General features: G+C 44.9%; 54 protein-coding genes, 1 pseudogene and 1 other annotated feature (2 of these 56 running past the window's edge). Of the genes and pseudogenes, 49 read left to right on the top strand and 6 right to left on the bottom strand.

The features are described 5' to 3' along the window. The 6 genes from D7D50_RS08850 to D7D50_RS08825 all read left to right on the top strand — a co-directional run. Positions 1-807, top strand: partial view of a TrkH family potassium uptake protein gene (locus D7D50_RS08850; RefSeq protein ID WP_120702036.1) — the 3' portion only. Its footprint begins 576 nt before the window's first position; only the last 807 of its 1,383 coding nucleotides appear in the window; its start codon lies off the left edge, out of view; its stop codon occupies positions 805-807. A gap of 9 nt (positions 808-816) precedes the next feature. Beyond that, on the top strand, positions 817-1,485 hold the full coding sequence (locus D7D50_RS08845; protein ID WP_120702035.1) for a potassium channel family protein: 669 nt from the start codon (positions 817-819) through the stop codon (positions 1,483-1,485). Positions 1,486-1,622: 137 nt separating this feature from the next. Beyond that, a complete protein-coding gene (locus tag D7D50_RS08840; protein WP_120702034.1) occupies positions 1,623-2,387 on the top strand; it encodes a CPBP family intramembrane glutamic endopeptidase in 765 nt (254 codons plus the stop codon). Positions 2,388-2,792: 405 nt separating this feature from the next. Further along, positions 2,793-6,071: an ATP-dependent nuclease subunit B gene (gene rexB / locus D7D50_RS08835; protein WP_120702033.1), complete on the top strand. Its 3,279-nt coding sequence runs from the start codon at positions 2,793-2,795 to the stop codon at positions 6,069-6,071. After that, positions 6,068-9,745, top strand: a complete 3,678-nt coding sequence (gene addA / locus D7D50_RS08830) for a helicase-exonuclease AddAB subunit AddA (RefSeq protein ID WP_120702032.1) — start codon at positions 6,068-6,070, stop codon at positions 9,743-9,745. The genes rexB and addA overlap by 4 nt, the downstream gene beginning before the upstream one ends. A 2-nt stretch (positions 9,746-9,747) precedes the next feature. Next, positions 9,748-10,053 (top strand): DUF4298 domain-containing protein, encoded by a 306-nt coding sequence (locus D7D50_RS08825; protein WP_120702031.1) that lies wholly within the window; start codon positions 9,748-9,750, stop codon positions 10,051-10,053. 42 nt (positions 10,054-10,095) lie between these two features. On the opposite strand, the gene D7D50_RS08820 is transcribed toward D7D50_RS08825, so the two are convergent. Further along, a complete protein-coding gene (locus tag D7D50_RS08820; RefSeq protein ID WP_003002781.1) occupies positions 10,096-10,266 on the bottom strand; it encodes a DUF3042 family protein in 171 nt (56 codons plus the stop codon). Positions 10,267-10,349: 83 nt separating this feature from the next. Between D7D50_RS08820 and miaA the strand changes: the two genes are divergently transcribed. From miaA to D7D50_RS08765, 9 genes are all read left to right on the top strand, one after another. Further along, positions 10,350-11,240 (top strand): tRNA (adenosine(37)-N6)-dimethylallyltransferase MiaA, encoded by an 891-nt coding sequence (miaA, locus tag D7D50_RS08815; RefSeq protein ID WP_120702030.1) that lies wholly within the window; start codon positions 10,350-10,352, stop codon positions 11,238-11,240. Continuing rightward, positions 11,227-12,477, top strand: coding sequence for a GTPase HflX (gene hflX / locus D7D50_RS08810; RefSeq protein ID WP_120702029.1), 1,251 nt, complete (start codon positions 11,227-11,229; stop codon positions 12,475-12,477). Before miaA ends, hflX begins: the two co-directional genes overlap by 14 nt. Next, entirely contained in the window at positions 12,461-13,081 is a 621-nt protein-coding gene (locus tag D7D50_RS08805; protein WP_165851210.1) for a cystathionine beta-lyase, read from the top strand. The genes hflX and D7D50_RS08805 overlap by 17 nt, the downstream gene beginning before the upstream one ends. Positions 13,082-13,091: 10 nt before the next feature. Next, a complete protein-coding gene (gene rnz, locus D7D50_RS08800) occupies positions 13,092-14,021 on the top strand; it encodes a ribonuclease Z (RefSeq protein ID WP_120702027.1) in 930 nt (309 codons plus the stop codon). A 1-nt stretch (position 14,022) separates the two neighbouring features. Beyond that, positions 14,023-14,778 (top strand): SDR family NAD(P)-dependent oxidoreductase, encoded by a 756-nt coding sequence (locus D7D50_RS08795; protein WP_120702026.1) that lies wholly within the window; start codon positions 14,023-14,025, stop codon positions 14,776-14,778. Positions 14,779-14,788: 10 nt separating this feature from the next. Next, positions 14,789-15,499 (top strand): class I SAM-dependent methyltransferase, encoded by a 711-nt coding sequence (locus D7D50_RS08790; protein WP_120702025.1) that lies wholly within the window; start codon positions 14,789-14,791, stop codon positions 15,497-15,499. Position 15,500: 1 nt separating this feature from the next. Next, positions 15,501-15,905 carry a GNAT family N-acetyltransferase gene (locus D7D50_RS08785; RefSeq protein WP_120702024.1) on the top strand — a complete coding sequence of 135 codons (405 nt, stop codon included), beginning with the start codon at positions 15,501-15,503 and terminating at the stop codon, positions 15,903-15,905. Between the two features lie 342 nt (positions 15,906-16,247). Beyond that, positions 16,248-17,033, top strand: a complete 786-nt coding sequence (locus tag D7D50_RS10195) for a hypothetical protein (protein ID WP_174705358.1) — start codon at positions 16,248-16,250, stop codon at positions 17,031-17,033. A 306-nt stretch (positions 17,034-17,339) separates the two neighbouring features. Continuing rightward, entirely contained in the window at positions 17,340-18,698 is a 1,359-nt protein-coding gene (locus D7D50_RS08765) for a hypothetical protein (protein ID WP_120702023.1), read from the top strand. A gap of 375 nt (positions 18,699-19,073) precedes the next feature. Here the strand turns inward: D7D50_RS08765 and D7D50_RS08760 are convergent, their stop codons facing one another. After that, positions 19,074-21,011: a Cna B-type domain-containing protein gene (locus D7D50_RS08760; protein WP_227877737.1), complete on the bottom strand. Its 1,938-nt coding sequence runs from the start codon at positions 21,009-21,011 to the stop codon at positions 19,074-19,076. 590 nt (positions 21,012-21,601) lie between these two features. Here D7D50_RS08760 and recJ point away from each other — a divergent pair. The 5 genes from recJ (at position 21,602) to D7D50_RS08735 (ending at position 27,432) form a co-directional block, all read left to right on the top strand. Next, positions 21,602-23,815 carry a single-stranded-DNA-specific exonuclease RecJ gene (recJ, locus tag D7D50_RS08755; protein WP_120702022.1) on the top strand — a complete coding sequence of 738 codons (2,214 nt, stop codon included), beginning with the start codon at positions 21,602-21,604 and terminating at the stop codon, positions 23,813-23,815. Between the two features lie 153 nt (positions 23,816-23,968). Continuing rightward, a complete protein-coding gene (locus D7D50_RS08750; protein ID WP_003002788.1) occupies positions 23,969-24,481 on the top strand; it encodes an adenine phosphoribosyltransferase in 513 nt (170 codons plus the stop codon). A gap of 101 nt (positions 24,482-24,582) precedes the next feature. Continuing rightward, complete coding sequence (metA, locus tag D7D50_RS08745; RefSeq protein WP_120702021.1) at positions 24,583-25,527, top strand: homoserine O-acetyltransferase MetA; 945 nt, start codon at positions 24,583-24,585, stop codon at positions 25,525-25,527. Positions 25,528-25,536: 9 nt separating this feature from the next. Next, positions 25,537-26,223, top strand: coding sequence for a DnaD domain-containing protein (locus tag D7D50_RS08740; RefSeq protein WP_120702020.1), 687 nt, complete (start codon positions 25,537-25,539; stop codon positions 26,221-26,223). Positions 26,224-26,244: 21 nt separating this feature from the next. Continuing rightward, entirely contained in the window at positions 26,245-27,432 is a 1,188-nt protein-coding gene (locus D7D50_RS08735; protein ID WP_120702019.1) for a glycerophosphodiester phosphodiesterase family protein, read from the top strand. 78 nt (positions 27,433-27,510) lie between these two features. On the opposite strand, the gene add is transcribed toward D7D50_RS08735, so the two are convergent. Then, positions 27,511-28,530, bottom strand: a complete 1,020-nt coding sequence (add, locus tag D7D50_RS08730; RefSeq protein ID WP_120702018.1) for an adenosine deaminase — start codon at positions 28,528-28,530, stop codon at positions 27,511-27,513. A gap of 137 nt (positions 28,531-28,667) precedes the next feature. On the opposite strand from add, the gene yghU reads away from it, so the two are divergent. From yghU to rfbB, 8 genes are all read left to right on the top strand, one after another. Continuing rightward, a complete protein-coding gene (yghU, locus tag D7D50_RS08725; protein WP_120702017.1) occupies positions 28,668-29,459 on the top strand; it encodes a glutathione-dependent disulfide-bond oxidoreductase in 792 nt (263 codons plus the stop codon). Between the two features lie 81 nt (positions 29,460-29,540). Next, positions 29,541-30,230 carry a tRNA (adenine(22)-N(1))-methyltransferase gene (locus D7D50_RS08720; RefSeq protein WP_120702016.1) on the top strand — a complete coding sequence of 230 codons (690 nt, stop codon included), beginning with the start codon at positions 29,541-29,543 and terminating at the stop codon, positions 30,228-30,230. After that, positions 30,217-31,014, top strand: coding sequence for a Nif3-like dinuclear metal center hexameric protein (locus D7D50_RS08715; protein ID WP_120702015.1), 798 nt, complete (start codon positions 30,217-30,219; stop codon positions 31,012-31,014). The genes D7D50_RS08720 and D7D50_RS08715 overlap by 14 nt, the downstream gene beginning before the upstream one ends. A 9-nt stretch (positions 31,015-31,023) precedes the next feature. Next, positions 31,024-32,109 carry an NAD(P)/FAD-dependent oxidoreductase gene (locus D7D50_RS08710; RefSeq protein ID WP_120702014.1) on the top strand — a complete coding sequence of 362 codons (1,086 nt, stop codon included), beginning with the start codon at positions 31,024-31,026 and terminating at the stop codon, positions 32,107-32,109. Between the two features lie 178 nt (positions 32,110-32,287). Beyond that, positions 32,288-33,112 (top strand): ZIP family metal transporter, encoded by an 825-nt coding sequence (locus D7D50_RS08705; protein WP_042361047.1) that lies wholly within the window; start codon positions 32,288-32,290, stop codon positions 33,110-33,112. A 92-nt stretch (positions 33,113-33,204) separates the two neighbouring features. Beyond that, the gene (rfbA, locus tag D7D50_RS08700; RefSeq protein ID WP_048717356.1) at positions 33,205-34,074 is read left to right on the top strand and encodes a glucose-1-phosphate thymidylyltransferase RfbA; all 870 of its coding nucleotides are present in this window, start codon (positions 33,205-33,207) and stop codon (positions 34,072-34,074) included. Continuing rightward, positions 34,074-34,667 (top strand): dTDP-4-dehydrorhamnose 3,5-epimerase family protein, encoded by a 594-nt coding sequence (locus D7D50_RS08695; RefSeq protein ID WP_120702013.1) that lies wholly within the window; start codon positions 34,074-34,076, stop codon positions 34,665-34,667. Before rfbA ends, D7D50_RS08695 begins: the two co-directional genes overlap by 1 nt. A gap of 269 nt (positions 34,668-34,936) precedes the next feature. Further along, positions 34,937-35,983, top strand: a complete 1,047-nt coding sequence (gene rfbB / locus D7D50_RS08690; RefSeq protein ID WP_006596502.1) for a dTDP-glucose 4,6-dehydratase — start codon at positions 34,937-34,939, stop codon at positions 35,981-35,983. An 83-nt stretch (positions 35,984-36,066) separates the two neighbouring features. Here the strand turns inward: rfbB and D7D50_RS08685 are convergent, their stop codons facing one another. Next, on the bottom strand, positions 36,067-36,468 hold the full coding sequence (locus tag D7D50_RS08685) for a DUF6556 family protein (protein ID WP_227877734.1): 402 nt from the start codon (positions 36,466-36,468) through the stop codon (positions 36,067-36,069). 102 nt (positions 36,469-36,570) lie between these two features. Then, positions 36,571-37,134, bottom strand: a complete 564-nt coding sequence (locus D7D50_RS08680; protein ID WP_120702011.1) for a hypothetical protein — start codon at positions 37,132-37,134, stop codon at positions 36,571-36,573. A 240-nt stretch (positions 37,135-37,374) separates the two neighbouring features. On the opposite strand from D7D50_RS08680, the gene D7D50_RS08675 reads away from it, so the two are divergent. The 9 genes and pseudogenes from D7D50_RS08675 to D7D50_RS08635 form a co-directional block, all read left to right on the top strand. Continuing rightward, entirely contained in the window at positions 37,375-38,517 is a 1,143-nt protein-coding gene (locus tag D7D50_RS08675; protein ID WP_120702010.1) for a cysteine desulfurase family protein, read from the top strand. 21 nt (positions 38,518-38,538) lie between these two features. After that, positions 38,539-39,759: a tRNA uracil 4-sulfurtransferase ThiI gene (thiI, locus tag D7D50_RS08670; protein WP_120702009.1), complete on the top strand. Its 1,221-nt coding sequence runs from the start codon at positions 38,539-38,541 to the stop codon at positions 39,757-39,759. Between the two features lie 167 nt (positions 39,760-39,926). After that, positions 39,927-40,013 (top strand) — a sequence feature (ribosomal protein L21 leader region). Between the two features lie 33 nt (positions 40,014-40,046). Further along, complete coding sequence (gene rplU, locus D7D50_RS08665) at positions 40,047-40,361, top strand: 50S ribosomal protein L21 (RefSeq protein ID WP_003007734.1); 315 nt, start codon at positions 40,047-40,049, stop codon at positions 40,359-40,361. A 15-nt stretch (positions 40,362-40,376) separates the two neighbouring features. Next, positions 40,377-40,721 (top strand): ribosomal-processing cysteine protease Prp, encoded by a 345-nt coding sequence (locus D7D50_RS08660; RefSeq protein WP_006596492.1) that lies wholly within the window; start codon positions 40,377-40,379, stop codon positions 40,719-40,721. Positions 40,722-40,737: 16 nt separating this feature from the next. After that, positions 40,738-41,031 carry a 50S ribosomal protein L27 gene (rpmA, locus tag D7D50_RS08655; RefSeq protein ID WP_003002805.1) on the top strand — a complete coding sequence of 98 codons (294 nt, stop codon included), beginning with the start codon at positions 40,738-40,740 and terminating at the stop codon, positions 41,029-41,031. Between the two features lie 437 nt (positions 41,032-41,468). Then, a complete protein-coding gene (locus tag D7D50_RS08650) occupies positions 41,469-42,371 on the top strand; it encodes a LysR family transcriptional regulator (RefSeq protein WP_120702008.1) in 903 nt (300 codons plus the stop codon). 3 nt (positions 42,372-42,374) lie between these two features. Next, entirely contained in the window at positions 42,375-42,836 is a 462-nt protein-coding gene (gene lspA, locus D7D50_RS08645; RefSeq protein ID WP_120702007.1) for a signal peptidase II, read from the top strand. Next, a complete protein-coding gene (locus tag D7D50_RS08640; RefSeq protein WP_120702006.1) occupies positions 42,826-43,716 on the top strand; it encodes an RluA family pseudouridine synthase in 891 nt (296 codons plus the stop codon). The genes lspA and D7D50_RS08640 overlap by 11 nt, the downstream gene beginning before the upstream one ends. Positions 43,717-43,944: 228 nt before the next feature. Further along, positions 43,945-44,112, top strand: a pseudogene (locus D7D50_RS08635) (pyrroline-5-carboxylate reductase family protein); the annotation flags it as partial. 36 nt (positions 44,113-44,148) lie between these two features. Here D7D50_RS08635 and D7D50_RS08630 read toward each other — a convergent pair. Further along, on the bottom strand, positions 44,149-45,672 hold the full coding sequence (locus tag D7D50_RS08630) for an ATP-binding cassette domain-containing protein (protein ID WP_120702005.1): 1,524 nt from the start codon (positions 45,670-45,672) through the stop codon (positions 44,149-44,151). Between the two features lie 318 nt (positions 45,673-45,990). On the opposite strand from D7D50_RS08630, the gene hemW reads away from it, so the two are divergent. The 12 genes from hemW to D7D50_RS08570 form a co-directional block, all read left to right on the top strand. Next, positions 45,991-47,121, top strand: coding sequence for a radical SAM family heme chaperone HemW (gene hemW, locus D7D50_RS08625; protein WP_023023014.1), 1,131 nt, complete (start codon positions 45,991-45,993; stop codon positions 47,119-47,121). Between the two features lie 3 nt (positions 47,122-47,124). Continuing rightward, positions 47,125-47,883: an acyl-ACP thioesterase domain-containing protein gene (locus tag D7D50_RS08620; RefSeq protein WP_023023016.1), complete on the top strand. Its 759-nt coding sequence runs from the start codon at positions 47,125-47,127 to the stop codon at positions 47,881-47,883. Continuing rightward, positions 47,865-48,569, top strand: coding sequence for a hypothetical protein (locus tag D7D50_RS08615; protein ID WP_174705357.1), 705 nt, complete (start codon positions 47,865-47,867; stop codon positions 48,567-48,569). The genes D7D50_RS08620 and D7D50_RS08615 overlap by 19 nt, the downstream gene beginning before the upstream one ends. Then, a complete protein-coding gene (locus tag D7D50_RS08610; protein ID WP_023023020.1) occupies positions 48,559-49,329 on the top strand; it encodes a TIGR01457 family HAD-type hydrolase in 771 nt (256 codons plus the stop codon). The genes D7D50_RS08615 and D7D50_RS08610 overlap by 11 nt, the downstream gene beginning before the upstream one ends. Further along, positions 49,322-49,951 (top strand): TIGR01906 family membrane protein, encoded by a 630-nt coding sequence (locus tag D7D50_RS08605; RefSeq protein WP_120702004.1) that lies wholly within the window; start codon positions 49,322-49,324, stop codon positions 49,949-49,951. Before D7D50_RS08610 ends, D7D50_RS08605 begins: the two co-directional genes overlap by 8 nt. Before the next feature lie 12 nt (positions 49,952-49,963). Continuing rightward, on the top strand, positions 49,964-50,923 hold the full coding sequence (locus D7D50_RS08600; protein ID WP_120702003.1) for a CPBP family intramembrane glutamic endopeptidase: 960 nt from the start codon (positions 49,964-49,966) through the stop codon (positions 50,921-50,923). A gap of 462 nt (positions 50,924-51,385) precedes the next feature. After that, positions 51,386-51,754 (top strand): Imm6 family immunity protein, encoded by a 369-nt coding sequence (locus D7D50_RS08595; RefSeq protein ID WP_023023026.1) that lies wholly within the window; start codon positions 51,386-51,388, stop codon positions 51,752-51,754. Positions 51,755-52,214: 460 nt separating this feature from the next. After that, the gene (uvrC, locus tag D7D50_RS08590; RefSeq protein WP_120702002.1) at positions 52,215-54,047 is read left to right on the top strand and encodes an excinuclease ABC subunit UvrC; all 1,833 of its coding nucleotides are present in this window, start codon (positions 52,215-52,217) and stop codon (positions 54,045-54,047) included. Between the two features lie 94 nt (positions 54,048-54,141). Continuing rightward, positions 54,142-54,978 (top strand): metallophosphoesterase family protein, encoded by an 837-nt coding sequence (locus D7D50_RS08585; protein ID WP_120702001.1) that lies wholly within the window; start codon positions 54,142-54,144, stop codon positions 54,976-54,978. 79 nt (positions 54,979-55,057) lie between these two features. Beyond that, positions 55,058-55,663: a nitroreductase family protein gene (locus D7D50_RS08580; RefSeq protein WP_120702000.1), complete on the top strand. Its 606-nt coding sequence runs from the start codon at positions 55,058-55,060 to the stop codon at positions 55,661-55,663. Positions 55,664-55,790: 127 nt separating this feature from the next. Continuing rightward, positions 55,791-57,197 carry a dipeptidase PepV gene (gene pepV, locus D7D50_RS08575; protein WP_120701999.1) on the top strand — a complete coding sequence of 469 codons (1,407 nt, stop codon included), beginning with the start codon at positions 55,791-55,793 and terminating at the stop codon, positions 57,195-57,197. A 52-nt stretch (positions 57,198-57,249) separates the two neighbouring features. Then, on the top strand, positions 57,250-57,671 hold the 5' portion of the coding sequence (locus D7D50_RS08570; protein WP_120701998.1) for a uracil-DNA glycosylase family protein. 172 nt of this gene lie beyond the right edge of the window; 422 of the gene's 594 nt are visible here — the first part of the coding sequence; it begins with the start codon at positions 57,250-57,252; the stop codon falls past the right edge of the window.

Genomic DNA, 57,671 nt, shown 5'->3' with positions numbered 1-57,671 from the left:
AGTTTCCAGACCGATTGGCTGGTGAACCTGACCTTGTCTGCCCTAATTATCACAGGCGGTTTGGGCTTTATGGTTTGGTTTGACCTCGCTACCAAGGCCCGCAATCAATCCGGACGGCGGACTCTTCGCTTCCATACCAAGGTGGTTCTCTGGTTAACAGCTGCGATCCTCCTCTTTGGGACAGTAACCAGTCTCTTGACCGAGTTTGATAATCCGGCATCCATTGGGTCCCTCCCCTTAGGAGAGAAAATTTTAGTCAGCTTTTTCCAAACCGTCAGCATGCGGACAGCTGGTTTTGCTTCCTTAGATTATACAGCAGTCCGGCCAGTGACGCTCTTCGTCTATCTCTTGCAGATGTTTTTAGGTGGAGCACCAGGTGGGACAGCAGGGGGCATGAAGATCACAACCTTCCTGGTCCTCTTGCTCCTGGCTCGGAAGGAACTATTGGGGCTACCACATACCAATTTAGGAAAACGTACGATTTCACCAGACATTGTTCAACGTTCCTTTGGGACAGCGGTGATTTTCCAGTTGACCTTCTTAGTGGGGCTATTAGGAATCTGTTTGGTCACACCGGATGGCCAACGCTTTATTTATTTGGTCTTTGAGGTGGTATCCGCTCTAGCGACAGTGGGAGTGACCGCCAATGTAACCTCAACCTTAAATGGAGCTGGACTAGGCATTATCATGGTCCTCATGTTTATCGGACGGATTGGTCCTTTGACCCTCATGGTTAGCTTGAACAATTACCAAGCCAAGAAAGCAGATACCTTGCAGTATGCCAAGGCAGACATCATTATCGGATAGGAGAAACTTATGGAGAATCGAACCATTGGAATTTTAGGATTAGGAATTTTTGGACAGAGTGTCCTGAAAACCCTACAGGACCAGGATGTGGATATTATTGCAATTGATGATCACGAAGATGTGATTAATCAGTATGAATCCATGATTACAACTGGAATTGTTGGAGACATTACGGAGTTGGACCTCTTGGATGCAGCAGATATTGGGAACTGTGACACAGTCGTGATCGCGACGGGTGAAAACCTGGAGTCCAGTGTGCTGGCTGTTATGCACTGTAAGTCACTTGGCGTCGAGCATGTCATTGCCAAGGTCAAGAATGAAGTGACCAAGGAAGTCCTTGAGAAAATTGGGGCTGATTTGGTCATCCTACCAGAGGTGGAAGCGGGAATGTCCCTAGCCAAGATGATTCTCTTCCAACATGGGATTGAAGTTTTCCAGTTGGATGAAGAAGTGGTGGTGGTCGAGTTTACGGTTCCAGCTAGCTGGGTAGGAAAAAGCATCCAAGACTTGGAAATCAGAGACCAATATCAACTCAATATTATTGGCTATCGAGATGCGGAAGACCAGCCTTTGCGAAGTCAGATTGGTCCCGACTTTATCTGGCCAGAAGGGGTGCGCGTGATGGCGGTGACAGACAACCAATATCTGGATAGAATCCAAGACCTCTTAGAAGAATAGAAATATAGAAACGGCCAAATGGTCGTTTTTTACTGATATGATTTTATTACTAACTAAGAATTAAAGTTTCTTTAAGCATATTCTACTATAGTAGAACTATCAAAAACACTTCCATTATGGGAATAGAAGGATGAATGATGAAAATTTTAAAGTTGATACGACCTGAAAAGCCTTTAAAAGAGCTTAAGTGGTTTGATATCGCTATTGTGACTGCGATCATGTTTGGGCAGTTTATTGTATGGTCTACAGAACTCTTCCTTGCCAGTCTTCAACCAGTTGCTCAAACGGTGACCAGTGTAGCAGAAACGACGACTGAAACAGCTAGGGATGGGGCAGCATACTCGAGCAACTTTACCCTGCAGATCATCTTATTAACTCTCGCCTTTGCCTACTTACTTCTCCGGAATTTTGATTTTAAACAGCTACCGATTCGTTTTAAATGGTCCGTCCTCTTTTGGGTACCTTTGATCTTTGCCATTGTTGGGCTATTTGGGGATATCGTGACAACGGTGAGTGGAGAGTATGATTACTTCAATATCAATCTCCTCGCTTATATCGATCCCATGCAGATTATCCACAAGTTCTTAGCGCTTAGTCCCATGACAATTGCCTATGCCTTGCTCAATGGCTTCTACGAAGAGTTCTTCTTCTTGGGAGTCATGACATCTGTTAATGACAAGTACAAGTGGTTGGCGCTAGCTTATTCGATCTTGATTCGGATCTCCTTCCATACCTATCAAGGTTTGCTTTGGGCAGTGGTTATTGGAGTTATTTATGGACTCTTCTACTATGTTCTCTACAAGAAGGTGATCAAAAACCTCTTACCTTTCTTCCTCATGCATGCTTTGGCCGATATGTTTGGCTCTAGCATACTCTATCTTTTAATCAACTGGGGAACTTAATAACATAGTTGAAAAACTGGACGTTTTGTCCGGTTTCATATTTAAGATAAAGTCTTCTTAAAAACTTTCCTAAGGTGAGTACGGACGTCAGCGAACTTGGTAGAAGTTCCATGACTAATTATTGAGCCTAAGGTCTCAATAATTCCGAGTTCCTGAAACAATTGCGTTTCAGGAACTTTTCTCACGGCGGAAAGTTTTAGTTCTGTTTAAATGACTCAAAAATATATAAAGACTTTAAAAAATTATCTAACCATTTTATGAAAAAATAGTTAGTCTGCATTCTAAAACTGGACGTTTTGTCCAGTTTTTTATCTGCTCTGAAACTCTTTAATGATGGGAAAATCCCTGTAGAAAAGGCGCAAAGATGGTATAATAGAACTATCATTTTACAGGAATCATAACATTATGAAATTAGTCTATACAGATATTCGAACCCCTTTAACCCAGGTCTTGGTGGATGAGGCCAATCGATTGGTTGAAGAAGGGAAGCGGGTCTTTTATATCGCACCCAACTCTCTATCTTTTGAGAAGGAGCGCAAAGTTTTGCAACTCCTAGACCAGAAGGCTTCTTTTGCCATCACCATTACGCGCTTTGCTCAGATGGCACGCTATTTTACACTTAATGAAAGCCACCAGCAGCAAGCGCTAGATGATATCGGTCTTGGCATGCTCTTTTTTAAGGTGCTTTCTCAGATGCCGGATGAAGAGCTCAAGGTTTATGCCCGTCTTAAGAAGGATCCCCAGTTTATCCAACAATTGATCCAGCTCTTTCATGAGTTGCAGACAGCCCAGATGACAGCATCCGACTTGGATGCCTTGCCAGATCAGGAGAAGAGAGAAGACTTGGTCCATATCTTGAAGGCTGTTCAAGACCAGTTAGTTGCAGGTTCTTTTGAGTCTGAGTCTAAGTTGGCTAGTTTTGCCTCTCATCTTATCAAGGGAGATTTGGATGAGGAGTTAAAGGATTTGGCCTTAGTGATTGATGGCTTTACCCGTTTCTCAGCCGAGGAGGACTACCTGGTTCATTTACTGCACGACAAGGGCGTAGAGATCATTATTGGGGCATACGCCAGTGAGAAAGCCTATCGCTCGACCTTTCGTGAAGGAAACCTCTACCAGGCCAGTGTGGACTTCCTGCTAGACTTGGCTAGGACCTACCAGGTCACGCCAAGCTATGTCGGTCAAGGAAAAGAGGATGCCTTTAGTCGTATAACGCGGATCTTGGAAGCTCGTTATGACTTTACAGAGGTAGAAGGTGAGCTGTCTGATCAAGACAGAGAAGCAGTAGAGATTTGGACCTGTAACCATCAAAAGGAAGAACTTGAGGCTGTAGCCCGCTCCATTCGTCAGCACCTGTATGAGGGCGCTCGTTACAAAGATATTCGAGTCCTCTTGGGGGATGTGGATGCTTATCAGCTCCAGCTCAAGACCATCTTTGACCAGTACCAGATTCCCTTTTATCTTGGAAAGAGTGAGTCCATGTCCCAGCATCCCCTGGTCCAATGGGTGGAATCCTTGGACCGTCTTCGTCGCTATCGGTTTTTGACCGAGGATGTGGTCAATCTCTTGAAGACGGGGCTCTATGGGACGCTAACACGAGAGGACATTGACCATTTCGAACAATATGTTCGCTTTGCGGAGATCAAGGGCCTGGCTGCCTTTTCTCGTGACTTTACAGCCAACCACCAGGACAAATTTGATCTAGAGCGTCTCAACCAGATTCGCCAGCAAGTCATCAATCCCCTGCAGGATTTTTACAAGACCAAGAGCCAGACCAGCCAGGGCCTAGTGAAAAAGTTTGCCCAGTTTTGTCAAGATGCCCAGTTGGCGCAAAACATGCAACAGTTAGCCAGTCGTGGCTCTGAACAGGAAATAGAACGCTATGACCAGGTCTGGAAGTCCTTTAGCCATGTGCTAGAACAATTTGCCCAGGTCTTTGATCAAATCAAGGTGACCTTAGATGATTTTCTTAGCCTTCTCTTGTCAGGGATCTTGTTGGCAAGTTATCGAACGGTCCCAGCGACTGTGGATGTAGTGACAGTCCAGTCCTATGATTTGATTGAGCCCTTATCAGCTCCTTATGTCTATGCCATTGGCTTGACCCAGGAGCGTTTCCCTAAGATTGCCAAGGACCAATCCTTGCTGACGGATGAGGAGCGTCAGGTCCTGAACCAAGCTTCAGACCAACAGGCCAATCTTCAAATTGCCAGTCAGGACAACTTACGGAAGAATCGCTTCGTCGCCCTGTCCCTCTTCAATGCAGCCACCAAACACTTAGTCTTGTCCAGTCCTATCCTTGTCAACGAGGTGGATGACAAGATGTCCCCTTACTTGCTCGAGCTGACCAAGGCACCCCTCAATTTATCTGTCATTTCGAAGAAGGCAACAGCCTCTAGTCAAGATATGGGGTCTTACCAGGCCCTCTTAGCTCGATTGATTGAATTGCACCAGGGAGAAATTGACCAGGAGTTGAGCAAGGAAGAAGCGACTTTCTGGGCAGTTGCCATTCGTGTCCTTCGGAAGAAATTGGCGTCAGAAGGCTTGCACATCCCGCAAATCAGCCAAAGCTTGACGACCAAGGTACTAGAGGATGAGACCCTTGAGGTCCTTTATCCAAAAGGTCAGGCTCTGACTTTATCTGCTTCAGCTCTCAACACCTACTTCCAAAACCAATACAGCTATTATCTCCACTATGTCCTAGGTTTGCAGGAGGAGTGGCACTTGCGACCAGATGCGAGAAGCCATGGAAACTTCTTGCACCGAATTTTTGAACGGGTGTTGAAAGATCCTTCAGAAGAGACATTTGATGAGCGCTTGAACAAGGCCATCCGCGAAACCAGCCAGGAGACAGAGTTTGCCCTCCTTTATCAGGAGAATGCCATGGCTGCCTTTTCAAAAGAATTGCTCCTGGATACAGCTCGAGCAACTGGACGTGTACTTGCTCACAATGATCGCATTGAAACCATTGGAGAAGAAGCTCTCTTCGGTCAGGCAGATCGTCCCTTCTTAACCTTAGAAGATGGTCGTCCGCTCTTGGTCAAGGGCAAGGTCGATCGGATTGACCGGCTGTCTGACACAGGAGCTTTGGGAGTGGTGGACTACAAGTCCAGTGAGACCAAGTTTAACTTTGAGAAGTTCTTTAACGGTCTCAACTCCCAATTGCCAACCTATCTCTCTGCTATCAAAGACTTTCAGGCCTTTGATCCTGACAAGGGGATCTTTGGAGCCATGTACTTGCAGATGGTGGATCCTTTGGTGCCTCTTAAGGATACCAAGGCGGTCGATGATGCTGTCCAAGCCGTTCTAAAGACCCAACAATACAAGGGTCTATTCTTGGTAGATCAGTCCAGCCAACTTGACGAGAACTATGAGAAAAACAAGGCTATGCTCCTGAGTCAAGAAGAGCTAGACCTGCTCTTGCTTTACAATGCCCACCTCTATCAACAAGCAGCCGAAGGGATCTTGTCGGGTAACTTTGCGATCAACCCTTATACTGAAAATGGGAGAAGCATTGCTCCCTATGTAGAACAGTACAAATCGATTACGGGATTTGAAGCCAATCTCCACCTAGGACAAGCCCGCTTCTTGGAGAAATTGGATCCAAGTCACTACGAGAAACGCCCAGTCGGGGACAAGCTCCGCCAGGCCTGGATAGAAAAAATGAAGGAGGAATTGAATCAATGAAACCAATTGAATTTTTAAATCCCAGCCAGATTCAAGACCTCCAAGTCCAGGAGGCCCAGTCTGATAAGGAACCAAAGCGGACACCTGAGCAGATAGAAGCTATCTATTCGTCAGGAACCAATATCCTAGTCTCAGCTTCGGCCGGTTCTGGGAAGACTTTTGTCATGGTCCAACGGATCCTGGATCAATTGCACCGAGGGATTTCCATACAGCAATTGTTTATCTCAACCTTTACGGTCAAGGCAGCGACTGAGCTCAAGGAACGCTTGGAAAAGGAGTTGGAGAAGAGCCTAAAGGCTACCAAGGACGAGGAGCTCAAGCACCACCTGGCCCAACAAATTGCAGAATTACCAACTAGTGATATCGGGACCATGGATGCCTTCACGCAGCGACTGGTCTCCAAATATAGCTATTTATTAGGCCTCTCGCCGACCTTTCGTATCCTCCAAAGTGCTAGTGAGCAGTCCTTACTCAAGAATGACTGCTTCGAGCAAGTCTTTGAGCAGTTTTATGAGGAGCAAGGGCCTGAACGCCTCTTTAGTCGCTTGGTTAAGAACTTCACAGGAAAGGGTAAGTCGCTAGCAGGTTTTAAGGACCAGGTATACGCCCTAGTAGACTTCTTGCAATCCACTGCGGATCCTCTCGCCTGGTTGGAGGAGTCCTTCCTCAAAGGCTATCAGGATCTGGACTATGATGAAGCCTTGGACCAGTTAGCCCAAAAGGTCAAAGAACAACTCTTTGAATTGGAATCTTTCTTTAGCTTCCATCTGGCTAACGAAGGACAAGCATTTTCAGGGGCCAAGTACCAAGAAAATGTCACCTCTATTCAAGACTTGATTGCTCGTCTCAATGAGAAATCCAGCCAGGAAGCGATTTTTGAAGTCTTGGAGCGGGTGGTCTTGATCTCCCGTGCCAGTGGAGGACGAAGCCTGACCATCACGACACGAAAAGAAGACCTGAGAGAGTTAGCGACTGCCTTTAATGACGAACGCAAAGAACGCATCGAAGCCTTGCGGGCAGCAGCTTCCCAGCACTACCAACTAACCTATCAGATTCGCTTCAAGGATGAACCCTTGCCTTTGCTAGTCTTGCTCAGGGATTTTGTCCAAGCTTTCTCGATTGCCTATTTGGAGCGCAAGAAGCAGGAAAATGCCTTTGAATTTGGCGATATCAGCCATTTTGCCATCCAGATTCTTGAAGAATTTCCTCATATCCGCAGTCTCTATCAGGAGCGCTACCACGAGGTCATGGTCGATGAGTACCAAGATACCAACCACACTCAAGAGCGGATGTTGGAGCTCTTGTCTAATGGCCACAACCGCTTCATGGTGGGAGATATCAAGCAGTCTATCTACCGCTTCCGTCAGGCTGATCCTCAGATTTTTAATGACAAGTTTAAGGCCTACCAAGAAGAAGGGGCAGATGGCAAATTGATCCTGCTCAAGGAGAATTTCCGGAGCCATGTAGAGGTCTTAGAAGCGACCAACCATGTCTTTGAACGTCTAATGGATGAGGAAGTTGGGGAGATTCTCTATGACCAGAGCCACCGCTTGATAGCGGGAAATCCGGAGAAGAAAGAGCCGACGCCAGCTTATGAGACGGAGTTCCTGCTCTATGATGGCAGTCAGGACGTAGCTGAAACAAGTGAAGAAGAGGAGCAAGAAGGTGATAGCCTATCCTCAGGTGAAGTCCTTTTGGTCATCAAGGAGATCATCCGCCTCCACAATGAAGAAGGGGTAAACTTCAAAGATATTACGCTTTTGACGGCTTCTCGGACCCGTAACGACAAGGTGCTTTCAGCCTTTGAAGCCTATCAAATTCCTATCGTTGCGGACGGGGGAGAGGAAAACTACCTCCAGTCTGTTGAGGTCATGGTCCTCTTGGATACCCTCCGGACCATTAACAATCCCTTACAGGACTATCCCTTGGTGGCCCTCATGAAATCAGCTATGTTTGAATTTGACGAGGACCAGTTAGCTCGCTTAGCTTTACAGGGAGTTGAAGGCAAGAAAGCAGAAAATCTCTATGAGAAACTGCAGCATGCCTTAGACCAGACTGGAAGTGCTCCTCAGTTGATCGATTCAAGCTTAAGAGAGAAACTCACTCGCTTTATGGAGACACTGGATGCCTGGCGTGACTATGCCCAGACGCATTCTCTCTATGACCTGCTTTGGAAGATTTACCAGGATCGACACTACTATGATTATGTGGGTGCCTTGCCAAATGGTGCCCAACGGCAGGCCAATCTCTATGCCTTGACCCTTCGGGCCAATGACTTCGAAAGATCTAGCTTCAAGGGATTGCCTCGCTTTATCTCCATGATTGATAAGATCTTGGAAAACCAGCACGACTTGGCCAATGTTGCCCAGGCAGTTCCTAAGGATGCTGTCCAACTCATGACCATCCATAAGAGCAAGGGACTTGAGTTCCCCTACGTCTTTATCCTCAATACCGATAAAAAGTTTGTCGGCAAAGAACTGTCTACCAATGCCGTTATCAGTCGGAAAAATGGGGTGGGCATCAAGTATATTGCGAATCTTCCTGTCGAGTCTGATCAAGAGGGACTTCTTGAGGCGGTTCGATTGGTCATTGAGACCCTGCCTTACCAGCGAAATGTCGAGGAAATTCGTCTGGCAGCCTTGTCGGAGCAGATGCGTCTCCTCTATGTCGCTATGACCCGGGCAGAGCGTAAGCTTTATCTTGTCGGTAAGGGCCGGCAGGATAAGCTGGAAGAGAGAAAATGGGGAGCCAGTGTCAATGGACGCTTGAGCCCAGCTCTTCGGAAGGAGATCAATTGTTTCCAAGACTGGCTCTATGCCATTCAGGCAGTCTTTGCCCAGCAACACTTAGCCTATCAGACTCATTTTGTGACCGACCAAGACTTGACGCCGGAGCAAATCGGCCACTTGGAGTTGAAGACGTCCCTCCCAGTCGATGACCTGAAGGACAACCGCCAATCAGAAGAGATTCGGCGTGCCCTGGATGTCTTAGAATCTGTGGACCGGCTCAACACCCAGTACCAAGCAGCTATCCAACTGCCTAGTGTGCGGACCCCAAGTCAAATCAAAAAATTCTATGAACCCATCCAAGATATCGAAGGAGTGGATCTCATGGAAAAAGCGGACGTTCCCTTACCAAGCTTTGAGTTTCCAAATTTTGGCAAGGAAGAAGCTGTGACAGGGGCAGCAGTCGGTAGTGCCCTGCATGAACTGATGCAACGAATTCCATTGACGACAGTTCCAACGATGGAGAGCTTAACAATGGTTCTCCAAGAGGTCAATGCCAGCCCAGCTGTCAAGGAGCGAATCGACCTCAAAAAGGTCCTGGCCTTCTTCCAGTCTGACTTGGGCCAACTCTTGCTCAAGGAGTCAGGCAAAGTCCATCGTGAAGCCCCATTTGCCATGCTCAAGACGGATCCGACTAGTGGCCAGGACTTTGTAGTCCGGGGGATCTTGGACGGCTACCTGCTTCTAGAAGATCGGATCCTTCTCTTTGACTACAAGACAGACCGCTACCGCAACCCTCAGGACTTGCTAGATCGCTACCAAGCCCAACTGGAACTCTACGCAGAAGCCCTCCGTCGCTCTTATGGTATAGACAGCATCGAATCGTATTTAATCTTACTAGGAGGCGAGCAATTACAGGTCGTTTCACTAGCAGATAGAAAGGATTAATCATGACTCCTATCGAACGAATCCAAGAGATGGAAGGCCATCTCAACGCCTACAAAGGTTTAATCGAAGAGCTTGAAGCATGTTTGCAACGAGTAGAAGCTGGCCAGTCTCGCTATATCGCCCTTCGCGATTACTACACTAGCCAGGTCTATATGGAGGATGTCGAACTTTCTAATCAGCCAGACTTTCCTGAAGAGGTCTACTGTGGTGTCTTATCCGAAGATGCCGTCTACGATTTGTTGGACGAGCATTACCAAAAGGCAGTGGAGATGCTAGACCTTGCGACCAAAATGTTGAAAGAACGATAAGAACACAAAAAAGCTCCGGTTTTCCGGAGCTTTTTTGACTGATTAGTGTGATACACGACGACGTGCTGCTTTTTTACGATTTTCTTCGATGAAAGCTGCTTTTTGTTCTTCTGGCTCGATGACTTTCTTCTTGAAAGTATAAACTGCACCTGCTACAGCAGCGACAGTACCAGCAACACCAGTAACAAAACCTTTACCAAATCCTTTAGCCATGAGAATTTCTCCTTTTTAGAACTTTAAATTTTTATGTTATAATATATGGTAACGAAAAAATGCGATTTTTGCAAGGAAAAACGATGAAAAACAAGATAATTGTGATAGTGGGGCCGACCGCTGTTGGAAAAACAGCCCTTGCTATCGAGGTGGCCCAGCGCTTTCAGGGCGAGGTCATCAGTGGGGACAGTCAGCAAGTCTACCGCACACTAGATATTGGGACAGCCAAGGCTAGTCCAGAAGAGCAGGCGGCGGCTCCCCACCATCTGATCGATGTCCGTGAGGTGACAGAGACCTACTCGGCTTATGATTTTGTCAAAGAAGCCAGCCAAGCCATCGAGGAGATTCAAGAACGGGGCCATCTCCCCATTATTGCTGGAGGGACAGGTCTCTATGTCCAAAGTCTCCTAGAAGGTTATCATCTAGGAGGGGACGTTGCCCACGAAGATATCCTAGCCTATCGGGAGTCATTGTCTCCTCTTACGGACGAAGAACTGTTTGAGCTAGCAGCGAAAGAAGGAATGGAGATTCCGCAGATCAATCGTAGACGGGCCATGCGGGCTTTGGAGATCGCCCATTTCGGTCAGGACTTGGAAAATCAAGCTCCAGCCTATGAGACCTATATGATCTGTCTAGACGATGATCGCCAAGCCTTGTATGACCGCATTAACCGACGGGTGGATCTCATGGTTGAGCAAGGCTTGTTAGAAGAAGCTAAATGGCTCTATGATAACCATCCTGAGGTTCAGGCGGCTAAGGGGATTGGCTACAAGGAGCTCTTCCCTTATTTTAAGGGGGAGCAAAGTTTAGAAGAGGCCCTGGAGCAGCTCAAGCAAAACACGCGCCGCTTTGCCAAGCGCCAGTTGACCTGGTTCCGCAATCGGATGACGGTCCATTTTTACCAGATAGGAGAAGAAGGCTTTAAGGAGCGGGTTCTTCAAGATATAGAAAGATTTTTAGATGATAGAAACTGAGAAAAAACAGGAGCGAGTCCTCATTGTCGGGGTCGAACTCCAAGGCATGGAAAACTTTGACATGTCCATGGAGGAGTTGGCCAGTCTAGCCAAGACAGCCGGAGCTGAAGTAGTCGGTGTCTACACTCAGAAGAGAGAGAAGTACGACAGTAAGACCTTCGTCGGCTCTGGTAAGCTTGAAGAAATTGCCCAAATGGTCGATGCTGATGAGGTTTCGACAGTTGTCGTTAACAATCGTTTGACCCCACGACAAAATGTGAATTTAGAAGAAATTTTGGGTGTAAAGGTTATCGACCGGATGCAACTCATCTTGGATATCTTTGCCATGCGGGCTCGGAGCCATGAAGGCAAACTCCAGGTTCATCTGGCCCAACTCAAGTACCTTTTGCCTCGTTTGGTGGGTCAAGGGATTATGCTCAGCCGGCAGGCTGGAGGGATTGGTTCACGTGGCCCAGGGGAAAGTCAGTTGGAGTTGAACCGCCGGAGTGTCCGCAATCAAATCACCGATATTGAGCGTCAACTCAAGGTAGTCGAGAAGAACCGAGAAGTGGTTCGAGAAAAACGCCTAGAATCTTCTGTTTTTAAGATTGGCTTGATTGGCTACACCAATGCAGGGAAGTCAACCATTATGAATGCCTTGACCAGTAAGACCCAGTACGAAGCAGATGAACTCTTTGCAACCTTAGATGCTACAACCAAGAGCATTCATCTAACAGGTAATTTACAAGTAACCCTGACAGATACGGTTGGCTTTATTCAGGATTTGCCGACAGAGCTGGTGACCAGCTTTAAGTCAACCCTAGAAGAAAGTAAGAATGTGGATCTCTTGGTCCATGTCATCGATGTCTCTGATCCCAACCATGAGGAGCATGAAAAGACAGTCCTTCAGATTATGAAAGATTTGGAGATGCTGGATATTCCACGCTTGACCCTCTACAACAAGGCAGATAAGGTCGAGGACTTTACCCCGACTCAAACACCTTACCGCCTGGTTTCAGCCAAGGATCCCGATAGTCGGACTAAACTTCAGGACATTCTACTTGAAAAGATGCAAGAGCTCTTCCAGCCCTTTACGATTCAAGTACCTTTTGAGCAAGCCTACCGGATCCATGATTTGGAGACCATAGCTATTCTGACCGAGCGTTCCTATGAGGAGACTGGCGAGGTCTTAACAGGCTACATCGCCCCTAAAAATGCATGGAGACTAGAGGAGTTTTATCATCATGGATTATCTTAACCTCGCCCTCAGCTATGGAGGCTATACCAGTCTAGACAAGGTCTATTTAGATCGGATCTTGGCGGGATTGACAGAGGAGCAGAAGCTCCAGTTTATTACACCACCACCGAGTGTGATCAATGCCTACTTCGCTGAGCTTTACCAAAAAAAGAACCCAGAAGCTGCAACTGACTACTATGAACAAGTCACTGAGGCCTTTGCTCTCTATCAGACACATCCCAGCTTTGAGGAGGAGAAACCCTTTGTCCGTCTCAATCTTTCGGGTAAGGCCTATGGTTTTTGCTACCGAGAGAAGGGACTGGCTCAAGTATTTGCTCAGCAAGCAGAAGCCATCAGCATGGACCTCTTGTTTGAGATCGCGCAAATCTTTCCTCACTACCTCGTCTATGAAGAGGAAGGCTTGATCTTGATGCGCCTTGTTAGGGAACAAGAGATAGTCGAGACCAAGGAATTGTCAGCTTTGTCGAATCTCGAAGAGCTGGCAGATGGGACCATACGTCTATCTGGTTACAACCAGGACGAATTGGTTCAATTAGCCACTGCCTACCCTGGGAAAATCGCTGTTCGAACCAAGAATCGGACCGCTATGATCTATATTAGTTAGAAAGTATACAATGGAAATTCAATTTTTAGGAACGGGTGCGGGGCAACCGTCCAAATCTCGTAATGTCTCTAGTCTAGCTCTCAAACTCCTGGATGAAATCAATGAAGTTTGGCTCTTTGACTGTGGGGAAGGGACGCAGAACCGAATCTTAGAAACCAGCATCCGTCCTCGAAAAGTTAGCAAGATTTTTATCACCCATCTTCACGGGGATCATATTTTTGGCTTGCCAGGCTTCCTCTCTAGCCGAGCTTTTCAGGCCAATGAAGAGCAGACCGATCTAGAGATTTATGGCCCAGTTGGGATCAAGTCTTTTGTCTTGACTAGTCTTCGGGTTTCTGGCTCTCGTCTCCCATACCAGATCCATTTTCATGAGTTTGATGAAGGTTCACTTGGGAAAATCATGGAGACAGACAAATTCACAGTCTATGCGGAGGCCTTAGACCATACCATCTTCTGTGTGGGCTACCGCATCATGCAGAAAGACTTAGAAGGAACGCTCGACGCAGACAAGCTCAAAGCGGCAGGGGTTCCATTTGGACCGCTCTTTGGCCAGGTTAAAAATGGACAGGACGTTACATTAGAAGATGGCACCCAGATTATTGCTGCGGATTATATTTCAGCCCCTCGATCTGGTAAGGTCATCACGATCCTGGGCGATACACGTAAGACAAATGCCAGTGTCAGACTGGCGGTCAATGCCGATGTCCTCGTCCACGAGTCCACCTATGGCAAGGGCGATGAGAAGATTGCTCGGAAGCACGGACACTCGACCAATATGCAGGCGGCAGAGGTGGCGCGTGAAGCAGGGGCCAAACGCCTTCTTCTCAACCATATCAGCGCCCGCTTCCTCTCCAAGGACGTCAGCCAATTGCGCAAGGACGCCGCGACTATTTTTGACAAGGTCCATGTGGTCAAGGACCTAGAAGAAGTGGAGATCTAAGATGCGAACCATCATCATCACAGGAGCGAGTGGAGGCCTGGCTCAGGAAATGGTCAAACTCCTCCCCGAAGACCAGCTCATTCTCTTAGGGAGAAATCAAGAAAAACTGGAAGACCTCTATGCCGGCCATCCTCAGGCAGAATGCATTGGGCTTGATATCACAGATTCCTCAGCTGTCCAAAAGCTTGTCGAAAAGCTGATTCAGCGCTATGGAAAGATTGATGTCCTGGTCAACAATGCTGGCTATGGAATCTTTGAAGAGTTTGATCAGATCACTAATGAGCAGATTCATGCCATGTTTGAAGTCAATACTTTTGCCCTGATGAACCTTTCACGCATGATTGGTGCGCACATGAAGACAGCAGGCAAGGGGCACATTGTTAACATCGTCAGTATGGCGGGCTTAGTTGCAACTGCTAAATCTAGCCTTTATTCAGCAACCAAGTTTGCGGCCATTGGCTTTTCCAATGCCATCCGCTTGGAACTCATGCCCTTTGGTGTCTATGTAACGACGGTCAATCCAGGTCCTATCCGGACTAGTTTCTTTGACCAGGCAGATCCAGACGGGACCTATGTCAAAGCTGTGGACCGTTATATTTTGGAACCAGATTTTGTGGCCAAGAAGATTGTGAAGAATTTTGGAAAAGCAAAACGCGAGCTCAATCTTCCTTGGCTCTTGAACCTGACCCACAAGCTCTATACCCTGTTTCCACGTATCTCGGACAAGCTAGCCAGCAAGATGTTCAATTATAAATAGGAGGAGCTAGATGGTCGCAAATATTCAAGCCTATTTAGAAAACCTCCAGCAACCCTGGGGACAACTCTATTATGATATCCTTTTTGAGCAATTAAAGGACATCAAAGGCAAGCGGCTCCTTGATTTTGGCAGTGGCTTCGGCCTTGTGGCCAATCACCTAGCGAAAGAAAATCAAGTCCTTGCTGTGGAACCTAATGAGGAAATGGTGGCCTTGCGGGTCCAGGATCATCCCTACCAGCAATGTGTCGGAAGTCTGGACCAGTTAGCAAGTCTTGAAGATGCTAGCTTTGAGGTCATCCTCTGCCACAATGTCTTGGAGTATGTAGAGGATCGCAAGGCGATTCTCAAGGAGTTTACCCGCCTCTTGAAACCAGGTGGCCTTCTCTCTATCGTCAAGCACAATGAGGTGGGCCGCGTCCTGCAGACGGTGGTCTTTGAAAACGATACTCGGAAGGCGCTTGCTCTCTTAGCAGGTCAGGACCTAGAAACCCACTCCATGGGCTTGGCTCAGGCCTATGATCTGGATGCAGCAGTAGAAGACCTAGCCCTTGAAGTCAAAGACTACCAAGGAATTCGAGTCTTTTATGGCTTGCAGGATAATCGCTTCAAAGGCCAAGAAGGCTGGCGAAAATCTATGCTTCAAATGGAGCTGGCTGTCTGCCAAGAGCCCCCTTACCGGGATATGGCCTTCTTTCAGCACTATTGGTTAACAAGGAGTTAAGATGTTCGATTACAAACAAGAAATTCCAGCAATGCCAGACCTAGTCGCACTTTACAGCTCAGTCGGCTGGACCAATTATACCAACAATCCAGCTATGCTAGAAGAAGCTGTCAAAGCCAGTCTCTGGCAATTGGCCGTCTATGATGTGAAAGAGCTTGTAGCCTACATTCGCTTGGTAGGAGACGGCCACTCTATCATTTTTGTGCAGGACCTTTTGGTACGACCAGATTACCAGCGCCAAGGCATCGGAAAGAAACTCTTAGAAGAGGCTTTAGCAACTTTCCCCCATGTCTATCAACGCCTCCTTGTCACTGAACGGAGCGAGAAGAATCTAGCCTTTTACCAATCCCTGGGCTTTGTCGAACTTTCAGAGCAAGCCTGTACGGGGATGATTTATAATAATTGACGGAGAGAGAGTGGGACAGAAATCGGTCATTCGTTAGAATTCGATTTCGTCGTCCCACCTCCGCACAGTTGAGTAGGGCTGTAAAAGTTGATGAAATCAGCCTAGTAGAGCCCACTCAACCACTGCGTCTTGCTCAACAATCCAAAGACAATTGAGAGGCTAGGACTTTTGCCCCGGCCTCTTTTTTTGTTTTTCCTGACATTCCTTGTAAATAATGGTAGAATAGAGCTAGATTATTGAGTACCTTGATCAGCATTTCAAATTATGAGAACCCTTCATCCTATAGTTCTTGCTCGTTATCTATCCAACTTTTGGAAGTTTTCTGTTTTTGGAGGTAGATCTATGAAAAACAAACCTTATTCTTTTTTATTCCTAGTTCCCATCCTATTCTTAACGATGTTCCTAACCAGTTGTAAGATCATGACATCGAGCGATTACAAAAAGGCTAAAGAAGTTGTTAGCGGTGAGCTTACTCACGTTGGTTTGTATGGCAAAGTTACCATCACTAACTTGTCCTGGACTGCCCTAGAATTCCCAACTTATCACGTAAGCTACGCTTACTCTGAGAAAACTTACGATGATCAAACGGTACGATTGGAACATGATGCAACTTTTCATGATGACTGGTCAAGTTCATCTATTACTAATCTTCCGGACTATAAGAAAGTGTTTTTAGAGCAGAAATCCATAAAAAATATCGAGGAAAAACTAGAGAAGGAAATAAAGAAGCAATCTCTCGGCCTTCCAATTGAATTCTTTATCGTTTTAAGTAACTTTTATCCTGAAGAAAAAGAGGAAAACCTGGATAGCATCGCTAAGCAAAATCTCAAAGAAGGAAAGAAGGACTTTGCCGGCTACTATCAAATCCCTTTTCAAACTTTGATAGATCAAGAGCTTGTACGTATGACTATTTTTGTCGATGATAGTGCATCTGTCACTACGGATCAAGACTTGAAGAAGGCTGTGAAAAAGCTAGATGCTAGCAAACTACCGGATGGTGCCTATAGTTTCTATTATTCCAATCGTAAAGATGATTCGGATGACACGCTCAGATACTCCTTCAAAGTTAAAGATGGTCAAGTTGTTTTTTATGAAGATCAACAGGATGGACTAGAAGATCAAAACTAAAATGAGTCTTCTTGGGTATCCTAATAAGATTTAATAAATCTATTTTTGTAATGCTAGTTAAATGAGAGTGGGACAGAAATCGGTCATTCGTTAGAATTCGATTTCGTCGTCCCACCTCCGCATAGTTGAGTAGGGCTGTAAAAGCTGATGAAATCAGCGTAGTAGAGCCCAGTCAACCACTGCGTCTTGCTCGACAATCCAAAGATAATTGAGAGGCTAGGACTTTTGTCCCAGCCTCATTATTTATTTGACTGACAAAAGAGGGAATTGATGGTAAAATGAGGGGGAGATTAGGAGGAACTGTTTATGCCTAAGTTATTTAAGTCAAAGATGTTTTTATTTACTTTATTCGTCGTGGTAGTTGGCTCTGTGTACTCTATTAAAGAACAAATTCGTATAAGAGAATTGCGTCAGTATGTTCAGTGGAAACCAAGGCCAGTAATTAAGGACTATGAATTTATTCATAATGGGGAAGCGCTAGTTATCGAATGGGACGATGGTGATGAGAGAGAATTAATTGAAGAAGTTAATAATGGTAAACCAAAATTTGCGTACCAACTTAATACACATGATGGTGCAAGTGGTGAGCGCTATATCATGCAAGAAAGCTATAGGTTAAAAGCGAGTAGTGATAAGTTTTCACGCTATCGTACTGCACCAGATTCGGCACCTTATCTAAGCTACAATGAGCCCAAAGAAGGGGAGTATTGGTTGATTGATGTTTACGACACAAACGATCGAAAACTAAAACCTAAAACCTATGATGTCTTTAAAATGGTTCGTGACTATAATAAGAAATATATCCCACTCGATATTTCAGAAGAAATATACGAAACAGAGGATAATGAAACCTACTTTCTTATTACTATGTTAGCACCCAAGAAATCAAAAGTAGTGATTGAAAATGGAGCTATGAAAGTTGTTACGGAGGAGTTTAACGAGACTTCAGAGTATCCGGTTGAGGAGGGGTTGATTGATGCAAAAACAGGAAAAATATCCACAATAAGTTCCTCTGGTAAAAGTGTTGAAGAAGTTAAAACGGAGTCAAAACAGAGATTTGAGAATAGGCATCCATTCGCTCTTATGTCAAAAACGAAATTAACTGGTTCCGGAGGAAATGACTATATTTCTAGAGGGTTACAACTTAGGTTTAATCAAAGTTTTAGGGAAACTGAAGGGAGCAAAATATCTCTAGCATCAGCCTATCCAAAGGTCTATCAGATGTTGAAAAATCACTATCGCTCAGTTTTGTATTTCTTAGGCGAAGAAGATGTAGAGTTTCGTCTTTCCTTTTTAGAATTACTAACAAGTCCCTATAATTCATTCGTTAAAGATTTCACGCTTCCTGCTGATTTTTCAATAGATGGGCAAGAGCACCTTGTTCAGAATAAAGAAGAATTTCTTCGATACTTCAAATCTCAGCCTCAAAAACACAGTGCTAATTTTGAGTTAGCTCTTATGAATATATTTTACGAAGTAACACCAGAAGGATACCTAAGGAAAGAGCTTTTTAAAAATTTGACCATTCCCGCCGAGTTTTCAAAAGATGGGCAAGAACATGTGGTTCAAGATACGCTCCAATTTCAAGAGGTCCTCAATATTGAAAAGATAGAAAATGAAAAATTAAGGAAGAAAATAATAGAAGCTTTCCCATATATGAAATAGACTGGAATACAAGTGAAGATACGAAAGAGCCTAGTGAAGTTTTCACAGGCTCTTTTTTATATTCTATCGTCATAGTTCCATAGAAAAAGAGAGTGGGACAGAAATCGCCAATTCGTTAGAATTCGATTTCGTCGTCCCACCTCCGCACAGCTTCAACAGTCTGGGAGACTGTTGAAGGTTGCAGATAAAGGAAACTTTGTTTCCCTCATTAGGTCATATTTGGAGCTTAAAAAGCGAACAAAGATACCACTCAGCCACTGCGTCTTGCTCGACAATCTAAAGACAATAAAGAGGCTAGGACTTTTGTCCCAGCCTCTTGCTATTAGCGACTAGGAGGTGGAGCTAGTGCAAGCTAATAGTGTTAATGTGACTGAATTAGTTATCAGTCATTTTACGTTTCAAGACAACGGCACCAGCCAAGACCAATACTCCTGTAAGAACAAGACCTGTTGCGACAACTTCACCTGTACTTGGAAGAAGTTTCTTACGTCCGCCACCATTTTCTCCACCGTTTGGTCCAGTTGGATTTTCAGCTGTAGTGGTAGTAGAACCATTCTTTTTAGGTCCTTCAGGTGTTGTACTAGGTCCTTCAGGTGTTGTAGTTGGTGTTCCAGGTGTTGTAGTTGGTGTTCCAGGTGTTGTAGTTGGTGTTCCAGGTGTTGTAGCAGGAGTTTCAGGTGTAGTCGTTACTGTAGTCTTAGGCTCCTCTGATGAAACAGTTGTAGCAGGAGTCTCAGGTGTAGTAGATACAGTAGTCTTAGGCTCCTCTGATGAAACAGTTGTAGCAGGAGTTTCAGGCGTAGTCGTTACAGTAGTCTTAGGCTCCTCTGATGAAACAGTTGTAGCAGGAGTCTCAGGTGTAGTAGTTACTGTAGTCTTAGGCTCCTCTGATGAAACAGTTGTAGCAGGAGTCTCAGGCGTTGTAGTTGTAGTGGTTGTAGTAGTCGTAGTAGTGGTTGTTGTAGTTGGTTTGTTTGATGTGTTAATAACCTTGATCACGTTTGCATCATCAATTTTTTCAACTTTTGAAGTGTAACCTTCAGGTGTGTTTGTTTCCACTACTGAGTACTCAATCTTCTTACCGTCTTTGATACCAGGCAATTTAGTAAATGTTGCTTGCCAACCAGAAGCTTTTGTAAGAGTTTGTGTCATCCCTTCCAAGGCTTGGCCGTCAGCATACAATTGAACAGTGATATCTTTACGGTCAGCTTCGCTATCTCCAACCCATTCTTTTTGAACGGTCACAGTTGTGTCACCAGAAACCCAGAATTTCAACTCAGTGTTGTTCCAGAAAGCTGGATCTTCTTGAGGTGTTGTAATTTCGTCAGCTTTCAAGGTAGCGTTGTTGTCTACGCGAATAGTAGTCTTAGGAATTAATGTTTGGTATTCAATGATTAATTCTTCGTCTGTAGCTGTTTTGAAAACATCACTGACATCTGATAAATTCACAGTAAATCCATTACCGTCAGCATCGAATTTCACATGTTGCCAGAAGTTCCATCCTGAAGCAACCACTTGTCCACCTTTTCTTAATGTGAAGGATGGTTTCAAGTAAGTTCCAACGAAGAATTCACTTGCAGCGTGGTTCGCAGCTGGAGCAAAAGTGATTTTTGAGTAATCTACCGCTGGAGCTTGGATGCGATCTGACACAACTGGGTTCGTGATGGCCTGTTTCTTACCATCTCCGTTGATACGGATGAACCATTTTGTAAGATAGTAGTCATCTCCAACATTCATCCATGCATAGTTTTCAGATGCATCTAATTTGAATTGCTTAGTAACATAGTCCCCAGTAAGGTTATATTTATTGATCACAGATTCAAATACACCAGGTCCATCAGGACGAGTGATGACAACGGATTCTGAACCGACTTTAGAAGTGGCAGTCTTGTTTCCAGGATTTCCTGGTGTGTTATCCCATTCTGCTTTGTATGAGAATCCACCTTTTACGTTTTGGTTCATGGATTCGATTGCTTTTTTGAAAGTAAAAGTAATCTTTTTACCTGTCATCGAAACAGTCGCCACTTCAGCACCGTTTGCTTGTAGTGATTGTGTTGCGATTTCAGTGATATTGACACCTTCTGGAGCGTCGATGGTAAACGTATCACCTTCCTTAACAGAGATACCTGTTAAGTCCCAGTCAAAAGAAAATGTGACCTTTTGACCAGCTGCTGTTGCTTTAAGGTTTGTAATGGTTGGTGTAACAGTCGCTGCAGAGACTGGCTTAATAATTGATAAGCCAAGAGCAACTACACTAATCATTGCTACAAACGCGAATAATTTTTTATAGAAAGTTTTCACTTGTTCCTCCATTCCTTTTTCCTGGTTTGGAAGTAGATCACTTTTTTTCCACACATTTTAAGCGTGTCCAGTTCTATACCGACAAGGAGTCGGCTAGATTTTTATGACGGTTTTTCTGCTAGAACTGAATGGTAGAGACCATTATTGTAGCCAGAGAAAAGCGGAAGTCGACTGGGACAGCTTAAAATAAAAAACTGATTGTCCTTTCCACACACAGAATTAATAACTCCAATGGCCATAAAGTCAAGGATTTCAAACCAAGACGGCTGAAGAACCGATCAGTCCGTTACCATATAATTTAAAGCCACTTATATTATATTACAATCCTTTGCAGTGTCAAGTAATTTGTATCTAAATAATAAAAAAATATAGTAGAAACTATTTATAGGGAGGGTCAGTCATTCGTAAAATGAATTTAGCGGAGATAGAGTGGATCTAATGGATACACTTGAAATGGGGTTCCAGTGTGTTAGTGGGGAAACTATAATGGGTTATCTTCTATTTGCTCTTCCCAATCTTTCCAAATAGGCTCTTTCATTTTCCGGATTCCTGGCTTTCATGTTATAATATGCTGATAAGAAAAACAGGAGACAAGGACCGAGATGATCACGTCAAAATATGAATGGCAGTTTGCTACGCCTTTTTCAGATGATACTTTTTTGGCGCAAGCAAAGAAAAGAGGATTAGAAGCATCTGCAGCCAAGTTACTGGGAGAACGAGGGATCCAGACGGAAGAGGCGCTGGATCGTTTTCTTGAACCTCGGCTAGAAGATCTGCATGATCCCTACCTGCTTCACGATATGGACAAGGCAGTGGATCGGATTCGCCAAGCCATTGAAGACTATGAACAAATCCTAGTTTATGGAGACTATGATGCAGACGGGATGACGGCCGCTTCTATTATGAAGGAAACCCTGGAGCAGATGGGGGCGGAAGTAACCGTCTATCTACCCAACCGCTTTACGGATGGCTACGGTCCCAATGCTAGTGTCTACAAGTATTTTATTGAACAGCAGGGGATTTCCCTTATCATAACGGTGGACAACGGGGTAGCAGGCCACGAAGCCATTGAATTGGCCCAAAGCATGGGGGTAGATGTCATTGTGACCGACCACCATGCCATGCCAGAAGTCTTGCCCGATGCCTATGCCATCATTCACCCCGAGCATCCAGATGCCGACTACCCTTTCAAGCACCTAGCTGGCTGCGGGGTTGCCTTTAAGTTGGCTTGTGCCCTCCTAGAAGAGGTGCCCCTAGATTTCCTTGATTTGGTGGCCATTGGGACCATTGCGGATATGGTCAGTCTGACAGATGAAAACCGCATCCTAGTCAAGTATGGCCTAGGTGTCCTTCGTCAAACCCAACGGATCGGTCTCCAGGAAATGCTCAAACTGGCCTCCATCGCTCCTCAAGATGTAAATGAAGAAACAGTTGGTTTTCAGATTGCCCCTCGTCTCAATGCGCTAGGTCGCTTGGATGATCCAAATCCAGCGGTCGAACTCTTGACAGGTTTTGACGACGAAGAAGCGCTGGAAATTGCGCTGATGATTCAAGCCAAGAATGAAGAACGCAAGGAAATCGTCCAAGCCATCTATGATGAGGCCAAAGCTATGGTTGATCCAAGTCTTCCGGTTCAAATCTTGGCCAAGGAGGGCTGGAATCCTGGTGTCTTAGGGATCGTGGCCGGTCGTCTACTTGAAGAGCTTCATCAGCCCATCATCGTCCTCACCATAGACCAAGGCAAGGCCAAGGGAAGTGCACGAAGTCCCGAAAGTGTCCATATTTTTGAAGCCCTAGATCCCCATCGGGATCTCTTTATCGCCTTTGGGGGCCATGCGGGTGCAGCTGGTATGACTTTGGAAGTGGACAAGCTCCCTCGTCTGACCGAGATTTTTTCTGACTATATTGTAGAAAAAGGGATTGACCTGACGGCCAAATCCACACTCTTTGTGGATGAGGAGTTGGACCTAGAAGAGCTGACTTTGGATACCTTGAAGAGTTTTGACCGTCTCGCTCCTTTTGGGATGGACCATAAGAAGCCAGTCTTTTACATTCGTGATTTTCAAGTTGAGTCTAGCCGGACTATGGGGGCCGGCAATAGCCATCTGAAGTTGAAGATTCAAAAAGGCGATGCCCGTTTTGATGTGGTGGCTTTTGGGCAGGGCCATTTGGAATTGGAGTACTCCCAAGCGAAAAACTTGGAGTTGGTGGTATCCTTGTCCGTCAATCAGTGGAATGGACAGACCACCCTGCAACTGATGGTGGTGGATGCCCGTGTAGAAGGAGTACAGCTCTATAATATCCGAGGGAAAAATGCTCCTCTCCCACAAGCTATTCCCCTCTTTAGTCAGTTGGAAGAAGGGGAAGATTCTCCTGCCATTATCATCGATCGCATACCGGATGACCTGGCTGACTTGAAAGCCCTCTTCCAAGAACAGAGCTTCCAAGCGGTCTATTTTAAAAATCACCTAGACAAGGCCTATTATTTGACTGGCTATGGTAGTCGGGATCAGTATGCCAAACTCTACAAAACACTGTATCAGTTCCCTGAGTTTGATATTCGCCATAAGCTCAGCCAACTATCTGACTACCTCAAGATTCCACAAGTCTTGTTGATCAAGATGATCCAGATCTTCCAAGAGTTGGGCTTTGTCCAGATTGAAAATGGCATCATGACGGTCAACAAGGATGCGGAGAAGAAGGAGATTGCCTCTAGTTCCATCTATCAGGACTTGGTGCAGACGGTCAAAGACCAAGAACTCATAGCCCTAGGATCTGTGCAAGAAATTTACGATTATTTAACGGAATCGATGTGATGAACAAGAAGAAACTACTCCTCTGGCTCAGCCCTTTTCTGCTTTTTCTTTTGCTGCAGGTGTTTGGGAAAATGATTTGGCAAAATTGATGCACGTTAGTAGAATTCATGGTATAATGGAATGTAAAAAATTTTTTATGAAAGAAAGTTAACCATGAATTTAAAAGATTACATTGCAAGCATTGAAAACTATCCACAAGAAGGAATTACCTTCCGTGATATCAGCCCTTTGATGGCAGATGGCAATGCTTATAGTTATGCGATTCGTGAAATCGTTCAATACGCAACCGATAAGAAAATCGACATGATCGTCGGCCCTGAAGCGCGTGGATTCATCGTTGGATGTCCGGTCGCTTTCGAGCTCGGTATTGGTTTTGCGCCTGTTCGTAAACCTGGTAAATTGCCACGTGAAGTCATCTCGGCTGACTACGAAAAAGAATACGGTGTGGATACCTTAACCATGCACGCTGATGCTATCAAACCAGGTCAACGCGTCCTTATCGTCGATGACCTCTTAGCAACAGGTGGTACCGTTAAAGCAACCATCGAAATGATCGAAAAACTCGGTGGAGTGGTTGCAGGTTGTGCCTTCTTGATCGAGCTCGATGATCTCAAAGGCCGCGAAGCTATCGGAGACTACGATTACAAGGTCTTGATGCATTACTAATATAGTTTAGAACTATATCTAGATAGAGAAAAACCATAATTGAAAACTATATGCTCCTGTCTTATAATAAGAGGTAACAACTTGTAAGATGGGAGCTTTTTATGCCAATTACCTTAGATAAGAAATTACCAGCAGTTGATATTCTTCGTTCAGAAAATATTTTTGTCATGGATGATATTCGGGCAACTCACCAAGATATTCGTCCTATAAATGTTCTGATTTTGAATCTCATGCCGACTAAGGAAGCAACTGAGACTCAACTGCTACGCCTCCTGGCCAATACTCCCTTGCAGATTAATGTGGATTTCCTCTATATGACTAGCCATAAGTCTAAGACGACAGCAGCAGAACATATGGAAGTCTTCTACAAATCCTTCGATGATATTAAAGAGAACTATTATGACGGCTTGATTATTACGGGAGCTCCAGTAGAGAAACTAGCCTTTGAGGAAGTGGATTACTGGGAGGAGCTAACAAAGGTCTTTGCTTGGTCGAAGCGCCATGTTTTTTCAACCCTGCACCTTTGTTGGGGTGCCCAAGCTGGTCTCTATTACCGCTATGGGATTGAAAAAGTAGCCCTCTGCGACAAGCTATCTGGGATCTATGAGCAAACAGTCATGAATCCTCAGAATCGCTTGATGCGTGGCTTTGACGATGCTTTTTTGGCCCCTCATTCACGTTATACGGATGTCCCCCTCAAAGAAGTGCTAGAAAAGAGCAATTTGCAAGTCTTAGCTCAAGGCAGTGAAGTAGGACTATCTATCCTGGCCAGTCCAGACCTTCGAGAGGTCTATAGTTTTGGTCATTTGGAATATGACCGTGATACCTTGGCCAAGGAATACCAGCGAGATGTCAAAGCAGGCTTGAATCCAGATCTTCCGAAGAATTATTTTGATCAGGATGACAGCAGTCGTGACCCTCGGATGCGGTGGAACTTAGCGGCAGCCAACTTCTTTAGTAATTGGATCAATTATGCAGTTTACCAAGAAACTCCTTATCGTTTGGAGGAGTTAGAAAAAGATATTTCATTTTATGGTTACCTATAAAGGGGTAGTATGACATATTCACAAGCATTTAAGTCGGGCAATTTGGTCTTACCAAGTGCCTTACTTTTCCATTATCACCATTTATTTAAAGACGCAGAGGATTTTCTGGTTTGGCAGTTCTTTTATTTGCAAAACACAACCAACCAATCCAGCCTCACACCTAATCAAATTGCAGATGCGATTGGCAAGTCTGTCGCAGAAGTTAACCAGTCTATGTCTCGCCTGACCAACCAAGGTTTGCTCCAATATCGGACAATTGAGTTAGATGGCGAGATTGAAGTTCTTTTTGATGCGACCATTGCCCTCGAACGCCTGGATGACTTACTTCAAAGTAAGACAGACACGGTACAGCGTGGGCAAGACAAGCAAGCAGAAAATGAACTGGCTGATTTGGTCAAAACTTTTGAGCAGGAGTTAGGACGTTTGTTGACGCCATTTGAAATCGAAGATTTGACGCAGACAGTCAAACAGGACCAAACAGACCCTGATATTGTAAAGGCTGCCTTGAGAGAAGCTGTCTTTAATGGCAAGCCTCACTGGAAATATATCCAGGCCATCCTGCGCAATTGGCGACGGGAGGGGATTGCCAGTTTGACACAATTAAAAATCAAACAACAAGAACGGGAAGCTCTTCAGCCTGAAAATGTCACAGTTTCAGATGATTTCTTACAGGCCATGGATTTATGGAAAGATTAATAGAGGAGATTCGGTTTAGAGATGAGAAGGGGAGATAGAAAGGAAAATAGATCGCACAAACGGATCTATTCAGCCTTATTTGTATTAGGAACAGTAGTCATTCTTGGTTTTCTTGGTTTGTATATTAGCAAGCTAAGCATGATTTCGTCTGGTTTGTATCCAGTTGAAGAATCTTTGGTCCAAGCAGGCTATAAAAAAACATCGGATGGTTTCGAAAAGAAACAATCCAATGTCACCATTACAATTAAATGGAATAAAGAGAAAAAGCAATTTGATAAAAACCATTACCTTATTTCGACTCAGCAAGAAGCCAAATTATTGTCTTCTCAGTATGTGGATAAAGAAAGTTTAGAAGTGCTTACTAACGGGAAATTTTCAAACACCTTCGGATTTGTCCACTATACGGAGAACAAGAAAAAGAATTGGTTAAAGGATTCGCCAAGATTGGTTGCCCATGCAGGTGGTACCATACGTGAGAAAGAATACAATACTTTTTATACCAACTCCCTGGAAGCTTTGCAACAGAATTATATTCTAGGGCATCGTTTGTTTGAAATGGATTTCTATTTAACTAGCGATCGTAAATTGGCGGCTGTCCATGACTGGCATCAATTTGGGAATAAAGATGGTGTTGCTCTTTCATCAGAGGAGTGGAAAAACTTCAAAGCCTATGGTTCTCCAGAGACACCAAGTCGCTTTACGACCATGCTGATTGGGGATGTTTTAGATCAGATGGTCATTAACTCTGATATGGTATTGATCACAGATACCAAATCGATGGAAATCCCTAAGGAAGATACTGTTACGCAATTCGAGCAAATTGTAACTGAAGCTAAAAATCGAGATGAGTCTCTATTGGATCGTGTGATTCCACAAATCTATAATCAAGAGATGTTCGGGGAAATCGAAGCCATTTATCCTTTTCAACATATCATCTATACCTTGTATTCTTCGCCAGATAGTGCAGAAGAAGTGATTGATTTTATTTCAAAACATAAGGAAATCGAGGCAGTGACGATTTCATTTGCTGATCCTCGCTTCAATCAGGACTTTATTGATGCTGTTCATCGACTGAATAAACGAATTTACATTCACACCATTCATACTTATGATGATTTAACCAAGTATGCCAATGTAAATGTAGACGGTTTTTATACCGGTTTGCTAACGCCTAGAGACGTTGCCTTGTATGAATCTGTTTCAAAATAGAAAAAAACTAGCACTTATTAAAGTGCTAGTTTTTGAATGTAAACAAACTTCTTTCGAATCAAATGTAAGCTAATATCTTTATAAATAGTCCGCGTAAGCTTTTTCTAGTTTGGTGAGGAGTTCTTGCTTTTCCTCATCACTAGCAAAGGAAGCTTGGATGGCATCGACATTGTGCTGGTAAAAGTCAGCTGGTGTCGTTTGGAAGTAGTGGTGGTAGAGCTCGTACTCCTTGGTCAAATCCGTATCAGATACGGTCCGGTTATCGGTGTTGATACTGATATGAGCTTGTGCTTCCTTCATCTTGAGGTAAGGGAAGTCCTCCACAGTGGCAGCTGCCTTGGTTTGAAGGTTACTGGTCAAGCAGAGTTCACCGGTGACCTCGTTTTTCACAAACTCTTTTAGAAGTTCTGGTTCATAGGCGAGCAAGGTCACATGGCCATTTCGTTTGATGCCATAGGCCATAGATTGAGTGACATTGGCTGGACAGTGGCATTCACCTGCATGAAGGGTCATGGGACGGTTGTAATTCTTGACCTGTTGGATGAGGGCATCAATGGCTTGTGGTGGATAGTTGTGCTCGTCTCCAGCGAAGTCAAAGCCAACAAAATCTTGATCAGTGACCTGGTTAGCTTCTGCCAGGATGCGAGAGGTGAGTTCTTGATCAGACTGGCGCATGCCACAGACCAGGGCTTTTGCAACAATACCAAATTCATCCTGGGCTTGGCGCAGTCCTTCACAGACAGCATCGATAGTTTCTGGGACGGTAAGCCCTTGGTCCATGGACAATTCTGGGGCAAAACGAACCTCGATGTAGAGGACATTCTCCAGAGCAGCTTGCTTAGCCACATCGTAAGCAGCAAGGGTCAAGGCTTCCTTGGTTTGAAGGAGAGGGCGAATGTAGTCAAAGGCCTCCAAATAGTCTAAGAGATTCTCACAGTTGGCAGGCGCAGTGACATGGTGTTTGAGTTCTTCATCGCTAGCAGGAAGGTCAATATTGGCCATGGCTGCCAATTGGCGAATAGTCGGAAGTGACAAGGAACCGTCTAAGTGGCAGTGTAATTCTGTCTTTGCCAAACTATGAAAGTCAATCGTGGACATATTTTTTCTCCTTAAAATGTATTTTTTCTATACTATCATTTTGCAAAGAAAAGTCAAGTAAAGCTAGCGTAGCAGATTTTTGAAAGTAGCGTCTGGATTTGATATGCTAGTAGTAACTCAGAAAAAGGAGATAAGAGATGTCAGATTATCAATTACCGGAAGTATGGGAAGCACCGAGCCAAATGGGAGGAGCCTGGGGTGGCTTGAACCAACCAACAGCAGGTGCCCGTTTTGAACAAAGTCTTCCAAAAGGTGACCAGCCTTTCCAACTCTATACCCTTCCAACACCCAATGGAATCAAAGTGACCATTATGCTGGAAGAACTAAAAGAGTTGGGAGTGGATGCAGGCTATGACGCTTATCGCATCAAGATTGGTGATGGCGATCAATTTGGCAGTGACTTTGTAGCCATTAATCCCAATTCAAAAATTCCAGCCATGTTGGATCAATCAGGAGATAAAGCCATTCGTGTCTTTGAATCAGCTAATATTCTTTTGTATCTAGCGGAGAAATTTGGCAAATTAATCCCGACAGATCCTGCTAAACGGACAGAAGTACTCAACTGGCTCTTCTGGCAGACAGGGGCTGCACCTTTCTTAGGTGGGGGCTTTGGCCATTTCTTCCACTACGCTCCTGAAAAAATTGAGTATGCCATCAACCGATTTGCCATGGAAGCTAAACGCCAATTGGACCTGCTTGACAAAGAATTGGCGACTAAACCTTATATCGCAGGAGATGACTATACGATTGCAGATATCGCCATCTGGTCCTGGTATGGCCGTCTAGCCCAAGACAAGGTCTGGGACCGAGCAGGAATTTTCTTAGATGTGAAGGAATACAAGCATTTGCAAGCTTGGACAGAGAAAATTGCCAATCGCCCAGCTGTGCAACGAGGCTTGGAAGTAGAATATAAGGAAATTGATGCATAAGGAAAAGGCGCTATCGCGCCTTTTTTTAATGGTGCAAACATGGTATACTAAAGGGTGGAATAAAAGTTTAGAAAGTAGCACATGGAATTTACAAAATTATCAAATCGCTTGGACTTGGTGGCTAGCTTCGTCCCAGCTGGAGCGCGTCTGTTGGACGTGGGGAGTGACCATGCTTATCTGCCAATCGCCCTCTTACAAGAAGGAAAGATTGAGGCTGCTATTGCTGGTGAAGTTGTAGAGGGGCCTTATCAGTCTGCCCTCCAAAATGTCGCTGATAATGGCTTGGAGGACAAGATTGAGGTCCGTCTGGCCAATGGTTTAGCTGCCTTTGAACCAACAGATGGCATTTCCTGTATTACTATTGCAGGCATGGGAGGACGCTTGATTGCAGATATCTTAGCGGCAGGTCTAGAAAAATTAACCAGTGTCTCTCGCTTGGTCCTCCAGCCCAATAATCGGGAGGATGAATTGCGGAGCTGGTTAGTAGACCATAATTTCCGTATTGTCGATGAAGCCATCTTGGAAGAAAATGAGAAGTTTTATGAGATTCTAGTGGTCGAACACGGTTCTCAAGAGTTGACAGCTAAGGAACTGCGTTTTGGTCCCCATTTGATGGTGGAACAAGCTCCTGCCTTTGTTCAAAAATGGTCCAAGGAAGTGGAAAAATTAGTCTTTGCCTTGGAGCAGGTCCCAGTTGAGAATCAATCTGCCAGAGGTTCGTTAGAAGATCGCATCGCCCAAATCAAGGAGGTCCTAAATGCTAGCGAGTGAAGTCATCAAACGCTATGAAGCCTACTGTCCCCAGGAACTTTCCATGGAGGGAGATGTCTGTGGATTACAGGTCGGCACCCTGCAAAAAGACATCAAGAGGGTCATGGTAGCCTTAGATATCCGTGAGCAGACGGTGGCGGAAGCCATCACCCATGGGGTGGACTTGATTATCGTCAAGCATGCGCCAATTTTCCGTCCTATTAAGGATTTGGTAGCCGATCGGGGTCAAAATCAGATCTATATTGACTTGATCAAGCACGATATTGCGGTCTACGTCAGCCATACCAATATTGATATTGTCCCAGATGGATTGAATGATTGGTTCTGCCAGCTTTTAGAAATTGAAAACACAGAGCCCCTCAGCATGACAGGGGAAGGCCTCGGAATCGGACGCATCGGTCAAGTGCCAGCTCAAACCTTTGGCCAGTTGGCTGAAAAAGTAAAAGAAACTTTTGGCTTAGATGCTTTGCGCTTGGTTGGTTATGACCAGGCGGATCTGGATCGGGTCATTGAGCGCGTTGCTATCTGTGGAGGAAGTGGCCAGTCCTTTTACAAGGATGCTCTCGCTAAGGGGGCAGAGGTCTATATCACAGGAGATATCTACTACCACACGGCTCAGGACATGCTAAGTGACGGGCTCCTAGCCTTGGATCCAGGTCACCATATCGAAGTTCTGTTTGTCTCGAAACTAGTAGAAAAGCTCAATCAGTGGAAGACTAAGGAAGCCTGGGAGATCGAAGTGCTTGGCAGTCAAGCTAGCACCAATCCTTTTTACCATATCTAAGAGGTGATCATGAAAGTTGCAATTATTGGTGCAGGGATCGTGGGATCCACTGCAGCCTATTATTTATCCAAAGAAGCACAAGTGGATGTAACCGTCTATGACCATGTACTTGGCCAAGCAACCAAGGCAGCGGCTGGCATTATTAGCCCTTGGTTTTCTAAGCGACGAAACAAGGCCTGGTATCGTCTGGCTCGCTTAGGAGCTGATTTCTACCAAGAATTGGTGGAGGACCTAGCTAAGGATGGAATCGAAACAGACTTTTACCAGCAGACCGGGGTCTATCTTCTTAAGAAAAAAGAGGAGAAATTAGATGAACTTTATCAGTTGGCGCTAGGCCGTCGGGAAGAATCACCCCTGATTGGGGAATTAGCGATCTTGACCAAAGAAGAAGTGACCCAACAATTCCCAGGTCTGCAAGGCTTTGACCAGCTCCTTTATGCATCAGGTGGAGCCCATGTAGAAGGAGCCCTTCTGACGGCAACCCTTCTTGAAGCCAGTGGTGCAAGGGTGATCAAAGAAGAGGTTGCTCTCTCGGTCTCAGATAATGGCTATCAGATAGCAGGAGAGAATTATGACCAAGTCATCCTAGCAACAGGAGCCTGGTTGGGGCAAATCCTAGAGCCACTTGGCTACCAAGTTGATGTCCGTCCGCAAAAAGGACAGTTGCGGGATTATCAGTTAGACTTAGATACAGACAACTATCCTGTGGTCATGCCAGAAGGGGAACTGGATATCATTCCCTTCCAAAAAGGCAAGATCAGTATGGGAGCTACCCATGAGAATGAAATGGGCTTTGACCTAAGTGTGGACCAAGCTCTGCTGAACCAGATGGAAGAAGAAGCCTTGACCTACTATCCGGAACTGGCTCAAGCGGCAGTCATGGGGGAGCGCGTGGGAACTCGGGCCTATACTAGTGACTTCTCGCCCTTTTGGGGAGCCGTTCCCGATCAAGCAGGCCTTTATGTGGCGAGTGGTCTGGGATCGTCTGGTCTTACAACGGGCCCCCTCATTGGTTGGCATCTAGCCCAACTAGTGACAGGAGGAGACTTGCGTTTAGATCCAACAGATTATCCAGTTGAACAATATGTGAAGTAGAGAGTGGGACAAAAGTCCTAGCCTCTCAATTGTCTACTGTGCGGAGGTGGGACGACGAAATCGAATTCTAACGAATGACCGATTTCTGTCCCACTCTCTTTTTTTCGAAAGACCTTCCTTCATTCGGATAAAAATAGTAGAATAGAACAAGTGAATCAACAAAAAAATGGGAGTTGTTATGAATTGGTTTCAATCACAATCCGTGGTCTTGCAGGCCTTTCTCGCAGGATTGTTTACATGGGGCTGTACCATCGTAGGGTCAGCCATCGTCTTTTTCTTCAAGCATATTAGTCGAAAACTATTGGACATCATGATGGGCTTCGCGGCGGGCGTTATGATTGCGGCTTCTTTTTGGTCCCTCTTGCAACCGTCTATTGAGTATGCGGAAAACTCCTATGGAAGTTTGGCTTGGTTTCCGGCTGCGATCGGTTTTCTAGCTGGAGGTTTTTTCCTCCGCTTGATCGACGCCATCGTCCCTCACCTTCATATGAGTAAGGAGATTGAGGAGGCTGAGAGCATCCATACGCCGAGGGAAAAGAAGTTGTCTAAAACAACCCTACTCTTTCTCGCTATTACCATCCACAATTTCCCAGAAGGCTTGGCGGTCGGAGTGGCCTTTGGGGCTCTCGCCAGCAATCCAAGTCCAGAAGCCTTTATCGGGGCGGTTGGTTTGGCTATCGGGATTGGCTTACAAAATATCCCTGAAGGTGCTGCTCTTTCGATCCCGATCCGGACGGATGGCAAATCCCGTCTCAATGCCTTTTATTGGGGCTCCATGTCCGCCATCGTGGAACCAGTAGGAGCCCTGCTAGGGGCAGTAGCGGTCCTATCTATGACGGCCATCTTGCCGTATGCTCTTTCTTTTGCGGCAGGGGCTATGATTTTTGTAGTGGTTGAAGAGTTGATACCAGACTCGCAGACCAACGGCAATACAGATGTTGCGACCCTCGGCCTCATGGTTGGCTTTGTCATTATGATGATCCTAGACGTCGCTTTGGGATAACCTGTCATCACCTTGCAACACAAATGCAAGGTGACTTTTTTATATAAACATGATAAAATAAGGGTAATGACTACGTAGAAAGGCCTAACATTATGAAAGGTATTATTTTAGCAGGTGGTTCGGGGACTCGTTTGTATCCTTTGACCCGTGCCGCTTCCAAACAGTTGATGCCCATTTATGACAAACCAATGATCTACTATCCACTGTCAACTCTTATGTTGGCAGGGATCAAAGAAATCCTGATCATCTCAACTCCGCAAGATCTTCCTCGGTTTGAAGAGCTTCTTGGAGATGGTTCTGAACTTGGTATTTCCCTCTCTTATGCAGAGCAACCAAGTCCAGACGGCTTGGCACAAGCCTTTATCATTGGTGAAGAGTTCATTGGTGACGATCATGTTGCCCTCGTTCTTGGAGATAATATCTTCCATGGAAATGGCTTAACCAAGATGTTGCAACGGGCTGAAGCAAAAGAAAAAGGGGCAACTGTCTTTGGTTACCAAGTTAAAGATCCAGAACGTTTTGGTGTGGTAGAGTTTGATGCAGATATGAATGCTATCTCTATCGAAGAAAAACCAGAACATCCAAAATCGAACTTTGCAGTGACAGGACTTTACTTCTATGACAATGATGTAGTAGAGATTGCTAAAAACATCAAACCAAGTCCTCGTGGAGAGCTTGAAATCACCGATGTCAACAAGGCTTATTTGGAGCGTGGAGATCTCTCTGTTGAGCTCATGGGTCGTGGCTTTGCTTGGTTGGATACAGGAACTCACGAAAGTCTCTTGCAGGCTTCTCAATATATCGAAACTGTTCAACGCTTGCAAAACGTCCAAGTTGCCAACCTTGAAGAAATCGCCTATCGCATGGGTTATATTACCAAAGAACAAGTCCATGAATTGGCGCAACCTCTTAAGAAAAATGAATACGGACAATACTTGCTCCGTTTGATTGGAGAAGCTTAATGACAGAACAATTTTTCGGAAAAGAATTAGCAGTCCGCAAGATTGAAGCCATCCCAGGCTTGTTGGAGTTTGATATTCCAGTCCATGGGGACAACCGTGGCTGGTTCAAGGAAAACTTCCAAAAGGAAAAAATGCTTCCTCTTGGATTTCCTGAAAGCTTCTTTGCCGAAGGCAAGTTGCAAAATAACGTTTCTTTCTCGCGCAAGCATGTCTTACGTGGTCTGCATGCAGAACCTTGGGACAAGTACATCTCTGTAGCAGATGAAGGAAAGGTTCTTGGTACTTGGGTAGACCTTCGTGAAGGCTGGACCTTTGGGAACACCTACCAAACTGTGATTGATGCTTCAAAAGGCATCTTCGTACCACGTGGTGTAGCCAATGGTTTCCAAGTTTTGTCTGACAAAGTAGCCTACAGCTATTTGGTCAATGATTACTGGGCATTGGAACTCAAGCCAAAATATGCATTTGTTAATTATGCAGACCCAAGTCTAGACATCCAGTGGGAAAATTTGGAAGAAGCAGAAGTCTCAGAAGCTGACAAGAATCACCCATTGCTCAAAGACGTCAAACCCCTAAAAGCAGAAGATTTGTAAAAATGAAGCTCTTAAAACAATCAAGACAATTATTATATAGTTTTTAGGTTTGCTATAAACGAGCGAAGCGAGCTATATGCTTAGCTTTCCGCCGTGAAAAAAGCACCTGAACCATTGTGTTTCAGGTGCTCGGAAGTTTTGAGACACTAGGCTCAAAACTTAGTCATGGAACTTCTTCGAAGTTCGCTGACGTCCGTACTCACCTAAGGAAAGCTAAAAAAAGATTGATTTAAGGAACGATAAAGAAAAAACAATTTTTTGGAGAAAAAATGACTGAATACAAAAACATCATCGTAACCGGTGGCGCTGGTTTCATCGGTTCAAACTTCGTACACTATGTCTACAACAACCATCCAGACGTGCATGTGACTGTCCTTGACAAACTCACTTACGCAGGTAATCGTGCCAACATCGAAGAAATCCTTGGGGACCGTGTTGAATTGGTTGTGGGTGACATTGCTGACGCAGCATTGGTTGACCAACTGGCTGCTAAGGCTGATGCGATCGTTCACTATGCGGCTGAAAGCCACAATGACAATTCATTGAATGACCCATCACCATTTATCCACACAAACTTCATTGGTACCTACACACTCTTGGAAGCTGCTCGTAAATACGATATTCGTTTCCACCACGTGTCAACAGACGAAGTGTATGGAGACCTTCCATTGCGAGAAGATCTTCCTGGACATGGGGAAGGTCCTGGTGAAAAATTCACTGCAGAAACCAAATACAACCCATCATCCCCTTATTCATCAACCAAGGCTGCTTCAGACTTGATCGTGAAGGCTTGGGTTCGTTCCTTCGGTGTTAAGGCAACCATTTCAAACTGTTCAAACAACTATGGACCATACCAACACATCGAAAAGTTCATCCCACGTCAAATTACCAATATCTTGTCTGGTATCAAACCAAAACTTTATGGTGAAGGCAAGAACGTCCGTGACTGGATCCACACCAACGACCACTCAACTGGTGTTTGGGCTATCCTTACTAAAGGCCGTATCGGTGAAACTTACTTGATCGGTGCCGATGGTGAAAAGAACAACAAAGAAGTGCTTGAGTTGATCCTTGAAAAAATGGGACAACCAAAAGATGCCTACGACCGTGTAACAGACCGTGCGGGTCACGATTTGCGTTACGCCATCGATTCAACAAAATTGCGTGAAGAATTAGGTTGGGAACCACAATTCACCAACTTCGAAGCAGGTTTGGAAGAAACCATTAAGTGGTATACAGATAACCAAGACTGGTGGAAAGCCGAAAAAGAAGCTGTTGAAGCTAACTACGCGAAAACACAAGAAGTTCTCAAGTAAAAACAAGCCTCTATCGATCAGGATTTCTGGTCGACAGAGGCTTTTCTGTTTTAGAAACAAAAAAAGACCAAACGGTCTTTTTTTTACTGGTTAGCAGATGATTCGGTATCCGTAGCAGAAGGTGTTGTGTCTGCAGGAGTTTCACTGGCACTGGTTTCTACCTGTGATGAATCAGTTTGTTCAGAGCTTGCTTCGGATGCTTGGTTACTGCTAGCACTGGTATCCGTTCCCGTAGCACTTGAATCAGTAGCAGATCCATCCTTTTCATGGACAACAACAACGCTAGTAGAGCTATCTTTTTTCTCCTCTGTCTTAGAAGTTGGTTTCATGATACTGTAAATGGTAAATGAAGTAACGATAATCCCGAGGAGACTAGCAATCGTTGCGACAATCATCTGGAATAAAGAAAGGCTCTGTTTCACTTTTTCGCTTCTAGATGGTTTGTTACTGTCCTGGTGTTTTTCTTTTCGTGAGTATTGTGACATAATCTCTTTCCTTTTCATTTCATTTTTTGTTCTTTTATGTGAACACTTTAGTCATTATACGTTATTTTTATGAAAATGTCTAAAAAGAAATGAAAGAGGTCTTTAAAATTTCAAATTGCTTTCAAACTGGACACTTTGTGACTCGCTTGCTTCAGAGGATGATGCAAAGTTTGCCTGTCCTTTTTCAGAGAGTGAAATTGGTTGGTTTGTTTTACTAGGCTGGCTGGTGATTTGATGGTTACTAAAACTAGAGGCATCATTAGGAGTGATAAACTGACCATTTGCCTGAATCTCTATCTTGTTTGGATCTGGGATAGAGTAGTCGATCCTTCCCTTGAATTCCTTGGTCTTTGAAATTACTCTTACATCTTTCACGCGGATGATGCGACGGAACCATCCATTGTATTCGACCAAGCATTTGAATTCGATGTGGCTATTAGTTTCGCCTGGGATTGCTTGGGTAAGGGTCATTTCGCGAAGGCTACCCTCATCTTCTCTAAAGTACGGTGGTTTTTCCAAGGGCTGTTGTAAGTCACACTGTCCTTTGCCGTGACAGGCTAGTTGGGCAGAGGGAAGTGCAAATGGAAATGGTGGTAGGACAGAGAGCAGTCCTCCAAGAGCAAGACTTCCAGCTAGGGCGATGGAAAGATAGATTGGTCGTTTCATGTTTGTCTCCTTTTATCATCTTTCGGGACCAGTTTAGTGGTTGAACAACTGTTTTAAAAGCCAGAACTTAGTTTTGTAAGCGTTTTACAAAACACCCCATCTTCATCATAAGCTATTTTGAGAAATTTACAAGTTTTCTGTCTGAAACTAGGAACAAAATGAAGCCTGCCAAATCCTTGTCCCTCCAACCTATAAATGTTACAATAAGATGATTGAAAATTGACTAGGAGAGAGTGGAAGATGATTTACTTTGATAATTCAGCAACAACCAAACCTTATCCAGAGGCCTTAGCTACCTACACGGAAGTCGCAAGCAAAATATGGGGAAATCCATCTAGCTTGCACAACTTGGGAAGTCAAGCGACTCGGATCTTGGAGGCATCTCGCAAGCAGATTGCTTCCCTCCTAGGCAAGAAAGCAGAAGAAATCTTTTTCACCTCGGGTGGGACAGAAGGGGACAACTGGGCGATCAAGGGAGTTGCTTTTGAAAAAGCTCCTTACGGGAAGCACATGATTGTCTCAGCTATTGAGCACCCGGCTGTGAAGGAATCAGCCCTCTGGCTACAAGGTCAAGGATTTGAGGTGGATATTGCGCCAGTTGATGCGCGTGGCTTCGTCCAAGTGGAAGAGTTGGAAAAACTCTTGCGTCCGGATACAACCCTCGTTTCGATCATGGCAGTGAATAACGAAGTAGGTTCTATCCAGCCTATTCAAGCCATTGCGGATCTATTGGCTGATCGTCCGACCATCACCTTCCACGTCGATGGGGTTCAGGCTCTTGCTAAGATTTCAACTGCTCTCTACTTACCAGATCGGGTGGATTTAGCGACCTTCTCTAGTCATAAGTTTCATGGACTTCGTGGGGTAGGCTTTCTCTACCTCAAAGAAGGTAAAAAGATCAGTCCCCTCTTAACAGGCGGCGGACAAGAAAAGGACCTTCGTTCGACGACGGAGAACTTAGCTGGAATTGCTGCGACTGCCAAGTCCTTGCGCTTGGCGATGGAGCGTCAAGAGGACTTTGAGCACAAGTGCCATCAGTTAAAAGAAGTCATTCGTGAGGAATTGGCTCACTATCCAGATGTGACGGTCTTCTCTGGAGATGAGGGCTTTGCGCCTCATATCTTGACCTTCGGTATCAAGGGAGTGCGAGGAGAAGTCATCGTCCATGCTTTTGAAGAGTATGAGATTTATATATCGACAACCTCTGCCTGCTCTTCCAAGGCTGGCAAACCAGCTGGAACCTTGATCGCCATGGGAGTAGACAAGGCTCTGGCGCAAACAGCTGTCCGTCTCAGTCTAGATCTCGAAAATGATATGAGTCAAGTCGAGCAATTTTTGACCAAGTTCAAACTGATCTATGAAAAGACGCGAAAGGTGCGTTAAGGAAAAGAAAAGGAAGTAACTATGCCATTAACTTATTCAGAAATTATGATCCGCTACGGGGAGCTTTCTACTAAAGGAAAGAACCGGATGCGCTTCATCAATAAATTGCGCAATAATATCTCAGATGTTTTGTCCATTTACCCAGCTGTCAAAGTGACAGCCGATCGGGACCGTGCTCATGCTTATCTAAATGGAACGGATTACGAACCAGTGGCGGAATCTCTTAAACAGGTCTTCGGGATTCAAAACTTTTCACCAGTCTACAAGATTGAAAAATCAGTCCCAGCCTTGGTTTCAGCCGTTCAAGAAATCATGCAGGAGATTTACCAGGAAGGGATGACCTTCAAGATTTCCAGCAAGCGGAGTGACCATTCTTTTGAACTGGATAGCCGAGAACTCAACCAAACCTTGGGTGGTGCTGTCTTTGAAGCCATTCCAACCATTCAGGCCCAAATGAAAAAACCGGATATCAACCTGCAAGTCGAAATCCGGGAAGAAGCAGCCTATATTTCTTATGAAACCATTAAGGGAGCAGGTGGTCTGCCAGTTGGGACATCTGGTAAAGGCATGCTCATGCTATCTGGTGGGATTGACTCTCCGGTAGCGGGTTACCTAGCCTTGAAGCGGGGTGTGGATATCGAAGCGGTCCATTTTGCTAGCCCACCTTATACCAGTCCTGGCGCGCTGAAAAAAGCCCACGATTTAACTCGAAAATTGACCAAGTTTGGGGGCAATATCCAGTTTATCGAAGTACCATTTACTGAGATTCAAGAAGAGATCAAGGCAAAGGCACCAGAAGCCTACCTCATGACCTTGACTCGTCGCTTTATGATGCGCATTACAGATCGCATCCGTCAAATCCGTGGTGGCCTAGTCATCATCAATGGGGAAAGCCTCGGTCAGGTAGCTAGCCAAACGCTAGAGAGTATGCAGGCCATCAATGCGGTAACCAATACACCGGTTATCCGTCCGGTGGTGACGATGGACAAGTTGGAAATCATCGATATTGCCCAAGCCATCGATACCTTTGAAATCTCTATCCAACCGTTTGAAGACTGTTGTACCATCTTTGCACCAGATCGTCCAAAGACTAATCCGAAACTCAAAAATGCGGAGCAATATGAGGAGCGCATGGACGTGGAAGCCTTGGTCGAACGAGCAGTTGCTGGAATCATGATTACAGAGATCACACCTCAAGCTGAAGCGGATGAAGTCGATGAGCTGATTGAGGATTTGTTGTAAAATCCCAGTGAGATTTGTTAAAAAATCTGTAACATAACTAATAGAATAGAGGGAAACGCTTGTTTTCCTCTTTTTTTATCAATAAATGATGAAAATCCGTTTTCAAGGGACAAAAATGCTTGTCTTTGTCTGATAGAAGTGATATACTTATAGAGTTGACTATGCACATGCCTGTGCAACCGCTCGATCATCGTTGCTCATCCCTTGAGCTTAAGAGGTTCGTCCCACGATGCTAGGCGAGTCTTCACAAAATACGGGGAAACCCAAAAATACATAGGAGGTGCATAATGAGCACATACGCAATCATTAAAACTGGCGGAAAACAAGTTAAAGTTGAAGTTGGTCAAGCAGTCTACGTTGAAAAATTGAACGTTGAAGCTGGTCAAGAAGTTACATTTAACGAAGTTGTTCTTGTTGGTGGTGAAAACACTGTTGTCGGAACTCCACTTGTTTCAGGAGCTACTGTTGTTGGAACTGTTGAAAAACAAGGAAAACAAAAGAAAGTTGTTACTTACAAGTACAAACCTAAAAAAGGTAGCCACCGTAAACAAGGTCACCGTCAACCTTACACTAAAGTTGTCATCAACGCAATCAACGCTTAATTCTTAGGAGAACACATGATACAAGCAGTCTTTGAACGAGCCGAAGATGGCGAGCTGAGGAGTGCAGAAATTACTGGTCACGCCGAAAGTGGCGAATACGGCTTAGATGTCGTGTGTGCATCGGTTTCTACGCTTGCCATTAACTTTGTCAACTCTGTTGAGAAATTTGCAGGCTATGAACCGGAACTAGAATTAAACGAAGAAGAGGGTGGCTTCATGCGGGTAACAATCCCGACAGACATTCCACCTCACCAAAGAGAAATGACCCAACTATTCTTTGAATCATTTTTCTTAGGGATGGCAAACTTATCGGAGAACTCATCCGAGTTCGTCCAAACAAGAGTTATCACAGAAAACTAACTGGAGGAAAACAATTATGTTGAAATTGAATCTTGCTAACTTGCAACTTTTCGCCCACAAAAAAGGTGGAGGTTCTACATCAAACGGACGTGATTCACAAGCAAAACGTCTTGGAGCTAAAGCAGCTGATGGACAAACTGTAACAGGTGGATCTATCCTTTACCGTCAACGCGGTACTCACATCTACCCAGGTGTGAACGTTGGACGTGGTGGAGACGATACTTTGTTCGCTAAAGTTGAAGGCGTAGTACGCTTCGAACGCAAAGGTCGCGATAAGAAACAAGTTTCTGTTTACCCAATCGCTAAATAATTTGTATTCAAAAACTCTCTGATCAATCAGAGAGTTTTTTTTATGATATGTGTCAATTATTAGTTGATTATTTGATCTCTAATGTTTCTTTTTATACTTTATAGATCATAGAAAAAAACGTTTTAAAACTTTCCTTAGGTGAGTACGGACGTCAGCGAACTTCTACGAAGTTCCATGACTTAGTTTTGAACCTAAGGTTTTAAAACTCCCGAATGCTTGAAACGCCAGTGTTTCAAGCATTTTTCTCACGGCGGAAAGTTTGAAAATTTGCTTGAGTAGCTTCATAGATTAGAAATTATTTAATGCTTAACAGTTTCCTTATCATTTTTACGAGCATTAATTCAACTCCTAGTAGATCTCTTTCGATTGATGCCCCCATCTTTTTTCATCCTCTAGATTATGGTATAATGGAGTGATATTGTTAGAAGGAAGAAGACATGAATATTCAACAATTACGCTATGTTGTCGCGATTGCCAATAGTGGTACTTTTCGTGAAGCAGCTGAAAAAATGTACGTCAGTCAGCCGAGTCTGTCCATCTCTGTGAGAGATTTGGAAAAGGAACTGGGCTTTAAAATTTTCCGTCGGACTAGTTCAGGGACTTTCTTGACCCGCCGCGGGATGGAATTTTATGAAAAGGCCCAAGAATTGGTCAAGGGCTTTGATGTTTTTCAAAACCAGTATGCCAATCCTGAGGAAGAAAAGAAGGAATTCTCGATCTCGAGTCAGCACTATGATTTCCTTCCCCCTTTGATTACCCAATTCTCTGTCCTTTACCCTGAGAATAAAAATTTCCGGATCTTTGAGTCAACGACGGTTCAAATCCTTGATGAAGTGGCTCAGGGTCATAGTGAATTGGGGATTATCTACCTCAATAAGCAAAATACCAAAGGGATCATGCAACGGGTGGATAAACTGGGCTTGGAAGTCGTTGACCTGATTCATTTCCAGACCCATATCTATTTGCGTAAGGGTCATCCATTAGCTAAGAAAGAATCCTTAGTGATGGAGGACTTGGCACACCTACCGACCGTTCGCTTTACCCAGGAAAAGGATGAGTATCTCTACTATTCGGAGAACTTCGTCGATACGAGTAGCAGTTCCCAGCTCTTCAATGTGACAGACCGAGCGACCCTGAATGGGATCCTAGAGCGGACCGATGCCTATGCGACTGGTTCTGGCTTCTTGGATAGCCAGTCGGTGAATGGCATTACTGTCATCCCCTTGATCGATGATCTTGATAATAAAATGGTCTATGTCAAACGGGAAGAGGTGGATCTCTCACCAGTGGCTGAGAAGTTTGTCCAAGTTATGGAAGCCTACTTTGATGAGAAGAGGTAGGCCATGAAGAGAAAAGTAAGTATTTTTATCAGTATCCTCCTCCTGATTGCCTTGGATCAAGCTGTTAAGTGGTATGTGGTCAAGGAAATCCCACTGGGGGGTATGCGTACCTTCATTCCCAAAGTGGTCAGCCTGACCTATCTAAAGAACTCAGGTGCTGCCTTTTCCATGTTAGAAAACCAACAGTGGTTCTTTGCCATCATAACTTTGATTGCGATGGGGGCAGCCTTTGTCTACCTTTATCGTCACATCAATGGTTCCATTTGGCTCTTGTTGGGGTTGACCCTGATTATTTCAGGGGGAATCGGCAACTTTATTGACCGGGTTCATCAGGGCTTTGTCGTCGATATGTTTCACTTGGATTTTATGAACTTTGCTATTTTTAATGTAGCAGATATTTATTTAACCGTCGGTGTGGGATTGTTACTGATTTATCTTTTAAGAGAGGAGAGCCATGGAAATTAGAGTGGAAGTCGCTGGAGCGCGACTGGATAAGGCCGTCTCAGAGTTGACTGAACTCTCACGTGGCTTGGCTAATGAGCAGATCAAGGAAGGAAAAATCCTCGTCAACGGTCAAGTCAAAAAGGCCAAATATACCGTAAAAGAAGGGGATGTTATCAGCTACGAAGTCCCTCAAGTGGAAGAAGTGACCTACGAGGCAGAAGCTATCCCCTTAGAGATTGTCTATCAGGATGCGGATGTCGCCGTGGTCAACAAACCCCAGGGAATGGTGGTCCATCCTAGTGCGGGGCATACTAGTGGGACCCTGGTCAATGCCCTCATGTATCACATCAAGGACTTGTCAGGGATCAATGGGGAGCTTCGTCCGGGGATCGTCCATCGGATTGATAAGGACACCTCTGGCCTTCTCATGGTGGCTAAGAATGATGCAGCTCATGTAGCCTTGGCAGATGAGCTCAAGGCTAAGAAGTCCCTGCGCAAGTATTGGGCTATTGTCCACGGTAATCTCCCTAATGATCGGGGTGTCATTGAGGCGCCGATTGGACGGAGTGACAAGGACCGCAAGAAGCAGGCTGTGACAGCCAAAGGAAAACCAGCTCTGACCCGTTTCCATGTTTTGGAGCGTTTCGGGGATTATAGCTTGGTCGAGTTGCAATTGGAGACAGGACGGACCCACCAGATTCGGGTTCACATGGCCTACATTGGCCATCCGGTCGCTGGTGATGAAGTCTATGGTCCTCGCAAGACTTTGAAAGGCTATGGCCAGTTCCTCCATGCTAAGACACTGGGCTTTACCCATCCACGGACGGGAGAAGTCATGGAGTTTTCAGTGGAGGTACCGGAGATTTTCCAAGCAACCTTGGAGCAGCTTCGTCAAGGATAAGCTTATCATCATCAAAACGAGTTTAACTCTTGTGGTTCAAACTCGTTTTTTTGTGGGCAAATGGGGATTCCCTTGGTCCACTCTTAGTATTTTTTAAGGCTTTCATGGTATAATGTTACAATCGAATACACTGGAGAATGAATGTATGAAGAATAAGAGAATTGTGTTTAAAGTGGGGACCTCTTCCCTAACCAATCAAGATGGAAGCTTGTCTCGGAGCAAGGTCAAGGCCATCACCCAGCCTGCCTAAGGGATGCGGTTTGTAGTCCAGGCGGCTCTACCATCGCAGGAGTCAACCGCTTGGAACAAGTCGGCTTACGGGGTGACATTATTGCCGGCGTGGAAGCGGCCTACAAACGCACCCAAGAAATGGGACAAGAGGCAACGAAAAACTAGAGAAAAAAAGATTGGTTTTGTCCAATCTTTTTTACGTTAGAGCGATTCTATCTCTACTAAACCATTTTCAGTCAGACGATAGATCTTTTGGCAGACTTCATTGAGGAAGGTCCGATCGTGGGAGACGGTAACCAATCCTCCTGGGTAGTCTGCGAATAGGCGTCGAATTTCTGGTTGGGAAGTGGGGGAAAAATTACGAGTAGGCTCGTCCAAGAGCAGAAACTGGGGTCTTGTGAGTACTAATTGAAGGAGGAAGAGTTTTCCTTGCTGACCACCAGAAAGTTCAGAGATAGGATGGTGCATTTCAGAATAAGTAAAGTTGAGGGAGGCTAAATGCAATTGAATGGTATTGATTTCTTCGCGATCGCCTGAATACTGTAGAAATTGAACCGGCGTATGAGTCAGCGGGAGGAGTTCAGTGTAATCTTGAGGCATATAGGCAGTGCGGATACTCTCATTCTTCTGTAAAATCTCCCAGATCATTTTTAGGAAAGTGGATTTTCCAACACCGTTGGAACCGATAATCCCTATCTTATCCTGCCCATGAAGAGTGAGGGAGAGGTTCTTGACTAGGACACGATCACCAATTGCGAGCTTTTCCTGATCTAAGAGAAGGACACGTTTTTGAGGAGACAAGGGAGTAAGGGAAGGGAAATGCAGATTAATGATTTCCTCATCATAGGGTTGGGAAGTCATGGCTTGGAATTCTCGCTCATAGCGCTTTTCCTGTGAGAGGAGAGACTTCATTTTCTTTGCTAGGAGACGTCCAGCAGTACTATCTTTGGTATTTCGTAAGGAGGTTTCGACTTGCTGGCGGACGCGACGGTGTTTCTCCATTGTTTTTTTGTAGGCTCGTTGATCATTGGCAGCTTGCTGAGACTGTTGCTTAAATTGTTGTTCCCTCTGGCTACTGTAGTCTTGATAGCCTAGGTGCTCCACGATGGTTTCAGCCTCCTTGCGGTGTTTGATCTGTCTTAAGTGTATGATCGTATCCGCCGTCTGAGTCAAGAAATCCTCATGATGGGAAATAAATAGAATGGTTTGGGGGCTTGTTTGGATCATCTGCTGAAGCCAGTCAAGGGTTTCTAAATCTAGATCGTTTGAGGGTTCATCTAAAAATAGCAATTCATGAGGACGACAAAGTTCGTGAAGAAGTTGGACCTTGAGGGCTTCTCCTCCAGATAGGCTTCCGATGGTTTGATCGCTTGCAAAGCGGTCGCTATTAAAATGCAATTGATCAGCCAGTCTGTAGAGGCTGGCATAGTCTAGCTCGTCCTCTCCAAAAAAATATTCTCCCAAAGTTTTTCCCTTCAATGCTTCCGGCAAAGACTGGGGAATATAGGCATAGGAGTGAAAGGAAGTGGTGATTTCTCCTTCTATGGTCAGATAATCTGGTAGAGATTTTTGGGACATGAGGACCTGAAGTAAGGAAGATTTTCCATTCCCTTCTTCGCCAATAATAGCAACTTTTTCTCCTTCATGTATGGTTAGGGACAGATTACGTACTAGATCGCGTAAATCTTTTGTATGGCGGATAGTGAGGTGGGATAGTTTTAGCATAAGATTCCTTTCTACTGGGACAAAAAACAGCTCTACCTATTTAGTAGAGCTGTATTCAAGCGGAACCCAAGTAGAAAAAGACCTAATTTAGCCAACAAAAGGTTGGAGAATAGGCGAGAGGGTACACAAAAAGAGATAGAACAAGCAGTCCACTAAATAAAGTATCTTATTTAACGAAACTTAGTTGTTCATATCTCCTTACCTCCGAATGTGATTAGCTTTATTCTATTCCTTTCATTCCTTCTTGTCAAGGAAATCCTTGCTTTCCCCTTTCTTTTCTGCTCTGGTTTTGGTGCGAAATGTGGTATAATAAAGGTTATGCAAGCTAAACCGTCCTCTGCCTATGTGCATATTCCATTTTGTACCCAGATTTGTTATTATTGTGACTTTTCTAAGGTTTTTATCAAGAATCAGCCGGTCGATGCCTATCTGGAACACTTGATCCAGGAGACTCGATCGTATGAGATTGGCAAACTTCGGACTCTCTACATCGGTGGAGGGACTCCGACAGCTCTGTCCGCCCAACAACTGGCCTATCTCTTGACAGAATTGCCCAAGGTTATGGACCTATCGGAAGTAGAAGAGTTTACCATCGAAGCCAATCCTGGAGATCTGGATCCGGATAAGATCGCAGTTCTCAAGGAGTCTCAGGTCAATCGGGTCTCTCTGGGTGTCCAAACCTTTGATAACAAGATGCTGAAAAAGATCGGTCGGAGTCACCAGGAGCAGGATATCTATGACAATATCCGCCACCTCAAGCAGGCAGGATTTGACAATATTTCGATTGATTTGATCTATGCTCTGCCGGGTCAGACCATGGACCAGGTCAAGGAAAATGTCGCCAAGGCGATCGACTTGGACATCCCCCACATGAGTCTCTATAGTTTGATTTTAGAAAACCAAACGGTCTTTATGAACCGCATGCGACGGGGCAAGCTTCCTCTCCCCAAAGAAGAGTTGGAAGCGGAGATGTTTGAGTACATCATTGAGGAACTGGAAAAAGCAGGCTTTGAGCACTATGAGATTTCCAATTTCTCCAAGCCTGGCTTTGAAAGTCGCCACAATCTGGTCTATTGGGATAATGCAGAATACTATGGCCTGGGAGCTGGTGCTTCCGGCTATGTCGATGGGATTCGCTACAAGAATCATGGCCCAATCCGGCATTACCTGGAGGCTGTTGAGGCTGGTAAGGCACGGATTACAGAGGAGCACCTGACACTGGAAGAGAAGATGGAAGAGGAGTTGTTCCTCGGTCTACGGAAAAAGACAGGTGTGTCTAAGGCACGTTTTGAAGAAAAATTTGGTATCTCCTTTGACCAACGCTATGGACAAGTGGTGGCCAGTCTAACGGAGCAGGGACTCTTGGTTCCAGATGACAAGCAAGTGCGGATGACTAAGAGAGGCTTGTTCCTTGGTGATACCGTAGCAGAGAAATTTATATTGGAGTAAACGATGGCTAAAATTTATCAGTATGACATGAAAGTCCCCTTTGATATGAGCGATGTGAATGGCTTTATCAAAATGCCACAGCTCATCCTCTTGTCCTTGCAAGTCTCAGGCATGCAGTCGATGGAGATTGGTATCAGTGACAGGGACCTGCTCGAACAGTACAATCTAGTCTGGATCATCACCGACTATGACATCACGGTTCATCGCCTGCCGGTCTTTGATGAACAGATTACCATTGAGACTCAGGCCCTGGCCCACAATCGTCTCTTTTGCTACCGTTCCTTTGTGGTCAGAGACCAGAATGGGGAAGCTATCGTCGAGATGGTGGCCACCTTTGTCTTGATGGATCGGGATAGTCGTAAGGTCCAATCCGTACCGGAGGAGATTACCGATCCATATGAGTCACCGTTTGAGAAGAAGATCCGCCGTGGTCCACGCTATCCAGAACTGAATGGGGCCATGGAGCAGAACTACCATGTACGTTTCTATGATTTAGACATGAACGGCCATGTGAACAACAGCAAGTACCTAGACTGGGTCTTCGAAGTGATGGGAGCAGAATTCCTAACCCAGCATATCCCTAAACGGGTCCACCTCAAGTATGTTAAGGAGGTCCTGCCTGGGGGCATGATTACCTCTAGCGTTGAGCGAGAAGGGATGATCAGCAATCATGTCATCTCATCAGAAGGCCAAGTACACGCCCAAGCCCTCATCACTTGGGAAGAAATAGATAAGGAAACATTATGGAAAAAAGAAGATTAAAACAGAAAAAAGAAGACTTGATGGAGGTTCAACGACGGGTTGTTGCTTATGCTCGTCGTAAGAAAAATCCCCTCTATGTGTTGGGAGATGGTTTCTTGACCTTAGTCGCAGCCTTTTATATCTTTATTGAGGAAGCGATTCGCTTTATCCGCTACCGGTTGAGTTTTGAAGCCTTTATGCGTTTTCTCAAGGAAGATGTTCGCTGGTATCGTGTCTGGATTCATTTGATTTTGGCCTTTATCCTGCCAGTCGTTGTCTTTTCCTTGAGTATCACCAGCCAAGCGGGTAGCTTCTGGAGTAACTTCTTTGATAAGCTCTCTCAAGGTGTCCTCTTTAGTACGACTGTCAGCCTCGCAGCGACTTTAATGACAGATTTCATCGAGACCATGAAGCCTATCCAGGCAGGGAAAGAAAGCAATGAGGAAAAAGAGAGCGGCGTCTATACCATCACCATTGATCAGGCTAAGATCGGTGGCTTGATGGTGACCATCGTCATCTTGATGATTTCATCCTTCCTCTTTACTCAGGCTGGAAAAGCAAGTATCAATTTCTTCGGTCTTGTCCTTCAATTTGCCCTATATGGAGCTTGTTTGCTTCTGTATGGAGCAGGAGGCCAGTTTCAAGATCAGGAGAAAGTAGCAGAGGAAGCAAGTGAAAAAGGAGATCAAGAATCCCATGACTTATAAGGGTTATTTAATCGACTTAGACGGAACCATCTACAAGGGCAAAGAGCGGATCCCAGCTGGGGAAGCCTTTGTCCACGAATTGCAAGAGCGTCAGATCCCCTATCTCTTTGTGACCAACAATACCACGCGGACGCCAGAAATGGTCCAAGAGATGCTGGCAGGCCAATTCAACATCGAAACGCCGCTGGATACCATCTATACAGCGACACTAGCAACCATTGATTATATGGTGGATATGAATCTTGGAAAAACCGCCTATGTCATTGGAGATGTTGGCTTGAAACAAGCCATTGCTGAGGCAGGTTTCGTCGAAGATACCGTCAATCCAGCCTATGTCGTGGTGGGTCTCGACTGGGAAGTGGACTATGAGAAATTCTCTATCGCTACCTTAGCCATTCAAAAGGGAGCACATTTCATCGGGACCAATCCTGACCTCAATATCCCGACAGAGCGGGGAATGATGCCAGGGGCAGGAGCCCTAAATGCCCTGATCGAAGCGGCAACGCGCGTGAAGCCAACCTTTATCGGTAAGCCCAATGCCATCATTATGGACAAGGCCATCGCTCACCTGGGACTAGAACGCGAAGAAGTGGTTATGGTGGGAGACAATTACCTGACTGACATCCGGGCAGGAATTGACAATGGCATTCCTACTTTACTGGTGACAACTGGCTTTACCAAGCCAGAAGAAGTGCCAGACCTGCCCTTGCCACCAACGCATGTCCTATCTAGCTTAGCGGAGTGGGATTTCGATGCGTGATCGGTTAAAGGTAACGGGCTTTGTCCTCTGGCTCTTAGCAACAGTGATTTTAGGGACCATTCTCGTAGCCTGGTTGATTTATCCCATGGAGATTAGCTGGTTACGAATTCAGAATCGGACCGGTTTGACTCCTGCAGTCATTCAGAAGAACTTTCAAGTCCTCATGCAGTATTTGACCAGTCCTTTTACTTGGAAGCTGGAGATGCCAGATTTTCCATCCTCTCCAGATGGCCTCCATCATTTTCAAGCAGTCAAGTACCTCTTTCACCTGACTCAGATCTTGTTCCTGGTCTTGTTGCCAGTGGCTATACGATTTATTCGAACAGTGATGCGTAAAGGCTACGCAGGTCTCTATCGCCCTTTATTTGGTGGGATGGTTCTCTTGCCTATCGTCATAGGAGGAGTGACCCTATTTATTGGCTTTGATCAATTCTTTACCCTCTTTCACCAAGTCCTCTTTGTCGGAGATGCTACTTGGCTCTTTGATCCCTACAAGGATCCCATCATATTAGCTCTTCCGGAGGACTATTTCCTACATGCCTTTCTGATTTTCTTTGTTCTCTATGAGGGGGCTTTTGGATGGTGCTACGGATGGAGCCGGAAAACAAAAACAGTAGATTAGCGGAGTGAATGGATGAAACAGTTTAATCGATTTTTAGATCCCAAAAAGGATTTGGGAAGCTTTTCGGGGATGGTTTGTCTCTATCTCTTGGTCATGGTCTTTGTTAGCATCATTTTGACCTTTGCCATTACCCTCTTTATGTTTGGACGGTATGGATTGGAGATGGCAGAGAAGCAGGAGTATGTAGAAAATCTCATCAATGGGAATGGGATTAGCTATCTAATATCTGTCAGTATAGGAGTCCTCCTATTTGCCCTCTATCGGCAAGGCTCCCTCTTTAAAGGAGATGTGAGACAAAAGGGACGCAAGATGACCTGGCAGACTTTCTTAGTCTTCATTGCCTTCTTGGGGTTCGCCCAGTTGGCTTCTAGCGCCTTATCTCAACTCTTAGACCACATGATGGGAACCCTGGGCTTTTACAAGCCTCAAGAGGATATGTCTGAGCAACTTAGCCAGTCTTGGAGTCTCTTGCTCTATGCGACCCTGATCGGTCCCATCACAGAGGAATTGGTATTCCGAGCCGCTGGACTGAGAGCCTTAGAAAAGTATGGAAAAGTCTTTGCGATCGTTATGACAGCGTTGGCTTTTGGATTGTTCCATGCCAATTTTGATCAGTTGTTCTTTGCAACCATTATAGGTTTTGGTTTTGGCTACTTGACCTTCGAGTATTCGATCTGGTGGGCTATTTTCTACCATATCTTTAACAACCTGGTCCTCTCGCAAGGGCTTCATTACCTCGGTACGCATGTGAGTATGAATGTAGCCGAGTGGGTTCAAATTCTGGTCTTTTTAGGTGGAACCATCGCCTTTACCATCGTTTTGATTTTAAAAAGAAAAGCTATTTTTCACTACATTCAAGAAAACCGACCAGCACCTGGTGTCTTCCAAAGAAGCTTGTATTCCTTCTGGTTCTGGGTCTTGGTCCTTGGGACAACTCTTATGTCCTTACTTCCTTATTTAAAAGGCTATTAATATCAAAGAGGGATCGTTTTCGATCCCTCTTTGATTGAAGATAAATTCTTCTGAAAAACTTTCCTTAGGTGAGTACGGACGTCAGCGAACTTCAAGGAAGTTCCATGACTTAGTTTTGAGCCCCTTCGCTCTTTAATTTCTGGGCTCAGGCTAAAACAGTTCCCAAAACTGTTTTACTCTCAAAACTCCTGAGTGCCTGAAATTCGAATTGTTTCAGGCACTTTTCTCACGGCAGAAAGTTTTTTATCCTCTTAATTGACTAAAAAAGTCATTTTTTTATAAATATCTAACTATTTTACTTAAAACAATAGTCTGTCTCCATTATAATAGAGAGAGTGTAAGACAAGGAGAAAGTATGTTTGATCGTTATTTGATGCTTACTTTTTAGAAGCGATCGTTAATCAACTGGCAACACCCTATAAACCTCGGATTCGCTCTGCTTTCGATGCTTGTTGGAGCTTTTTGGAGAATAAAGATAGAGGTGGAGAAGAGCTCTATGCTCTGTTGGATGATGGAACTGATGATGGTGGTATTTTCATTTATATGCAATTGGATGAAAATGAAGCGAATATCCCATCCTGGGATAATATCAGTTACGCGATAGGCTCAACTGCAAAAGAAGCTTATTCATTTGAAAATAAGGCAGCACTATCGTCTCCTTTGGAAAATATCGACGGTTCTTTGTTAGAGATTTTTATTGAGAATTTAAAAGAAATCAATTTTAATTTTTATGATCACGTTCAGGATATCAAAGACTTCCTTGCGCGTGGCAAATCACCATCTAAGAAAGAGGCCTTGAACGAATTAAAGAGAATAGGATTGTTGCAATGAAAACATTTGAAGATAATTTAATGATATTTTGAACATTCCATTATGTTTTATGCTACAATGAAAGCGAAAATAGTTCGTTTAGGTTAGAAAGGAGAAGCATAAATGCGTGGCCTTAAAATTAAACTATCATTATTTTGTTTCTCTCTTCTAATCCTGACATCAATAGCTTATTTTAGCAATAAATTAACATGCCCCCTTTTTTTAAAGCTTATATTTTACTCAATAATCATTGCTTATTGTTTCAATATAGCTTTTAGTTTATATAGTAAGAGGTAGAGCTAGTTATCCACATTAAAGTGGACGTAATATAATAAGCTTTTATAAGGAAAATGAAGAATACAATTGCAATTTGGATCGGTCATTTTTCAGATGTTATTTTTGTTAAATCATCAATCAATTTAATAGATTATAGAGAGGTTGGGCAAGTGCTAGACCTCTCTTTTTTGTTATAATAGGGAGTATGAATAACTTGATTAAATCCAAGCTCGAGCTCTTGCCGACGAGTCCGGGCTGTTACATTCACAAAGATAAGAACGGTACCATCATCTATGTGGGGAAGGCCAAGAATCTTCGCAATCGGGTGCGGTCCTATTTCAGAGGAAGCCACGATACCAAGACGGAAGCCCTGGTATCTGAGATTGTGGATTTTGAGTTTATCGTCACTGAGTCCAATATTGAGGCCTTGCTTCTGGAGATCAATCTCATCAAGGAGAACAAGCCCAAATACAATATCATGCTCAAGGACGACAAGTCCTATCCCTTCATCAAGATTACCAATGAGCGCTATCCGCGCCTCATCATCACGCGCCAGGTCAAAAAGGATGGCGGTCTCTATTTCGGTCCCTATCCAGACGTAGGGGCGGCCAATGAGATCAAGCGGCTTTTGGATCGGATTTTCCCATTCCGCAAGTGTACCAATCCGCCTTCTAAGGTCTGCTTTTACTACCATCTAGGGCAATGTATGGCCCACACGGTCTGCCACAAGGACGAGTCCTATTTCAAGGGCATGGCTCAGGAGGTTTCTGATTTTCTTAAAGGGCAGGATGACAAGATTATAGATGAGCTCAAGGTAAAGATGAATACCGCAGCGCAAAACATGGAATTTGAGCGAGCGGCCGAGTACCGGGATCTGATCCAGGCCATCGGGACCCTGCGGACTAAACAGCGGGTCATGGCCAAGGATTTGCAGAACAGGGACGTCTTTGGCTATTACGTGGACAAGGGCTGGATGTGTGTGCAGGTCTTCTTTGTCCGTCAGGGCAAGCTGATCGAGCGGGATGTCAATCTCTTCCCTTACTACAATGATCCGGACGAGGATTTCCTGACCTATGTGGGACAGTTTTACCAGGAGAAATCTCACCTGATCCCCAATGAAATCCTGATCCCTCAAGATATCGATGAGGAAGCGGTCAAGGCTCTTGTGGATACCAAGGTCCTCAAACCCCAGCGAGGGGAGAAGAAGCAGTTGGTCAATCTGGCCATCAAGAATGCGCGTGTTAGTCTGGAGCAGAAGTTTAATCTCCTTGAAAAATCCATGGAAAAGACCCAAGGTGCTATTGAAAATCTTGGAAAACTCCTGCAAATTCCAACCCCTGTGCGGATTGAGTCTTTTGATAACTCCAACATCATGGGGACCAGTCCGGTTTCTGCCATGGTCGTCTTTGTCAATGGAAAGCCAAGCAAAAAGGATTACCGCAAGTACAAAATCAAGACCGTCGTCGGACCAGATGACTATGCCAGCATGCGGGAGGTCATCCGCAGACGTTACAGTCGTGTCATGCGGGATGGCCTGACGCCACCAGATTTGATTGTTATCGACGGTGGGCAGGGACAGGTCAATATTGCCAAGCAAGTGATCCAGGAAGAGTTGGGGCTGGATATTCCCATCGCAGGCCTGCAAAAGAATGACAAGCACCAGACCCATGAATTGCTCTTTGGCGATCCTCTCCAAGTCATCGAACTCTCTCGGACCTCGCAGGAATTTTTCCTTCTCCAGCGGATCCAGGATGAAGTTCATCGCTTCGCCATCACCTTCCACCGCCAGCTACGGTCCAAGAATTCTTTCTCCTCCCAGTTGGACGGCATCGAAGGCTTGGGTCAAAAACGCAAGCAGTTGCTGATGAAGCACTTCAAGTCACTGACCAAGATCAAAGAAGCCACTGTAGATGAAATCGTCACAGTCGGTATCCCGCGTGCAGTGGCGGAAGCAGTGCAAGCCAAGCTCCATCAAGGACAGCAAGAAGAAGCACGTCCGTTGATGGAAGTGGCGGAGCCCTCCCAAGGATTTGAGTAATGGCACCATCCATTTTCATGGATGGTTTTCAAGTTTTTTATTTGTTTTTGTTATACTTAATGCACACAGATTTTTGATCGATAAAGGAGTAGTTATGAACCATCGAATCGCTATTTTATCTGATATCCACGGAGATACGACAGCTCTGGAGGCAGTAATTGCGGATGCGCGGGCTCAAGGCGCGACGGAATACTGGCTATTAGGGGACATTTTGTTACCAGGTCCAGGGAGAGAGGACCTTTTTGACTTGCTAGATACGATTCCCATTACAGCAGCTGTTCGTGGAAATTGGGACGATTGTGTCCTAGAGGCTTTGGATGGTGAGTACGGACTTGATGATCCGCAGGAGGTTCAGCTTCTCCGTCTGACTCAGTATATTATGGAAAGACTGGATCCTAAGCGGATCGATTGGCTTCGCTCGCTTCCTCTAATGGAGAAGAAGGAGGTCAATGGCATTCGCTTTTCACTGACCCACAACTTGCCAGAAAAGAATTATGGTGGGGACTTGCGTCCAGCTAATGCGACGGAGAACTTTGACCAATTGCTCGATGACCAGACCGATGTGGCCATCTACGGGCATGTCCACAAGCAGTTGCTTCGCTATGGTAGTCAGGGTCAGCAAATCATCAATCCCGGCACCATTGGTATGCCTTATTTTGACTGGGAACCCATACAAAACCATAGGGCCCAGTATGCGCTGATCGATGTTGAAGAAGATGGGGTGACCAACCTGCAATTTCGCAAGGTATCTTATGACTATGAAGCAGAGCTCCAAGATGCCAAAGATAAGGGCCTCCCCTTTATTGAGATGTATGAAGAATTGAGACGGGAGGATAACTATCGGGGCCATAACAAAGAACTCCTCGCAAGTCTTAATAAGAAGTATGGTTATGACCAAGATGTCAAGAACTTCTATGACTTTCTCTCCTAAAAGATCAATGAAAAAACTCTGCAAGCTCTTTCATTTTGTGTTAAAATAGAGGTAATAGAATTAGAAAAGGAAGTTGACTATGAAATTCCTAGAACTCAACAAAAAACGTCATGCGATCAAGCATTTCACAGACCAGCCGGTCGATCCCAAGGATGTACGTACAGCTATTGAAATTGCTACCTTGGCTCCAAGTGCGCACAATAGCCAACCATGGAAATTCGTGGTCGTTCGCCAGAAAAATGCAGAATTGGCAAAAGTAGCTTATGGTGGGAACTATGACCAAGTCATGGAAGCACCTGTGACCATCGCTCTCTTTACGGATACTGATTTGGAACGTCGGGCTCGGAAGATTGCGCGTGTCGGTGGGGTCAAGAACTTCACAGAGGAGCAGTTGCAATACTTCATGCAAAATCTTCCCGCAGAATATGCTCGCTACAATGAACAACAGATCAGCGATTACTTGGCATTAAATGCTGGATTGGTCGCGATGAACTTGGTATTGGCCTTGACCGACCAAGGGATCGGCTCTAACATCATCCTGGGCTTTGACAAATCAAAAGTCAATGAAGTCTTGGAAATCGAAGAGCGTTTCCGTCCAGAACTCTTGATCACAGTCGGTTACGCAGCGGAGAAGGTGGAACCTAGCTACCGCTTACCAGTAGACGAAATCATTGAAAAACGCTAATAGAAACAGGAAGAACCGGATGGTCTCGTCTCGTACGATACAAGTCCGGTTTTCTAGAATCCTTTGGTGGACAGTCGCTGATGGGATTCTAGGAAATTCAATTTAAATAGAACTAATGGAGGAATGCATGACAACAATTGACTTTAAAGCAGAAGTAGAAAAACGTCGCGAAGAAATGATGGCTGACCTTTTCAGCCTTTTAGAAATCAACTCAGAACGGGATGATAGCCAAGCAGATGCGACTCACCCTTATGGACCTGGACCAGTCAAAGCTCTTGAGAAATTCTTGGAAATTGCTGAGCGTGATGGCTATGAAACAACCAATGTGGACAACTATGCTGGTCACTTCACCTTTGGACAAGGGGAAGAAGAGCTCGGGATCTTTGCCCATATGGACGTGGTGCCTGCTGGTAGTGGCTGGAACACAGACCCTTACAAACCAGAGATTATCGATGGCAAGCTCTATGCCCGTGGTTCATCGGATGATAAGGGGCCTACAGTAGCTTGTTACTACGGCTTGAAGATTATCAAGGATCTGGGATTGCCTGTATCTAAGCGTGTGCGCTTCGTAGTCGGTACAGATGAAGAATCCGGCTGGGGCGATATGGACTACTATTTTAAACATGTCGGACTTCCTGATCCAGACTTTGGTTTCTCTCCAGATGCTGAATTCCCAATCATCAACGGAGAAAAAGGAAACATTACCGAGTACCTCCATTTTGGTGGTCAAAACACAGGTCAAGCCCATCTTCATAGCTTCACCGGTGGCCTTCGTGAAAACATGGTACCTGAGTCAGCGACAGCTCTTGTTTCAGGACAATTGCCAGATCTAGTTAGTCTCTTGGAGGCCTTTGCCAATGAACACCAACTTCGTTATGAAGTAGCAACAGAGGATGACGGTAAATTTAAGCTCACTATTATCGGGAAATCTGCCCACGGCTCTACTCCAGAAGCTGGGATCAATGGAGCGACCTACTTGGCTCTCTTCTTGAACCAGTTTGACTTTGGTGGAGATGCCAAAGCCTACTTGCAAGTGTCAGCTTCTCTTCTTCACGAAGATTTTGCTGGTGAGAAGCTAGGCATTGCCCATACGGATGAAAAGATGGGGGCTCTCAGCATGAATGCGGGTGTCTTCAACTTCGACGAGAATAGCTCAGATAACACCATCGCCTTGAACATTCGTTACCCTAAAGGAACAGATCCAGAAACCATCAAAGCTGGACTTGAAAAAGTAGAAGGAGTGGCATCTGTCACCTTGTCTGCCCACGGCCACACACCTCACTATGTTCCAATGGAAGATGAATTGGTCTCAACGCTGTTGCGTGTCTATGAAAAACAAACTGGACTGAAAGGTCATGAGCAAGTAATCGGTGGTGGAACCTTTGGTCGTCTATTAAAACGTGGGGTTGCCTTCGGTGCCATGTTCCCAGACTATGTGAACACTATGCACCAAGCCAATGAATTTACGGATGTAGAAGATCTCTACCGTGCAGCTGCAATTTACGCAGAAGCTATCTACGAACTCATCAAATAAGACGCTACTCAGTCGGCACTTGCTGGCTGAGTTTTTGCTTAGAGGAGGAGAAATGAAGCAACTAGAGCAGATCAAAAAAGCCATCATGGCTGATCCACAAAACAAAGACTATACGGATAAAGGGATTGAGCCCTTGTTTGCGGCACCAAAGACAGCTCGAATCAATATTATCGGACAGGCACCTGGCCTTAAGACACAGGAAGCAGGCCTCTACTGGAAGGACAAGAGTGGGGACCGCTTAAGGGAATGGTTAGGAGTCGATGAAGAGACCTTCTACCATTCGGGTATATTTGCGGTCATTCCTATGGACTTTTATTTCCCAGGTCATGGCAAGTCAGGAGATCTGCCACCTCGCAAGGGCTTTGCGGAAAAGTGGCATCCTCAACTCCTCAAAGAGTGTCCAGATATTGAGTTGACCCTCTTGATTGGCCAGTACGCCCAAGCCTACTATCTTCATGAGAAGGTCAGTGGCAA

Source organism: Streptococcus koreensis, from assembly GCF_003627135.1.
Classification (GTDB): Bacteria; Bacillota; Bacilli; order Lactobacillales; family Streptococcaceae; genus Streptococcus; species Streptococcus ilei.
Note: the sequence above shows the minus strand (reverse complement) of the source record. Positions and strands in the feature narration are given on the sequence as shown.

Coding starts and splice junctions, on each gene's coding strand:
- D7D50_RS08680 (WP_120702011.1), bottom strand. CDS start 37,134: ATGAAACGACCAATCTATCTTTCCATCGCCCTAGCTGGAAGTCTTGCT.
- recJ (WP_120702022.1), top strand. CDS start 21,602: ATGATCACGTCAAAATATGAATGGCAGTTTGCTACGCCTTTTTCAGAT.
- D7D50_RS08660 (WP_006596492.1), top strand. CDS start 40,377: ATGATACAAGCAGTCTTTGAACGAGCCGAAGATGGCGAGCTGAGGAGT.
- D7D50_RS08640 (WP_120702006.1), top strand. CDS start 42,826: ATGGAAATTAGAGTGGAAGTCGCTGGAGCGCGACTGGATAAGGCCGTC.
- rfbB (WP_006596502.1), top strand. CDS start 34,937: ATGACTGAATACAAAAACATCATCGTAACCGGTGGCGCTGGTTTCATC.
- D7D50_RS08740 (WP_120702020.1), top strand. CDS start 25,537: ATGACATATTCACAAGCATTTAAGTCGGGCAATTTGGTCTTACCAAGT.
- D7D50_RS08610 (WP_023023020.1), top strand. CDS start 48,559: ATGACTTATAAGGGTTATTTAATCGACTTAGACGGAACCATCTACAAG.
- D7D50_RS08615 (WP_174705357.1), top strand. CDS start 47,865: ATGGAAAAAAGAAGATTAAAACAGAAAAAAGAAGACTTGATGGAGGTT.
- miaA (WP_120702030.1), top strand. CDS start 10,350: ATGAAAAACAAGATAATTGTGATAGTGGGGCCGACCGCTGTTGGAAAA.
- D7D50_RS08620 (WP_023023016.1), top strand. CDS start 47,125: ATGGCTAAAATTTATCAGTATGACATGAAAGTCCCCTTTGATATGAGC.
- rfbA (WP_048717356.1), top strand. CDS start 33,205: ATGAAAGGTATTATTTTAGCAGGTGGTTCGGGGACTCGTTTGTATCCT.
- D7D50_RS08760 (WP_227877737.1), bottom strand. CDS start 21,011: ATGGAGGAACAAGTGAAAACTTTCTATAAAAAATTATTCGCGTTTGTA.
- D7D50_RS08735 (WP_120702019.1), top strand. CDS start 26,245: ATGAGAAGGGGAGATAGAAAGGAAAATAGATCGCACAAACGGATCTAT.
- D7D50_RS08720 (WP_120702016.1), top strand. CDS start 29,541: ATGGAATTTACAAAATTATCAAATCGCTTGGACTTGGTGGCTAGCTTC.
- D7D50_RS08715 (WP_120702015.1), top strand. CDS start 30,217: ATGCTAGCGAGTGAAGTCATCAAACGCTATGAAGCCTACTGTCCCCAG.
- D7D50_RS08795 (WP_120702026.1), top strand. CDS start 14,023: ATGCGAACCATCATCATCACAGGAGCGAGTGGAGGCCTGGCTCAGGAA.
- D7D50_RS08845 (WP_120702035.1), top strand. CDS start 817: ATGGAGAATCGAACCATTGGAATTTTAGGATTAGGAATTTTTGGACAG.
- D7D50_RS08685 (WP_227877734.1), bottom strand. CDS start 36,468: ATGTCACAATACTCACGAAAAGAAAAACACCAGGACAGTAACAAACCA.
- metA (WP_120702021.1), top strand. CDS start 24,583: ATGCCAATTACCTTAGATAAGAAATTACCAGCAGTTGATATTCTTCGT.
- hemW (WP_023023014.1), top strand. CDS start 45,991: ATGCAAGCTAAACCGTCCTCTGCCTATGTGCATATTCCATTTTGTACC.
- D7D50_RS08630 (WP_120702005.1), bottom strand. CDS start 45,672: ATGCTAAAACTATCCCACCTCACTATCCGCCATACAAAAGATTTACGC.
- rplU (WP_003007734.1), top strand. CDS start 40,047: ATGAGCACATACGCAATCATTAAAACTGGCGGAAAACAAGTTAAAGTT.
- D7D50_RS08820 (WP_003002781.1), bottom strand. CDS start 10,266: ATGGCTAAAGGATTTGGTAAAGGTTTTGTTACTGGTGTTGCTGGTACT.
- D7D50_RS08695 (WP_120702013.1), top strand. CDS start 34,074: ATGACAGAACAATTTTTCGGAAAAGAATTAGCAGTCCGCAAGATTGAA.
- add (WP_120702018.1), bottom strand. CDS start 28,530: ATGTCCACGATTGACTTTCATAGTTTGGCAAAGACAGAATTACACTGC.
- rnz (WP_120702027.1), top strand. CDS start 13,092: ATGGAAATTCAATTTTTAGGAACGGGTGCGGGGCAACCGTCCAAATCT.
- yghU (WP_120702017.1), top strand. CDS start 28,668: ATGTCAGATTATCAATTACCGGAAGTATGGGAAGCACCGAGCCAAATG.
- rexB (WP_120702033.1), top strand. CDS start 2,793: ATGAAATTAGTCTATACAGATATTCGAACCCCTTTAACCCAGGTCTTG.
- D7D50_RS08825 (WP_120702031.1), top strand. CDS start 9,748: ATGACTCCTATCGAACGAATCCAAGAGATGGAAGGCCATCTCAACGCC.
- D7D50_RS08765 (WP_120702023.1), top strand. CDS start 17,340: ATGCCTAAGTTATTTAAGTCAAAGATGTTTTTATTTACTTTATTCGTC.
- D7D50_RS08790 (WP_120702025.1), top strand. CDS start 14,789: ATGGTCGCAAATATTCAAGCCTATTTAGAAAACCTCCAGCAACCCTGG.
- D7D50_RS08675 (WP_120702010.1), top strand. CDS start 37,375: ATGATTTACTTTGATAATTCAGCAACAACCAAACCTTATCCAGAGGCC.
- D7D50_RS08705 (WP_042361047.1), top strand. CDS start 32,288: ATGAATTGGTTTCAATCACAATCCGTGGTCTTGCAGGCCTTTCTCGCA.
- D7D50_RS08585 (WP_120702001.1), top strand. CDS start 54,142: ATGAACCATCGAATCGCTATTTTATCTGATATCCACGGAGATACGACA.
- D7D50_RS08580 (WP_120702000.1), top strand. CDS start 55,058: ATGAAATTCCTAGAACTCAACAAAAAACGTCATGCGATCAAGCATTTC.
- D7D50_RS08840 (WP_120702034.1), top strand. CDS start 1,623: ATGAAAATTTTAAAGTTGATACGACCTGAAAAGCCTTTAAAAGAGCTT.
- D7D50_RS08710 (WP_120702014.1), top strand. CDS start 31,024: ATGAAAGTTGCAATTATTGGTGCAGGGATCGTGGGATCCACTGCAGCC.
- rpmA (WP_003002805.1), top strand. CDS start 40,738: ATGTTGAAATTGAATCTTGCTAACTTGCAACTTTTCGCCCACAAAAAA.
- addA (WP_120702032.1), top strand. CDS start 6,068: ATGAAACCAATTGAATTTTTAAATCCCAGCCAGATTCAAGACCTCCAA.
- thiI (WP_120702009.1), top strand. CDS start 38,539: ATGCCATTAACTTATTCAGAAATTATGATCCGCTACGGGGAGCTTTCT.
- pepV (WP_120701999.1), top strand. CDS start 55,791: ATGACAACAATTGACTTTAAAGCAGAAGTAGAAAAACGTCGCGAAGAA.
- lspA (WP_120702007.1), top strand. CDS start 42,375: ATGAAGAGAAAAGTAAGTATTTTTATCAGTATCCTCCTCCTGATTGCC.
- D7D50_RS08600 (WP_120702003.1), top strand. CDS start 49,964: ATGAAACAGTTTAATCGATTTTTAGATCCCAAAAAGGATTTGGGAAGC.
- D7D50_RS08650 (WP_120702008.1), top strand. CDS start 41,469: ATGAATATTCAACAATTACGCTATGTTGTCGCGATTGCCAATAGTGGT.
- D7D50_RS08605 (WP_120702004.1), top strand. CDS start 49,322: ATGCGTGATCGGTTAAAGGTAACGGGCTTTGTCCTCTGGCTCTTAGCA.
- hflX (WP_120702029.1), top strand. CDS start 11,227: ATGATAGAAACTGAGAAAAAACAGGAGCGAGTCCTCATTGTCGGGGTC.
- uvrC (WP_120702002.1), top strand. CDS start 52,215: ATGAATAACTTGATTAAATCCAAGCTCGAGCTCTTGCCGACGAGTCCG.
- D7D50_RS08750 (WP_003002788.1), top strand. CDS start 23,969: ATGAATTTAAAAGATTACATTGCAAGCATTGAAAACTATCCACAAGAA.
- D7D50_RS10195 (WP_174705358.1), top strand. CDS start 16,248: ATGAAAAACAAACCTTATTCTTTTTTATTCCTAGTTCCCATCCTATTC.
- D7D50_RS08785 (WP_120702024.1), top strand. CDS start 15,501: ATGTTCGATTACAAACAAGAAATTCCAGCAATGCCAGACCTAGTCGCA.